The 57671-nt window shown below is 31.4% G+C and carries 53 protein-coding genes and 1 tRNA gene (1 of these 54 running past the window's edge); 39 read left to right on the top strand and 15 right to left on the bottom strand.

All coding sequences use genetic code 11. The annotated features are described in order from the left end of the window. From ACXLDF_RS10035 to ACXLDF_RS10015, 5 genes are all read left to right on the top strand, one after another. Window positions 1-38 carry the final stretch of a hypothetical protein gene (locus ACXLDF_RS10035; protein WP_457558387.1) on the top strand. 1210 nt of this gene lie to the left of the window's left edge, so only the last 38 of its 1248 coding nucleotides appear in the window; the start codon falls outside the window, past its left edge; the stop codon is at window positions 36-38. Between the two features lie 16 nt (window positions 39-54). Next, window positions 55-1179, top strand: coding sequence for an AAA family ATPase (locus ACXLDF_RS10030; RefSeq protein ID WP_457558386.1), 1125 nt, complete (start codon window positions 55-57; stop codon window positions 1177-1179). Between the two features lie 29 nt (window positions 1180-1208). After that, window positions 1209-2000, top strand: a complete 792-nt coding sequence (locus ACXLDF_RS10025; protein ID WP_457558385.1) for a hypothetical protein — start codon at window positions 1209-1211, stop codon at window positions 1998-2000. Window positions 2001-2112: 112 nt separating this feature from the next. Then, window positions 2113-3669: a coiled-coil domain-containing protein gene (locus tag ACXLDF_RS10020; RefSeq protein WP_457558384.1), complete on the top strand. Its 1557-nt coding sequence runs from the start codon at window positions 2113-2115 to the stop codon at window positions 3667-3669. Between the two features lie 17 nt (window positions 3670-3686). Further along, on the top strand, window positions 3687-4181 hold the full coding sequence (locus ACXLDF_RS10015; RefSeq protein ID WP_457558383.1) for a hypothetical protein: 495 nt from the start codon (window positions 3687-3689) through the stop codon (window positions 4179-4181). 20 nt (window positions 4182-4201) lie between these two features. Here ACXLDF_RS10015 and ACXLDF_RS10010 read toward each other — a convergent pair whose 3' ends face one another. Both ACXLDF_RS10010 and ACXLDF_RS10005 read right to left on the bottom strand, forming a co-directional pair. Continuing rightward, on the bottom strand, window positions 4202-5350 hold the full coding sequence (locus ACXLDF_RS10010) for a galactokinase (RefSeq protein ID WP_457558382.1): 1149 nt from the start codon (window positions 5348-5350) through the stop codon (window positions 4202-4204). A gap of 119 nt (window positions 5351-5469) precedes the next feature. Next, window positions 5470-5904: an Lsm family RNA-binding protein gene (locus ACXLDF_RS10005; protein WP_457558381.1), complete on the bottom strand. Its 435-nt coding sequence runs from the start codon at window positions 5902-5904 to the stop codon at window positions 5470-5472. Between the two features lie 93 nt (window positions 5905-5997). On the opposite strand from ACXLDF_RS10005, the gene ACXLDF_RS10000 reads away from it, so the two are divergent. From ACXLDF_RS10000 to ACXLDF_RS09990, 3 genes are all read left to right on the top strand, one after another. After that, a complete protein-coding gene (locus tag ACXLDF_RS10000) occupies window positions 5998-8049 on the top strand; it encodes a DNA methyltransferase (protein ID WP_457558380.1) in 2052 nt (683 codons plus the stop codon). Window positions 8050-8123: 74 nt separating this feature from the next. Next, window positions 8124-9143 carry an AN1-type zinc finger protein gene (locus ACXLDF_RS09995; RefSeq protein WP_457558379.1) on the top strand — a complete coding sequence of 340 codons (1020 nt, stop codon included), beginning with the start codon at window positions 8124-8126 and terminating at the stop codon, window positions 9141-9143. Window positions 9144-9324: 181 nt separating this feature from the next. After that, window positions 9325-10722 carry a site-2 protease family protein gene (locus ACXLDF_RS09990; protein WP_457558378.1) on the top strand — a complete coding sequence of 466 codons (1398 nt, stop codon included), beginning with the start codon at window positions 9325-9327 and terminating at the stop codon, window positions 10720-10722. A 75-nt stretch (window positions 10723-10797) separates the two neighbouring features. On the opposite strand, the gene ACXLDF_RS09985 is transcribed toward ACXLDF_RS09990, so the two are convergent. Continuing rightward, window positions 10798-12051, bottom strand: a complete 1254-nt coding sequence (locus tag ACXLDF_RS09985; protein ID WP_457558377.1) for an alanyl-tRNA editing protein — start codon at window positions 12049-12051, stop codon at window positions 10798-10800. An 85-nt stretch (window positions 12052-12136) separates the two neighbouring features. Here ACXLDF_RS09985 and ACXLDF_RS09980 point away from each other — a divergent pair, with 85 nt between their 5' ends. Further along, window positions 12137-13192, top strand: a complete 1056-nt coding sequence (locus ACXLDF_RS09980; protein ID WP_457558376.1) for a DNA methyltransferase — start codon at window positions 12137-12139, stop codon at window positions 13190-13192. After that, a complete protein-coding gene (locus ACXLDF_RS09975; RefSeq protein ID WP_457558375.1) occupies window positions 13192-13854 on the top strand; it encodes an HAD family hydrolase in 663 nt (220 codons plus the stop codon). The genes ACXLDF_RS09980 and ACXLDF_RS09975 overlap by 1 nt, the downstream gene beginning before the upstream one ends. An 88-nt stretch (window positions 13855-13942) precedes the next feature. On the opposite strand, the gene ACXLDF_RS09970 is transcribed toward ACXLDF_RS09975, so the two are convergent. Then, complete coding sequence (locus ACXLDF_RS09970) at window positions 13943-15094, bottom strand: NAD-binding protein (protein ID WP_457558374.1); 1152 nt, start codon at window positions 15092-15094, stop codon at window positions 13943-13945. Between the two features lie 148 nt (window positions 15095-15242). After that, the gene (locus ACXLDF_RS09965) at window positions 15243-15425 is read right to left on the bottom strand and encodes a hypothetical protein (protein WP_457558373.1); all 183 of its coding nucleotides are present in this window, start codon (window positions 15423-15425) and stop codon (window positions 15243-15245) included. A 218-nt stretch (window positions 15426-15643) separates the two neighbouring features. On the opposite strand from ACXLDF_RS09965, the gene ACXLDF_RS09960 reads away from it, so the two are divergent. The 3 genes from ACXLDF_RS09960 to ACXLDF_RS09950 all read left to right on the top strand — a co-directional run bounded on the left by ACXLDF_RS09960 (window position 15644) and on the right by ACXLDF_RS09950 (window position 18244). After that, window positions 15644-16642 carry a hypothetical protein gene (locus ACXLDF_RS09960; RefSeq protein ID WP_457558372.1) on the top strand — a complete coding sequence of 333 codons (999 nt, stop codon included), beginning with the start codon at window positions 15644-15646 and terminating at the stop codon, window positions 16640-16642. 333 nt (window positions 16643-16975) lie between these two features. Then, window positions 16976-17106, top strand: a tRNA-Lys gene (locus ACXLDF_RS09955). Between the two features lie 280 nt (window positions 17107-17386). Then, window positions 17387-18244 (top strand): hypothetical protein, encoded by an 858-nt coding sequence (locus ACXLDF_RS09950; RefSeq protein ID WP_457558371.1) that lies wholly within the window; start codon window positions 17387-17389, stop codon window positions 18242-18244. A gap of 91 nt (window positions 18245-18335) precedes the next feature. Here the strand turns inward: ACXLDF_RS09950 and ACXLDF_RS09945 are convergent, their stop codons facing one another. The 5 genes from ACXLDF_RS09945 to ACXLDF_RS09925 form a co-directional block, all read right to left on the bottom strand. Continuing rightward, window positions 18336-20198 carry a S8/S53 family peptidase gene (locus ACXLDF_RS09945; RefSeq protein WP_457558370.1) on the bottom strand — a complete coding sequence of 621 codons (1863 nt, stop codon included), beginning with the start codon at window positions 20196-20198 and terminating at the stop codon, window positions 18336-18338. A 297-nt stretch (window positions 20199-20495) separates the two neighbouring features. Further along, a complete protein-coding gene (locus ACXLDF_RS09940) occupies window positions 20496-21269 on the bottom strand; it encodes an energy-coupling factor transporter transmembrane component T family protein (RefSeq protein ID WP_457558369.1) in 774 nt (257 codons plus the stop codon). Next, complete coding sequence (locus ACXLDF_RS09935; protein WP_457558368.1) at window positions 21260-23203, bottom strand: ABC transporter ATP-binding protein; 1944 nt, start codon at window positions 23201-23203, stop codon at window positions 21260-21262. Before ACXLDF_RS09935 ends, ACXLDF_RS09940 begins: the two co-directional genes overlap by 10 nt. Window positions 23204-23212: 9 nt before the next feature. Then, complete coding sequence (locus tag ACXLDF_RS09930) at window positions 23213-24328, bottom strand: DHH family phosphoesterase (protein ID WP_457558367.1); 1116 nt, start codon at window positions 24326-24328, stop codon at window positions 23213-23215. A gap of 39 nt (window positions 24329-24367) precedes the next feature. Beyond that, complete coding sequence (locus ACXLDF_RS09925; protein ID WP_457558366.1) at window positions 24368-24736, bottom strand: prefoldin subunit beta; 369 nt, start codon at window positions 24734-24736, stop codon at window positions 24368-24370. A 147-nt stretch (window positions 24737-24883) separates the two neighbouring features. Here ACXLDF_RS09925 and ACXLDF_RS09920 point away from each other — a divergent pair, with 147 nt between their 5' ends. From ACXLDF_RS09920 to rnhB, 5 genes are all read left to right on the top strand, one after another. Further along, window positions 24884-26086, top strand: a complete 1203-nt coding sequence (locus ACXLDF_RS09920) for a CaiB/BaiF CoA transferase family protein (RefSeq protein ID WP_457558365.1) — start codon at window positions 24884-24886, stop codon at window positions 26084-26086. 164 nt (window positions 26087-26250) lie between these two features. Next, complete coding sequence (locus ACXLDF_RS09915) at window positions 26251-27051, top strand: HAD family hydrolase (protein WP_457558364.1); 801 nt, start codon at window positions 26251-26253, stop codon at window positions 27049-27051. A gap of 53 nt (window positions 27052-27104) precedes the next feature. Continuing rightward, a complete protein-coding gene (locus ACXLDF_RS09910) occupies window positions 27105-27971 on the top strand; it encodes an HFX_2341 family transcriptional regulator domain-containing protein (RefSeq protein WP_457558363.1) in 867 nt (288 codons plus the stop codon). An 88-nt stretch (window positions 27972-28059) separates the two neighbouring features. Beyond that, window positions 28060-29085, top strand: a complete 1026-nt coding sequence (locus ACXLDF_RS09905; protein WP_457558362.1) for a helix-turn-helix domain-containing protein — start codon at window positions 28060-28062, stop codon at window positions 29083-29085. 84 nt (window positions 29086-29169) lie between these two features. Continuing rightward, window positions 29170-29850: a ribonuclease HII gene (gene rnhB / locus ACXLDF_RS09900; protein ID WP_457558361.1), complete on the top strand. Its 681-nt coding sequence runs from the start codon at window positions 29170-29172 to the stop codon at window positions 29848-29850. On the opposite strand, the gene ACXLDF_RS09895 is transcribed toward rnhB, so the two are convergent. After that, a complete protein-coding gene (locus ACXLDF_RS09895; RefSeq protein WP_457558360.1) occupies window positions 29834-30556 on the bottom strand; it encodes a fibrillarin-like rRNA/tRNA 2'-O-methyltransferase in 723 nt (240 codons plus the stop codon). The two genes, rnhB and ACXLDF_RS09895, sit on opposite strands and share 17 nt — an antisense overlap. After that, complete coding sequence (locus tag ACXLDF_RS09890; protein WP_457558359.1) at window positions 30556-31869, bottom strand: hypothetical protein; 1314 nt, start codon at window positions 31867-31869, stop codon at window positions 30556-30558. Before ACXLDF_RS09890 ends, ACXLDF_RS09895 begins: the two co-directional genes overlap by 1 nt. 65 nt (window positions 31870-31934) lie before the next feature. Between ACXLDF_RS09890 and ACXLDF_RS09885 the strand changes: the two genes are divergently transcribed. The 5 genes from ACXLDF_RS09885 (at window position 31935) to ACXLDF_RS09865 (ending at window position 37067) form a co-directional block, all read left to right on the top strand. Continuing rightward, the gene (locus ACXLDF_RS09885; protein WP_457558358.1) at window positions 31935-32570 is read left to right on the top strand and encodes a helix-turn-helix domain-containing protein; all 636 of its coding nucleotides are present in this window, start codon (window positions 31935-31937) and stop codon (window positions 32568-32570) included. A gap of 68 nt (window positions 32571-32638) precedes the next feature. Beyond that, entirely contained in the window at window positions 32639-33586 is a 948-nt protein-coding gene (locus ACXLDF_RS09880; RefSeq protein WP_457558357.1) for a dihydroorotate dehydrogenase, read from the top strand. After that, entirely contained in the window at window positions 33577-34482 is a 906-nt protein-coding gene (locus ACXLDF_RS09875; RefSeq protein ID WP_457558356.1) for a dihydroorotate dehydrogenase electron transfer subunit, read from the top strand. The genes ACXLDF_RS09880 and ACXLDF_RS09875 overlap by 10 nt, the downstream gene beginning before the upstream one ends. A gap of 35 nt (window positions 34483-34517) precedes the next feature. Then, the gene (locus ACXLDF_RS09870) at window positions 34518-35303 is read left to right on the top strand and encodes a class I SAM-dependent methyltransferase (protein ID WP_457558355.1); all 786 of its coding nucleotides are present in this window, start codon (window positions 34518-34520) and stop codon (window positions 35301-35303) included. Window positions 35304-35384: 81 nt separating this feature from the next. Next, a complete protein-coding gene (locus tag ACXLDF_RS09865) occupies window positions 35385-37067 on the top strand; it encodes a tRNA uridine(34) 5-carboxymethylaminomethyl modification radical SAM/GNAT enzyme Elp3 (protein WP_457558354.1) in 1683 nt (560 codons plus the stop codon). A 16-nt stretch (window positions 37068-37083) separates the two neighbouring features. Here ACXLDF_RS09865 and ACXLDF_RS09860 read toward each other — a convergent pair whose 3' ends face one another. After that, window positions 37084-38082 (bottom strand): Rab family GTPase, encoded by a 999-nt coding sequence (locus ACXLDF_RS09860; RefSeq protein WP_457558353.1) that lies wholly within the window; start codon window positions 38080-38082, stop codon window positions 37084-37086. A 152-nt stretch (window positions 38083-38234) separates the two neighbouring features. On the opposite strand from ACXLDF_RS09860, the gene ACXLDF_RS09855 reads away from it, so the two are divergent. Further along, window positions 38235-38390 (top strand): hypothetical protein, encoded by a 156-nt coding sequence (locus ACXLDF_RS09855; protein ID WP_457558352.1) that lies wholly within the window; start codon window positions 38235-38237, stop codon window positions 38388-38390. A gap of 77 nt (window positions 38391-38467) precedes the next feature. On the opposite strand, the gene ACXLDF_RS09850 is transcribed toward ACXLDF_RS09855, so the two are convergent. Continuing rightward, window positions 38468-39151: an HAD family hydrolase gene (locus ACXLDF_RS09850; protein WP_457558351.1), complete on the bottom strand. Its 684-nt coding sequence runs from the start codon at window positions 39149-39151 to the stop codon at window positions 38468-38470. Between the two features lie 175 nt (window positions 39152-39326). Here ACXLDF_RS09850 and ACXLDF_RS09845 point away from each other — a divergent pair, with 175 nt between their 5' ends. From ACXLDF_RS09845 to ACXLDF_RS09815, 7 genes are all read left to right on the top strand, one after another. After that, a complete protein-coding gene (locus tag ACXLDF_RS09845) occupies window positions 39327-41099 on the top strand; it encodes an AMP-binding protein (RefSeq protein ID WP_457558350.1) in 1773 nt (590 codons plus the stop codon). Window positions 41100-41279: 180 nt separating this feature from the next. Beyond that, window positions 41280-42593, top strand: coding sequence for an acetyl-CoA C-acyltransferase (locus tag ACXLDF_RS09840; protein ID WP_457558349.1), 1314 nt, complete (start codon window positions 41280-41282; stop codon window positions 42591-42593). A 189-nt stretch (window positions 42594-42782) separates the two neighbouring features. Continuing rightward, window positions 42783-43643 carry an SDR family NAD(P)-dependent oxidoreductase gene (locus ACXLDF_RS09835; protein ID WP_457558348.1) on the top strand — a complete coding sequence of 287 codons (861 nt, stop codon included), beginning with the start codon at window positions 42783-42785 and terminating at the stop codon, window positions 43641-43643. A 12-nt stretch (window positions 43644-43655) separates the two neighbouring features. After that, entirely contained in the window at window positions 43656-44447 is a 792-nt protein-coding gene (locus tag ACXLDF_RS09830; protein WP_457558347.1) for an SDR family NAD(P)-dependent oxidoreductase, read from the top strand. An 87-nt stretch (window positions 44448-44534) separates the two neighbouring features. After that, window positions 44535-45269 carry a Sua5/YciO/YrdC/YwlC family protein gene (locus ACXLDF_RS09825; RefSeq protein WP_457558346.1) on the top strand — a complete coding sequence of 245 codons (735 nt, stop codon included), beginning with the start codon at window positions 44535-44537 and terminating at the stop codon, window positions 45267-45269. An 18-nt stretch (window positions 45270-45287) separates the two neighbouring features. After that, entirely contained in the window at window positions 45288-45863 is a 576-nt protein-coding gene (locus ACXLDF_RS09820; protein WP_457558345.1) for a THUMP domain-containing protein, read from the top strand. A 510-nt stretch (window positions 45864-46373) separates the two neighbouring features. Further along, window positions 46374-47624: a 6-phosphofructokinase gene (locus ACXLDF_RS09815; RefSeq protein ID WP_457558344.1), complete on the top strand. Its 1251-nt coding sequence runs from the start codon at window positions 46374-46376 to the stop codon at window positions 47622-47624. Window positions 47625-47750: 126 nt separating this feature from the next. Here the strand turns inward: ACXLDF_RS09815 and ACXLDF_RS09810 are convergent, their stop codons facing one another. Beyond that, complete coding sequence (locus ACXLDF_RS09810) at window positions 47751-48791, bottom strand: metal ABC transporter substrate-binding protein (RefSeq protein WP_457558343.1); 1041 nt, start codon at window positions 48789-48791, stop codon at window positions 47751-47753. 142 nt (window positions 48792-48933) lie between these two features. On the opposite strand from ACXLDF_RS09810, the gene ACXLDF_RS09805 reads away from it, so the two are divergent. The 8 genes from ACXLDF_RS09805 (at window position 48934) to gcvPB (ending at window position 57508) form a co-directional block, all read left to right on the top strand. Continuing rightward, a complete protein-coding gene (locus tag ACXLDF_RS09805; RefSeq protein WP_457558342.1) occupies window positions 48934-49935 on the top strand; it encodes a metal ABC transporter permease in 1002 nt (333 codons plus the stop codon). A 2-nt stretch (window positions 49936-49937) separates the two neighbouring features. Further along, window positions 49938-50801, top strand: coding sequence for a metal ABC transporter ATP-binding protein (locus ACXLDF_RS09800; protein WP_457558341.1), 864 nt, complete (start codon window positions 49938-49940; stop codon window positions 50799-50801). A 13-nt stretch (window positions 50802-50814) separates the two neighbouring features. Continuing rightward, window positions 50815-51249 carry a metal-dependent transcriptional regulator gene (locus tag ACXLDF_RS09795; RefSeq protein ID WP_457558340.1) on the top strand — a complete coding sequence of 145 codons (435 nt, stop codon included), beginning with the start codon at window positions 50815-50817 and terminating at the stop codon, window positions 51247-51249. A 71-nt stretch (window positions 51250-51320) separates the two neighbouring features. Continuing rightward, complete coding sequence (locus tag ACXLDF_RS09790; protein ID WP_457558339.1) at window positions 51321-52709, top strand: hypothetical protein; 1389 nt, start codon at window positions 51321-51323, stop codon at window positions 52707-52709. A 279-nt stretch (window positions 52710-52988) separates the two neighbouring features. After that, window positions 52989-54122 carry a glycine cleavage system aminomethyltransferase GcvT gene (gene gcvT / locus ACXLDF_RS09785; protein WP_457558338.1) on the top strand — a complete coding sequence of 378 codons (1134 nt, stop codon included), beginning with the start codon at window positions 52989-52991 and terminating at the stop codon, window positions 54120-54122. Window positions 54123-54240: 118 nt separating this feature from the next. Continuing rightward, window positions 54241-54618 (top strand): glycine cleavage system protein GcvH, encoded by a 378-nt coding sequence (gene gcvH / locus ACXLDF_RS09780; protein WP_457558337.1) that lies wholly within the window; start codon window positions 54241-54243, stop codon window positions 54616-54618. Window positions 54619-54726: 108 nt separating this feature from the next. Further along, entirely contained in the window at window positions 54727-56055 is a 1329-nt protein-coding gene (gene gcvPA / locus ACXLDF_RS09775) for an aminomethyl-transferring glycine dehydrogenase subunit GcvPA (RefSeq protein ID WP_457558336.1), read from the top strand. 10 nt (window positions 56056-56065) lie between these two features. Then, complete coding sequence (gene gcvPB / locus ACXLDF_RS09770; RefSeq protein ID WP_457558335.1) at window positions 56066-57508, top strand: aminomethyl-transferring glycine dehydrogenase subunit GcvPB; 1443 nt, start codon at window positions 56066-56068, stop codon at window positions 57506-57508. Window positions 57509-57671 lie beyond the last annotated feature (163 nt).

Genomic DNA, 57671 nt, shown 5'->3' with positions numbered 1-57671 from the left:
TAGTTGAAATTATAAAAAAGGAATTTGAAATTGAATAATAAAGGAGATTAAATAATGCCATTTAAAATTGACGAAATAAAAGAACGTTTTCAGAAATATGGTTCTATCTATGCGTATGATGATATCCAAGAAGATGTCGAAGATATTATCGGATTAGAAGAAAAAAAAGAAATGATGGAAGATTTCTTTTTAGCTTTAAAAAAGTATGAAGAAATTTCATCTGAAATGATAAAAGCAAAAATTACACCAGTTTTCACAATGTTATTATATGGTCCTCCTGGAACTGGAAAAACTGCGCTTACTCGTGCAATGGCAAAACGACATCAAATAATCATGGGCTTAGTCGAAGCTGACAGATTAGTTTCTCCTTTATTAGGTGATACTGTTAAAAATATTCGTGGTGTTTTTGATTTAGCTAGTGAAATTGCTCGTGAAAATGGCTCGTTTGTGTTATTTTTTGATGAAATAGATGCTATTTGCAGTGAGCGAGCAAATGCTCATGAAGTTGGTGAAATAAAGCGTGCTGTAATTTCATTTTTACAGATTATTGATAAAGTAGCTTACGAAGGTATTCCATTAGCGATATTTGGAGCAACAAATCATGAACATCAATTGGATAGTGCTGTCTGGCGGCGTTTTACATATCATTTATCATTTCCTTTTCCAAATTTTATTATTCGAAAACAAATTATTGATTCTTTCTTAAAACGAGTTGAACAAGCTTCAATTGGTATTGATGTACGATTTCATACAGATATGGAAGAAGAATATAACCTAATATATTCAATGTATACAAAGAAAAAGGAAAAACTAGGACGAGAATTAACAGATCCTGAATATTATTCGATATTCGATGAAATAAAACTCCAAGGCAAAGCAGGAATTCTTTATAAAACTTTAGGATATACAGGAGCAGATCTGAAACGAGCTATGCGCGTTGCTTTATTTAAGGCAATGCAAAAATCAATGTTAACTTATGATGATTATTTTAGATCATTAGAAATGGTTGGTGGAACTGAAACACATGTAATCCAAAGTAAAAAACTATCAGATATCGGAAATTCAAAAATTTCAAATAGTTCTAAAAATCAAGGCTATTCTGGTTCTGAAGGATCTGATACAAATTCTTCCCAAATTAAAGAGAATCCAAGTTTAGAAGATATTGATTTAGATTTTTAATAAAAAACTCAAGAGTGAAAATTTATAACATGACTCCAGAATATCATTCTGATAAATCTCGGAATTTTATCCATAAAATTGAGGAAATACTCATATTCATTTCTGAAAGTAAAAGTAAATTAAGATCTATCTCCAGTTCAAAATTGCAATCAGATAAAAATATGCTCCAAAAATATCTTAACTCAACAGGGGATTTTTTTCAACAAATTCAAGATATAATCAATAAAGAATTTAAAAGTCATGTTTTCTCTCGTTTCAGGATTCTTTCAAAGGATGAAATACAAAAATTAGGATTGAAGTTTATTAAAGAGAAAAAAATATATAAAGTTAAGAAAGAAATCTTTCCTATTTTTACTTTTCCATTAAAAAACTGGTATTTATTGAAAGAACCTTTGTTTAAATCTTCAAAAATGCAAATTGTATTAAATGAGTTATTTCAATTTTATGATACCTCAATAAATCAAAAAATTAATTTTATTCTACAAAATGTACCGATTACTGTCGATCCATTTTTAAGAGAAAAATTTAAAATTGCATATAAAAAACATCCATTAAGCTTTGAAGAATTTATGCAAACTATTAGAAATTCGGATCTTTCTTCTAAACAAACTGGAAAAATGGATGATAGTCAAGAATTACGTAAAAAATATCAGAAAGCTTTAGAAAGAAAGGAAATTTTAGAAAAAAAGAAAGAACAATTAAAATCTTTTGATAATTATGAACAATTTTTTGCCTTGTCTGATAGAGAGTTGAAGAGAGCTAAAAGAAAAGGAACTATGCGAAGAAAGTATCAAAAAAAGACTAGGAGGGATAAAAATTAACTTAAATAACTTTATTAAAATTGGAGTAAGAAAAATAGAGATTCCAAATGTTATTAATTATATAAGTGTTGATTCCAGTCTAAATATTAAAAATATTAAGCCGTATGTTCCTTTGGATTGGCGTGAGAATATTTCAGAAATTTTGAGTAATCCTACCTATTTATTTGAAATATCAAAAACATATAATGAAAATGGCAATTCTAATGATAATTATGATTCAAATTTTACTTTACTTCAAAATTGGGAATATCTTGTTAACTCACTTATCTCTATACAAAAATATATTAAACGAATTTATGCTTTAGATAAAATACATTGGATAATTTATGAAAAAAAGAAAAAAGAACAAGAATTAGTTGTACTGAAAAGTAAATTAAAACAATTAATTGAAGTGTCTCGTTCTAAGTATCTTCAATCAAGAGAGAATCTGATCAAACAAAGAATCAATGAAAGAGAAAAACTCCAATCTGAAGAAAAAATAGCTCAAGACGAAGTTCGAGCAATAGAAATCCAATATAATCAATATAATAAAAAGAAAGAAAACTATGAAATCTTATTAAAACAATTAAAAAATCAACAAAGAGAATTGTATCTGCAGACAAATGAAATAACTAAGAGAATGGATGAATTAGACCCTAGAATAATTGTATATCAAGAGAAAATTGGTGAGATGGAAGATAATGATATATCTCCTGATCAAAGCAGAATTAAAAACAAGCTATCTATCATTGAAAAAGAATATCAAAAATTACTTTTAGAAAGGAAAAGATTGATGAGATCAAGTCGAGAATTGCAAAAACGATTGAATCAAGAACGCCAAACCTTCAAATCTATCAATAAAAAAATATCTCATTTGAAACCTATCTTAGAAGAGAAATCTGATGATTTGAGGCAAATTTTAAGGAAAATTCAGATGATAGATTCTCAAATCAATGAAATATCAAAAGAAACCATTAAAAAATCAGATAATTTAAAATCATTTAATAATCAATCTGTAAATATTGAAGATAATTGTTCTGATTTTATAAAATATAGTTCAGTTTCAGAAATTCAATCAATAATAGAAAAAATAAAATTAAAAATTCAAGAATTTGATCAAATATTAGTAAAAAATCTTAAAATATCTAAATTTCCAGATATTGAAAAAGTTTGGAATTTAAAATTTGATCAGTTTACACAAGAATTACATTCATGGGAAGATGAATCAAAGATTAATAATCTTTTGTTTAAAAAACATCATGATACAAGAAATCAAATTGAAAAATTAATTGATTTTAAGAATTGGCTGAATATTTTAATTGATCCTATTAATATATCATGCAATCTTGATTTTTCAATCTCAGATGAAAACACAAGAATAGAAATCTCTCTACTTTTTTTTAAAGCAAGTGGAGAATCTTTGAATTATAAATCTGATTTAACTCGTTATCAAAAAACAATACTTTATCTAAGCTGTATCTTTTCATTTTATTTAAGTAATCAAATATTCTTAATCCCAATACGCATTTCAGGATTAGATCCCACAATTACCAGCAAACAAAGCTTTAAAAAAGCAACAGAACACTTTTCAAATATTTTTAAGGAGTTATCATCCATAAAACCCGTAAAAATTGTAATTTTTCTTGATACTTCCATGAATTATGATATTCCCACTCAAATTAAAATTTAAAAAGTAGAGGTTTTAAAATGACCGAAATTACAGATGTTCAAAAAATTTGTCAAATTATCCTACAAAACCAAACTCCACAGATTAAAGAGGAAGATATAAAAAATTTAATCCAAAATGACTCATTTGAAGGTATTATGAGCCAAGTAATAAAACAACTAAAAAATATAGGTTTTTCTTTAGTTCGTACAAGCTTTTTAGGAGAAAAATTCTATGTTCTTACTTCACCTGGTAAAGATGAAAAAATTTCACCAACAATGTATGGTATTCTAGTCAGTCTAATTGCTCTTTATAAAGAATTAGGAACAAACATTACAGAACAGGAACTTAAGAAAATTTTCAAGAATGTTTGGAATGAATGTTCTTTACTCATTGAATACAAGTATTTAGAAATACATGAACAAGAAGGAATAAAAAAAGTGCTTATTACACCAATAGGAAAAGCAGTTTGTAAAGATATTGTTAATAATGTAGACTTGCATGAAATTCTTTCATTTTTAGAAAAAAAGGGATAACTATATAGATTTTTTGAAAATTATAGGCAATGTGCACCATCAGATGGAATTGATTCATAAATTACAGCACGATTGCCGAAAATTTCTTCATATTCTCCAAGTTTTTTCTTATATTCGCTTAATGCTTCATCTGTGAATAAACCAATCGTGCACCCTCCAAATCCTGCTCCGATCATACGAGATCCCAAGCAACCTTTTATTGAGATAGCAGTTTCAACCAACCAATCAAGTTCTTTGGAACTTACTTCATAATTATCCCTTAGGCTTGCATGAGATTCATTTAAAAGTTTTCCAAATGATTCAAAATCGTTGGAAGTAAGGAATTCTTTTGCTTTATTCACTCGTTCATTTTCTAATATAACATGTCTTGCTCGTTTTTTGATATTTTCTGGAATTATTGCTTTCATTTTTTCAAGATCTACTAAAGAAAAATCTCTTAATGTTTTTTTCTGATCTGATGAGTTAAGTATCTTGACTGCTTCTGTACATTCACTAACACGTTCATTGTATTTTGATTGACTTAATTTGTGAAGCACATTTGAATTTGTAATAATCAAATGGTAAGGTGCAAAATTGCATGGAATTAATTCATATTTAAGTGACCGGCAATCAAGATACATACATGTGTTTCTTTTAGCTAAAAGTGAAATATATTGATCCATGATTCCACATTGAACTTCAACAACTTCGTGCTCTGCTTGTTGGCAGATTTTTGCAAGATCTGTATTTGAAATATCAAGTGAATATAGATTTTTTATAGCAAATGCAACTGCAACCTCTAGAGCTGCTGAAGAAGATAATCCTACGCCTTGTGGTATATTTCCAGCGAATGTAATCCTGATTCCACCAATATTATATCCTTTCTTTTGTAGAATTTTTGCAACGCCCATTGGATAATTAAACCAATTAGCTTTACTTCTACTAAAATCACTATAGAGAGCAACCATTTTCTGATCGAAATCAATAGAAAATACTGCAATTACTGAAGAATCTGGAATTTTAGAAACTGCAACAGTAATTCCCATTTCAATTGCCATGGGCATGACAAATCCTTCAGAATAATCAGTGTGTTCCCCTATCAAGTTAATTCTTCCTGGAGCAAAAACAATAATTTCTGGATCACAACCGAATATTTCTTGATGTTTTTTTTTTACTAATTCTGTTTCCATATATCTTTTCCCCACATACTCTTTATTTTAAATGATTAAATAGTTTTCTTCTTTAAATATTGTAGAAAAATTGGATATAATTAAAAAGAGAAAGAATAAAAAAGAAATTGAAGTAGAATTTAATGATTCATATCTGCAACAAATGAATCAAAGACTTTTTGAATACGATCGGCTGTTGGTCCTCGACCTTCTACACCTTTTTCGGTAATAATTACTTTTCCACCTAGGATACTGATTGAATTATCATCACTTATCTTAATAGTTTCTCCCGGTAATACTTTACGTAAACGTGCGGCTAATTCTTCCATTGGGAATGGTTCTCCTTCAATTGTAAACGAAACCCATTTATTTCCATGAATAAAAATTGTTCCTAATTTTCTTTTCTTTTCATTTCGAGCGTTTTCAAGACAAATCGTATGCGTCATATCAATTCCTACTAACCTTCCAGTGTAAAAATGGGCTGGGTATTCATGTTCAAGAATTACTTTAACCATTGATTGCAAGGCATTAGCGATTTGTTTATTGAATTCCCGCGCTGCCGTTGAGCTGCTCATAGATTATTCTAAGTCAAACTAAATGAAAAACTTTTTGATTCCCCCATTCCTATATTTTTATGCATTACTCATTAGAAATGGAGTTATTTTACTGTGAAAATCAAAAATCCAAGCAATTTGGGTTCTAAACTAGATTTTGACTATGTAGTTATTCCAAAGACACACACTTCCATGTATTTAATGCATAAATATTGGGCTCGTAAACCAGCAAATATTGTTAGTGAATATATTCGACGTTATACTAAACCTGGTGAAATCGTACTTGATCCATTCATGGGTTCAGGGGTAACTATCCTTGAAGCAGTGTTTAATCATCGTAAGGCAATCGGGATCGATATCAACCCTATTTCTTCTTTTATTTGTAAAAATACAGGAGTCCCTATCAATTTAAAATTGCTAAAGGAAGGTTTTTTTTTTCTTGAAAATTTAATTCAACAACCAAATTCTCTTTATTCACAACTTTATCATTTATCTTGTCCAATTTGTCATCAATCTGCTGAAATAACCCATTTAGTTTGGCAAAGTACTCCAAAAAACAAATCTAATTCTTACATTCCATTAGAAAATTTTATTGATACGCTAATTGAGATTCGATTTTTCTGTTCAACTTGTGGTGCATTGAAATTACAACCAAAAGATGAATCTTTTTCTCAATATGCTCATTTTATCTCCAATTTGGAAACCTCTCTACATGAAAAGATTAAAAAAAATAAAGAATTTCAAAAATTGAGTAAATTCTTTCTAGATTTTAAATTTCAGTATCAAAATCAGATAAACTTTCTTCAATTACGTCATTCTCTTCGACAGAATCCCGATTTGTCGAGTTTATTTTCAAAGCGAGCTCTTCTATTTCTCGCTTGGCTCCGTGATAAAATTGAAAAATTACCTGTTAAATTCAATTCAATAAAAGAAATCCTATTGTTTACTCTTACAGCTGCAGTAGCTCAAGCAAGTAAAATGGTTTGGGTAATTGATAAGCGTCGTGGTAAAAATCTACTAAATATGCAAGTTGGTTCTTGGACTCATCATTTTTTTTGGAATCCTAATAAATATTTTGAAGTAAATGCTTGGAATTGTTTTAAAATCCGTTTTACAAAGATTCTTCGTGGAAAACAAGAATCAAATCAACGCAATAATAACTGTGAAATTCCCTTTAATTTAGCTCCAAATTTAGAATTATTCTTCAAAGATACTCGTTATAGTGCGATATTAATTAATCGGTCCATTTTACATTTTGATATTCCAAAAAACTCTGTTGATTTCATTTTCACAGATCCACCTTATGGTGATTCCATTCAGTATGGTGAATTAAGTTCATTATGGGTAAAATGGATAGGTTTAGATATGGAACAGTATATTTCAATGATTCAAAAAGAAGAAATTGTAATTAATTCCAAACAACAGAAAAATTTACAATTCTATCAATCCAAATTATCTGAAGCTTTTAAAATTCTTTACAAAGTTTTAAAACCAGGTAAATTTATGGTTGTTACATTTCATAATACTTCTATAAATATACGCAATGCATTGATTACATCTGTTTTAGAAGCAGGTTTTGAGTTAAAGCAGATACTCTTTCAACTCCCCCCCAGAGTATCTATAAAATCTATGCTTCATCATAGTGGAACTCCCATTGGTGATTATTATCTCAGATTTCAAAAATTAGTTTCAAAATCCTTACATACTTATCTTCAAAAATATAAAGAAACAATAAAAAATACTTCTTACTCAGAAAAATTAAAAATAGTTAAGCAAATAATTGTAAATATTTTGCAAAAACGAGGGGAACCGACCTATTTTATTTGGATAACTAATTTAATTGATGAATTTCTTTATCAAAAATATTTATTTCCTCTGTTAAACTTTGATGATATTATCAAAGAATTAAGTAAAGATTCTGATTTTATTATAACTAAAGATCAAAAGTGGTGGTTAACCAATCCTATTCATATTTCAAAAGCAGCTCATCCATTAATCAACCGAATTACAGAATTTCTTTATTATATAATGAAAAATGATAAAAAATCATCTTCATCAGAAAGTATCAAGCAATATTATTTTAACAAAATCTATGAAAGATTTCGCGGAGTCCTTACGCCTGATAAATATACAATTAATTCTCTTATTCAACAAAAAATTCAATAAAGAGAGAATATCAGTGATCATAATATTTTCATATCCCAACAAATAAAGAAGATGGTTACTTATATATTTTTGAAATGGTTAAGTGTGACGTTCCTGATTGCGATGAAATTTTGGATTATTTACCCTTTAAATGTCGATATTGTGGAGGGACTTTCTGTAAGAAACATCGACTTCCAGAAAACCACAATTGTTCTTTTAAAATGACGGTTAAACCTGAAAGATCATATACTTCATCTTCTATTCCTGGACAGAAAAATACCTCTGGATATTTGAATAATGTTGAAACTCCATTTGAAGGTGATGAAACTCAATTAGATCGAGAAATGAGAGATTACATTAGAAATCAAGAACGTTCAGCTATGCCACCTGCTCCATCACGTGATTCTCGAAGAGTCCGTAGTTTTTCTAGACCATTATTTGGTGTTTCTCAAAATACTAAAGGTACTTATTGGTTAATGGGATTAAATGGGTTTTTTTCAATTGCTGCACTATTAATTGCTCTTTTTGAATCAAATTCAACATATTTTTTACTAAATTTCCAAACTCTTTTTGGTAAATTTTGGATTTGGAGCATTTTTACATCAATGTTTACAACTATTAGCATTTTTTCCCTATTATTTGTAATGATTATCTTATTTGGTACAGGGAGGATGTTAGAAAAGCAATTTGGAACTCGTTTTATTCTCTATCTATATATTGGGTGTGGTCTTTTTGGAATAGTTGGAGGAATTCTTTTTCAATTGATCTTTTCTTTTATCCCTTTCTTATCACCAAATGTTTCACAAGCATTTCAATTAAGTTTCTTCTCAGTTCAATGGGCTGCTTTAATTGGAATGATCAGCTTTATTCTTTATTTAGCAGGATTAAATCGCGAAATGCGCATGTATTTATATTTTATTCCTGTTAAAATGAAAGGTAAATATCTATTATATTTTTTAATTGGAATGGATTTGATAATAATTATTCTCGGATTATTTAATCCAACTTTTTCTGGATCTGCTATAGAATCGTTTGCACAATTATCTGCTCTGGCAGGAGGGTATTATTTTTATAAGAAATTTGGAAGCCAATTTGCAATTTCCAGATTTATTTAATTTTTTTAATTTATTTTAATTACAAACCATGAGAATTTTAAGAATTCACTGATGAAATTTTATTAAATACTGTCTATGATAAAAAGGAAAGTAAAAGCAAATATTTTCTGAAGTGTCACAATTGAAAATGCAAACGTTCTAGCACAAATTTTTTTACGAAGAAAAGAATTTGTAAGTGTTAATGAAAAATGCTTTTCTTCTCATTCCAGAAATTAAAGGTAAAATTATTTTATCTCAAAATGAAGTAAATCATATTGGTAAACGAGAAATTGTTAATTGCGCAACAGCTCCAATAAATCCTAAAGAATTTTCCACACTTTCTTCTGTTCATCAAGATCAATTTGGAGAGGTAATAAAAGAACAATTTAATATCCGATTTGATTCTGATTCTAATCAATATCTTATTGAAGACAGAAATTCAACAAATGGCACATATCTTGGGAATATTAATTTGAAGCAAACTCCCGCTCAGATTTTAAAAAATGGAGATGAAATTATCGTTCCTATTGAAAAGAATGGGAAATTAATGCAATTGAAAATACTTTTTCAGGAATCAGGAGGGAACCAGATAATTAAAGATAAAAATCTTACTCTTTCTCCTGAAGAAAATATTGATTCACTCTCAAATCTCCCCAATCAACCAATACAACCTAAAAATAATAATAAAAGCTACGTAACACCGACAGGTGGAGAATATTTTGATCCTACTTTTACACCAACAGTCAATCCACCAACAATGATTAACCAGTCAAAAAATTCACAGAATAATGCTCTGGCATCTTACCAGGGTTATGATCCTGCTGATACATCTGCGAGTTTTATACTCGTTCGAGAGAAATTACAAATTCCTAAAAATTGTTTTGAACCACATGTGGCTCAAGACCTCGGTTTAGATTTTTCTATGATTTTTAAATTAGAATGGGCGGAAATTTGGCATATTTCAGTTGCTTTTCTCCTATTATTTGTGATGATATATCACACATACGTTAATGTTCTCGGAATTATTTCTCTTATATATTTTGTTCAATATGGGATTGGTTTGACTATATCTGATGTTTTTCTCACACCCTTATCGACTGCTCTCGTTTTTTGTATTACTTTTATTTGTCATGAACTAGGTCATTTGTATACTGGGAAAGAATTGCAATTTCCTTCACGATTCTGTCTTGTAAAGAAAGGTGTTCGATTAACTTTGATTTCAGCAATTGTTGGAATTCCATTTGGTCTTCCTGGGGCGGCAGTTTCAGTGGGAGTAGATCCTCAAACAGATCGGGATAAAATGGGTGCAATTAAAATGGCAGGTCCGGCTGTAAATCTTGTAATTGGTTTGATTAGTATAATTATTGCTGTTTTAATTCCTTCATCAACAACAATGCTAAAAACCGTTTTTCTTCAAAGTGCAGGCATCAATTTTATGTTAGGTGGATTTAATATGATTCCGAAGGAGTTTCAAGGGTTTGCAATGGACGGAAAGTATATTATATCCTGGCGTAAGTCAATATATTTTACCTTGGTCGCAGCTTTCATTATAGGTTATATTGGGGTTATAGCATTAGCCAGCAGTCCTTCATTTGCTTAATGAAAAACTATCAAAAATATGAAAAATAAGGAATAAAACGAATTAACGCATTTTTAATCTTTTTATTCTTTCTCTTCATTTTTTCAGATGATTAACAACTAATTCTTCTGCCATTGGGAAAAGACTTTCAGGTAACTTGCCCGAACCTCCCCCTTGTGCAAAATTGGGTTTTCCACCGCCTTTTCCCTTAATTAAAGGTAAAACCTCTTTAAGAACTTTCCCAATATGGAGATCTCCTTTCTCTTTATCCAGAGAATGGGCAAAATACAGAAGTATTTTATCTTCTTTAGGCATAACATTTGCAAATAAACAAACGATATTTGAATTTTTCAAAAATTGGTTAAGGATAAGTTTCATTTCTTTGGGTTCTTTCTCTTCAAAAATGTGGGAAATAATTTTGATTCCATTAATATCTGTAGCAGATTGAAGCATTTCAGGGATTTGGTATTCGATTAATTGAGCATTTATTTGTTTTAATTTTTTCGACAATTTTTGAAGATCTTCTTGATAAGAAATAAGTTTATCTTCTAATTCTAAGTCTTGACAAGTTAATGCATTGGTTAATCTATAAATAATTTCATTCTTTCTTTCATAATCATAAACAGCGCGCATACCAAAAAGGAATTCAACTTGAACCCCTTCTTTAATTTTTGTCCATTTTGGAATTTTAACAATACCAATTTCGCCTAATTTTCGAATATGCATTCCACCACAAGCAGAATAATCGTATTCATCTATTTCAACAATGCGGGCTCCCTTCTCAGACATCTTTTTAATAGGTCGTCTTAAAGGAATTTGTTGTAATTTGTCTTTATCTCGAATCCAGTAGGTTTTTACTGGTAGATTTTGTTGAATAAGGGAATTTACTTTTAATTCTACTTGATTAATCATTTCCCAATTTAATTCTGGTAGATCTAAGTCAATATGTGCTGATTTTTCACTCATGTGAACTGAAAGCGTTTGTCCTTGGAAAAGGTGCCAAAAAACACTAGAAAGAAGATGTTGTGCCGTATGAGACTGCATGAAATCAAACCGAAATTCCCAATCTAATTGAACTTTAACCGCTGTATTTTCTGGAATAGACTTTTCAGTCAAATGATATATTTTTCCTTCTTTTTTGATGGTATCAAGTACCTTATATTGATTTATCATTCCATGATCTCCTGGTTCTCCACCACCTTCAGGATATAAAATTGTTTGATCTAAACAGATACCGAATTTATCTTTCATGGGAATGCAGGAAAGAACACGACTTTCACACTCTTTTTGATAAGCATCTTCATAAAATAACTCTATAGTTTTAGCAGGTGAATACGTTTCAGCTGTCATTATCTTATGAATTCAAATGTGTCATCTCTAAAAAAAGCGCTTCCTAACAAATAAAAAAGAAGATGGTTTAATTGAAGTGATCTTTGTGTTGTGGAATAAATTTATTACCTCATTACCTTCGCTAAATCGAATTCTGGAAAAAAAATCGCTATTTTCTTACATCGAACGACCTGAAATGAACATTGGTCAAGGAGATAACACACATTCCTTATTTATTGGAAATAATTTGGAAGTTCTTAGATATCTTTTAAATCATGAAGTAGTTAAGAAATATGATTTAATTTTTGTCGATCCTCCATACAATAGCCATTTAGATGTAATTATAAATGATTTTTCATCCAAATCTCCACAAATTTGGTATTCTGGTTGTTCACACCTCCAGTGGTTAAAAATGATGTATCTTCGTTTGCGTTTGAGTTTGGATCTTCTTCATGTTAACAGCGGGATCATCCAAATTTGCTGTGATGACAAAGAATATTCCTATATTCGATTATTGATGGATGATTTGTTAGGAGCACATAACTTTATAGGTACTCACATTTGGAAATCTTTCTCTGGAGCCAAATCAAATACTTTTTTCACCCAAAACCATACTTATATTATCACTTATGCAAAAAATCGCAAAAAATTCCACCAATTTTTGAATAAATCCTGTATAGTTAATTCACCTGAATCTATATTGGATAAATTTCCTACTTCCATAGAAAGCCGCGCTGAACTGCAACATTCACTATTAAATATCATATCTATACCCTTTCTTCGGTATTTAAACCCGAAACCTGTTTTATTACTTGAATACTTAATTAACACTTATGCTCCGAATTCTGAAGCACGCATTCTTGATTTATTCAGCGGTACTGGTACTATGTTCTTAGCAGCAGTTCACAATAACCTCAAAAAAGGTTTGAATGTTAGTGTTAGTGGAATTCAATATCCATTTTCTTTGAAAAACTTTTTTCGAGTCGATTCTACTTTAGGTTTGAAAAAAAATCTTCATCTTTCACAATTAAAGCACAAGACATTTATTGATCTTACATTACAACGCATTTTCTATGATATGAAAAGAAATTCATGGAATAATTCTTCACAGATAAAAGTATTTAAACAAATTTTAAAGCCAAATAAGAATTCTTCTAAATAATGATGAAAAGATTTCGGGGTGTCATTTTTGATTGTGATGGTGTCTTGGTTAATTCTGAGCCTTGGAGCTGTGGTGCTTGGAATGTAGTATTTCAAAGAGAATATAGAATTGATATCGGAACTAATTATGATGCGTTGCTAGGCAAAACTACACAAGAAGTGGTTGAATTCTTTTTTCACAAATTTAATCTTAATTATTCTCCAGAAGTTTTACAAAAAATCTCCACATATAAAGAACAAGTCTATCAAGAAATTGCACATGGAAAGATCGTCGCAATTCCTGGTGTGAAAGATTTACTCAAATACTTAAAAACACAATCCATTCCAAGAATCCTCGCTTCTTCAGGAATACGTTCTAAGGTCGAATTTAATTTAACAGAATCAGGATTATCTTCGTATTTTACCACAAATCATATAATTAGTGCTGATGACATAAAAATGGGAAAACCTGACCCTGAAATCTTTCTAGTCGCTGCTGAACGACTGAAAATACCAATTTATGAATGTATTGTAATCGAAGATTCACAAACTGGAGTTTCAGCAGGAAAGGCTAGCGGGGCATTCACAATTGCAATTACCACTAGTTTTCCTCGAGATAAGCTTTCAGAAGCTGATTTAATTATAGATTCCTTTAGTGATCTTGATTTTCATTCATTGTTCTAATTATTTGATAAAAGATTTTAGAAAATTAAGAAGTTAAAAAAATAAGTATCCAAAAAAATCAATAGTTAAAAAATTCAAAATCTAAATTTTAAGGATTCCTTAGTGCTGAATTGGATTTGACTGCTTTTTGAAGCAATTCAAATGCTTTTGATGAAGTTGAAAAAGTTTTTATATTATATTGGGCAAAAATAGGAATTGTCTCTTCATCAAAGATTCTAACATATATCTCTATTTCAGGAAATTCTTTTGAAATTTCCATAACCAACAAAATTGCTTCTGAAAAATGAGTTTCACTTTTCCAACAAATGAATAATTGGCTAACTTGCTTTAAATCACAGATGTCTTTCAAACCTTTCGTTGTAGTATATGAATTTTGGAATATTTTTATTTTAGGGTCATCTATATAAATTTCTTCATCTATTTTTGGATCTATAAGAATGACTTCTCGATTTAGTTCATGAGCAATATGATTAGAAATCAATTGGGATATATGGTTAAATCCCAGTACAACAGAAGTGCCAATTTTGCTTTTGGTCCATTTTTTAATATATTCCAAGCTCCATTGAGAAGTAGAGAATGTAAAAGCATTCCATGGCTCTTGTTCCAGATAGTCTTGTAGTTCTTCTTCAAAAACACGCAGATAAAGATTACATTTTTTGTTAATTTCACGGATTTTACTAATACTTATCAGTGCTTTTCTAAAATCATTAGTAACAAAAAAAACTTCCTTACATTTATCCGCTCCAGCATCCAATAACGTAGCTTTTTCAGTAAAATCTCCAACGACAACTGGTTCACCATTATCTATTAAATCCAAAACTTTAGATTTATCCATTTCAATTAGAGAATACGGTTTTTTCTTCTCTTGCAAATATTCAACAATTCTTTCTCCTAAATGATGATATCCTAAAACAATTGTGTGATTACTTTGATGTGCTGCAATAATCTTACTGGTAACAACAGGATTATAACGCTCTAATAAAGCGCCAATTAAAAAGCCAAAAACTACTACTTCTAAGAAAATAGGAAATAATAGTTGGTATAATGCAGATAAATCATTTGTAATAGTGGGTTGATGTACGCATAGAGCAATTAGTAAAATTTGTCCAAGACTTGCGTTTTGTTCATGAATGCCGTAATAAACTGCTCCAAATAAATAGAAAAGGAAGAAAATTACAAAAGGCCAGCGATTCTGTTTTATTTTTAATGTTAAATCGATCCAAAATCGTTGAAACGACATGATTAATCATTGTTATGAATCTTATGTTAAAAAGCATTTGTGGAAGTGTGAAAACTATAAAAAAAATAAAAAGAAAAGTATGGAGAAAAGAAAGAAGAAAAAACTAATCTACACATATCACAGTATATTTCACTTGTTTATACCCCTATTATTGTAGCAATATGGTGCCACGATGAACTTTGTAAAGATATTTTTGAAGTTTTTTATCATCTCTGCAATATTGTTGATTATGGCTATATTCTTTAATTTCTTCAAGTAGTATATCCTCCTCACAAAAATCACATACATAGAAATTTTCTGTTCCATCTAAACTGGGTAATATTGTGGTCACTTTCCTCTGACAAAATTCACATTTCATAATATAATTTACTCCTTTTTTCAGAATAGAATACTGGACATAAGTGAAAATAGAATGCTCACAATAAAATAATCATCTCGATAAATGTTTATTAAAATATAGATCATTTCCAAACGTTTATGTAGAAAGATAAATTTCCAAGCGTAATTTAACATTCTCAACTGAAACTATCTTTGATTTGGTGCGATACTTTGGATAACACTAACCACCCTCTTTTGAATTTTTCTTCAATATTTCAAATGGATTCCATATTAGAAGCCCAACTCCATGAAAGAATAATGAAAATGGTTCACCCACATCCAAAAATGCTCCCTAATTTTTGGGATCCAACTATTTCTAAGATTGTTCATGTACCAGTTAATGATGGAACCATTCGAGTTTTCCATTATCGCCCACAATATCTAATTTCAAAACGTCCGATCGTAATTATTCCTGGTTGGGGTGTCATTCCTTCTGGATTTCGTGATGTATTTGAAATATTCTATAATTATATTGAATTTTATTATATAGAAACACGAGAGAAGAAAAGTAGTCGAATTAACCGTAAAACAGGTTCTTTTTCGATGGAACAAAATGCTCTTGATGTTAAAATTGTTTTAGAACACTTTAATTTAGTTAAAAAGGATTTTGTCCTTATGGGAACGTGTTGGGGTTCATCTATTATTTTATATGGGTTGATCAACCATATTCTTCAAGCACCTACTTATGTTTTAGTGGATCCTATGCATCGTCTGCAGTACCCTCACTGGTTTTTGAATATGGCGCCAATTATTCCCGTTTGGTTGATATGGTTATTGAAACCCTTGTTAACATATTTAAAACTTCGAAATCACTCTTTACCTACTCAGCGAAAAAGAATTATTGAATTCATCCATCATGCAGTTCTATGGAAATGGAAAAAAGCAGCGTTTCAAGCAAGAAATTTTGAATTATTGGGTAACTTAGCACAAATTCGAGAAGAAGTATTTATTTTTAATGCTACAACAGATGTTATTCATGATCAACGGAAATTTGCATTAATTGCTCAAGAACTTCCAAATGCTCGCTTTTTTTATATGAAAATTTCTGAAGAACTGCGAGAACGGCTAATTGGCTTGATTGGTGTTGAATTTGCATCTGAACTTTCGAATACAGGTTGTCCTATTGGGCTTATTCCTTATGAAAAAAAAATTATTCGACAAACAAGTTGATATAATTAACAAAACAGAGGAAAAGGACTATTCAAGACATTCATCATTGTTTTCTTTAAGTTGTAAGAATCAAGAAAAAAAGTTAATTTTCTCTTGATGAATTTGTGTAGATTAGTTTGTGCGAATAAGTTTTTAGAAATAATAATCGATAAATTATCAAGATATATTGAAAGAATCAAAGTATTTTAATCAACCAGATCCAAATTCATCTCAATCTCTGCGCGTCTGCATTCCCTTTAAAGTTTATGGGAACTTTTCAAAAAATTTTTATTCAGTTCACGATTATATCTCTCGTTAGATAATCTTTTTCAAATGAAGAAGATTGATTAACAAGGGCTATTGACGCAGCCAGGTGACCGAAAATTAATTTTTCGGATTGGTACTAGCGTGTCGGGCTTTTAACTACCTATTATCTTAGGCAGAGCGAAACCCGCAAGCCGGGGGTTCGAATCCCTCATAGCCCGCTATCTTTTTCTGAAAATGGGTTTTTCTGCGAAATAAATATTACTTTTATTATTTATTCATCAGAGAGAAAGGAAAAAACTTAATTCATCATTTTTTATGAGATTTATTATGATTAGTGTCCAAATCTGAGCAATTTTTTCCCAGATACATATAGATATTTCTTATAATATTAATCAAAATTAAGCATTACTCATCTTAATACTATAATAATTTTTATCCATTTATAGTGAATATCTCACCGAAATGTTAAAAGGGATAAGCTTAGTAATATACACCAAGATGAGTACAACAAAAATACAAAAAACATTGCGTTGGATGATTTGGGGCATTGCAGTAGCCCTTGTTATTAATATTGCGATTTGTTGGGTGGTATATGAACAAGTTCGTCATTATTTCGGATTTTATCAGACAATTAGTGATTTGGGTGCAATTTATATTTATGTATTTCCAAGAGTTGGAGCCTATGAGATTGAATTTGTGAATCCTTCACGATGGATATTTGCAATTGGATTCTGGATGATTAGTTTGCCCATTTTGGCGACCTCAATAATGTATTTTCGACATTCGTCTTTGAAATATTATAAAACAAAAGCAATTCTTTTGATATTCTTTTTTTTAGGAGCAATTGGGATTGGGCTTTCATGGGATTATCCAAATGCTAATATAAATCGGTTCTATGCCGTTGCTTGGCTTCATATGGTTGGAACATTGTTTTTTGTTCTTGGGTTTGCCATTTTTAATTATGTATGTCAATTGGCGCGATTTTTTCGAAAGCACAGAAAGAAGAATGGAGAAGAATCCGGTGAAGGATCTGGGCATGAAAATGAAGCAAAAGAAGAATCAATAATAGAAAGCAATAAAGAATTAAATAATAAAAATGGATCGCCAGATGAAACGCCAACTGAATCTAAGCAAGATTCAAAGTCAAAGTCACACAATTGGGATTATTATTTAGATTTAGTATTTGTGATTATTGTATTTGTTTTAATGGTTTGGTATTTAATTTCGGGGTTGCTGGGTATAATTAATGTAGAGAAAATTGGTTGGCTAAGTATTTTCAGTACCGCCATATCTCAAAAATCTTTATTGAGTGCTTCGGTGATTGCTGCTTTCCTTCTTGATAAGGATGATATGTAACTTTATGTAATTGAAAAAATGGACTTTTCACTCCAATGATAGAACGCTAAGTGTGATTAGTATTAGTGTGAAAAGTTTTTTTGATATTTCATCATATGTAGATGCTTAATGCTTGAGTTATTGCAAGATTAATATCAGGCATACCATATCCCACTTCTGGATTCCATCCTGTCGGCCAATTTGTAGAATTTGTAAATGGGCTACTCGTGTAGTTATAGAGAGAAGGAGTAATCTGAATTGCAGTTGAAATTAATAAAATGCGAACATCAGATGGAGTTAATAGAGAATTACTATAAATTAAAGCTGCTGCCATACCCGCTATTTGAGGTATTGCCCAAGAAACACCGTAGTAATCAGAAAATGCAATGTGACGTTTACAATCTGCAACCAATTCAACAGCGCTATAATAATTGGTATTATTGTAATTCACGACTCCTCTTCCCCAATTAGAACCTGGATTTCCTGGGCCTTCATTCCAGCGTTCCCATTGTGAAGGATTTACATGTGTATTTTGGATAATTCCTCCAACTACCAGTGTATCTGGATGAGTGGCGGGATATCTTAAATTATTTGTTGCATTCAATACTGGATCACCTCGATTATCATTTCCAGATCCTGCAGAGAATACAATGTGATATTTTTCTACACATTCAGAGATTTCATCAAAGAAAGGAGTGGAACCATAAGTAGAAACTTGTGATAAAGATATTACATCTACTCCTTGAGCGATGGCATATTGAAAAGCCGTGCCCCATGATCGGTTACTCTCTGAAACAGAATAGGAAAGAATGAGAAAATTTTGAGTAGTTTCATCAGTTCCGAAAATTGTACTTAAGGTTTCTTTACAGATAGTTACACATGTATTTCCATGGATTCTTTCAGCATAATCTGTGCTGTTAAAATTGTCAATAACTAAGATACGGATTGGTGAAATTCGTTGAATGGCAGAAATGTAAAAAGTTTTAGAACTATTGTTCCCAGTAGATGAATTAAATGATTGATAAGAAAAGTCTGATATATTTAATCTATCATATCTAATTCGCTCAGTTAGATAAATGTAAAGTAAACGCGGTATTTTAAAGGTGCTTCTTTCTGAAATAATTGCATAAGGAATAAAATGGGGTTCATCTGGTCTAAATTCTACGGTTATTTCAATTAACCCGCCGTCCCAATTGGTTGCACTGCAATCAGCATTTAAAGGATCAGTATAATAGAATTTTAATTCAGAAAAATCATCACAACCATCAGAATCAGTGTCATTCGAAAGTGGATTCGTGGAAAATTCAAAAATTTCAGCGCCGTCGATTAATCCGTCGGAGTCAGTATCATTTATAATAGGATTGGTAAAGTAAACAAACACTTCACTTCCATCCCCAAGTAAATCTAAATCCGTATCATTTTTCAATGGATCGGTAAAATAGGTTAATATTTCTGAGCCATCTTCAAGAAAATCTCCATCGGTGTCATTTAGATTTGGATCTGTTTGGAAAAGTTCTATTTCTTGATGATCGAAAAGCAAGTCTTTATCAGAATCTTGATCTTGCAAAACATTCAATATAGTTGAATTTTGGTTAGAAAATCCCTTGTCATCTGTGACTTTCAAAGTAATATTATAAATTCCTGCTGAAAAAGGACCTATTGTAAAATTAATCTGAGAAAGGGAAATATTAGTTTCAGAAAATTTGAGAATATCATTGATTGTGCAAAAATATTGATATGTTGATGAGTTAGTTGTGATATTCCATGATAAGATGATATTTGCCCAGTGATAGATTGAATGTGCAGGTGGTGCTAGGATAATTGGAATAGTCTCGTTTTTTGATTCATCATTATGAAAAATGGGTGAATTAGGTGAATTTTGGAGCCAATAATATGTTGTTCCTCCTATACCAAAAATAAGAAATGTGCTAATAATGACGAATAAAAATTTTTTATTCTTTGATTTAATGGGCATTCTATTTTCACCTTATCTTGAATATATGCTTCAAAATTTGTTGATTGGCTGAGTGGATGAGTTCATGAGTGGATGAGTGGATGATTGATTGTTTTTTCATCTCTAAAAGAACCAAATGAACAAAAAGAACTTTAGGAAATTACTCATTTAATTCAAGATTATATTAGATATATTAACTTTACTTTATATCTACTATTTTTCTATATAATATGCATAAATAGTAATTATATGAATAACAAAGAGAATGTGTTGAATTAATGATTTCTGATAGTAAAAAAATAAATAAAAAAGAATCAGTTAAATGCTTAAATTATATCTCCAAGGAATTAAAATTTGGTTTTGTTTTTGCAGAATTTCTAAAATAATTGCTATTACAACAATCAAAGATAAACAACTTAATACTAACCAATCTTTCCTATTCATTTGCAATTTTCGATAGAAAGTAGGTTTTTTTAAAACACCAAAACCTCGTGTTTCTAAGGCTTCTGCTACATGAAACGCTCTACGAATAGAACCAATAATAAGTGGAATTAACAAAGGAAAGAAATTACGCGCTTGTTGGAATAATCCTCCTTTATTGAATTGATGTCCTCTACTTTTTTGGGCTTCAATTATATTTTCAGTTTCTTGAGCCATAGTTGGAATAAAACGGAAAGCTAAAGAGAGAGTAAAAGCCATATTATAGGGTACATGGATTTGAATCAAACTTTGAGAGAGATCTTCAGGCATAGTCGTTTGAAAAAACACTGCAAAAACCATCATGAAGTTAAAAAAACGTAAAATTAGAATAAAAGCTAAATTTAAACTCTGCATATAGGAATTGATAATAAAAATTAGTAAATAAATTAGCCATAAAGATTGAATTCCCTCAATTAATTTAGTTCCTAAACCTGATATAATCATAATGCTTATAGCAAATATAGTAACCATTAACAATGTGAATAAATCACCAACAACCATTACAAGAGTTCCATACAGAAGAATAATAAGCCCTTTTGTTCGTGGATCTAAACTATGGAAAAAGGTAGTTTTCTTCATAAAGTTAAATGTTTGTGTAATTTTTAGCGACATGATTTGAAAAACCCTTCTAATTGTTCGATTGATAAAATATTAGACGGAAGTTGGGGAAATTCTTGACACAATTGAGCATAAAGTGAAGAGAAGGCAGGAGGTTTAAGATGACATTTTTTTAAAAGATAATGATCTTGAAAAATAATATTTGGATGATCATCTGCAAGAATTTGACCTTGATCGAAAACAATTATTCTGGTTGCAATTTGAATAAGAAATTCAAGATCATGAGAAATTATAATAATTGTTTTATTTTTTAAACGAGCATCAAGAATAATCTCTTGTAATTTTTGCTTTTCTTTCGCATCTTGACCAATTGTAGGTTCATCAAAAATAATAATTTCTGGATTTCGACAAAGAATTGAAGCTAAAGCAACTTTCTTTTTTTGACCTCCTGACAAATTAAATGGTGATGTACTTTTGAATTGGTCGATTTCAAGCAATTTTAAGGTTTCATCAATTCTTTTTTCTCGTTCAGCAGTTGAAAGAGGAAGATTTTTTAAAGAAAATTGAAGTTCAGCTTCTACTGTATTTGAAAAAAGTTGATGATCAGGATTTTGGAAAACTAAACCAATTTTTTGAGTGATTTGGTGTATTTCAAGATCTTTTGTATTTTTTCCATTCAAAAAGACATTTCCAGAAAAATTCGATAGAAGATTGGTTATACATCGTACAAATGTGCTTTTTCCTGCACCATTTTTACCAACAATTCCTACAATTTCACCCTTGAAAAATTGGGTGGAATTACTATTAAGTACAGGTAAATAAATTGAATTAGTTCTATCAAAAGAATTTAAAGTATTTTTTTGTTTCTTTTTGTCTTTTAATTTTTTTATAATACCAGTTAAGAAAAAGCCTTTATCTGATTTTTTTATTGAACCTTCATAAGAGAACGATAAATTTTCAATAGACAAGATGGGTTGCGATTTATCAAGAAAATTCTTTTTTATATTTTGTTTACGTTTTTCAATTTGGTATGGGAATTTATTAATAAAAAATTGATTTTGCTTGTCAATCACTTGGGTTTTCAATAATTTTAATTGGTTTTGGCAGTATTTCCTTAAATATTCGAGCTGATCCGTCTGAGTTATTGGTATTGCGGATAATTCTTGCTGATCTTCTTTTTTATTCTCTTCTTCCTTATTATCAGTATCTTGATGAGAATAAAACCAATGTAAAAGGACTGGAATATCTATTCCTAATCGATACAAGATATCTTGTTTAAGCAGAGTAAATGTTGGTTCTTTAGATTGAAGTTTACCTTCATTAATAACGATGATTTCATCCACCGCGTTTAAAACATATTCTAAACGGTGTTCTGAAATAATAATCGTTTTACCTTCATCTTGTTGTAATTGAACTAATAAATGCATGATATCTGCAGCTGTGAGAGGATCTAAACTGGATAAAGGTTCATCGAGTACAATTATTTCTGGATTTAATGCTAAAATGGAAGCAATTGCCACTCTTTGCTGTTCTCCTCCACTTAATTCATAAGGAGAACGATTGAGTAAATTATCAATTTTAGTTAATTTAATTGCTTTAGTAATTTGTGCTGAAATATGTTGTCTTGAATATCCTAAATTTTCAAGAGCAAATGTTAATTCCCGTTCAACAGACATAGAAAAAAGTTGATTTTCAGGATTTTGAAAAACAGTACCCACATGTTTAGATAAGTGTGCTGGTGAAGAATCTATTGAGTCAATACCTTTGATTTTCACATATCCGAAAAACCTACCATGATAAAAATGAGGGATAAGGCCGTTAATTGCACGAATTAATGTTGTTTTTCCAGATCCCGTGGGACCTGCTAATAAATAGAATTTTTTAGGTTCAATGATTAAATTTATTTTGCTTAATGCTAATTTTTTGACTGTTCTATATATAAACGAAAAATCTTGACATTCTATTGGAATTGAAATTGTTGAGGTCATTGAAGTTACCTACAGTAGAAATTCGCGGAGTAGTTTTAAGAGTTTAGATTCAATAATAGGAAAGAAAACAGCATCGAATTCTTGCTTATTTAGTCGTTTTGTCTGTTTATAAAAAAAGCTTGAGTTTGGTTTAATCGTTTCAAGTGATCCATAAGAACCAGCTGCGCCATCATGTCCCCCTCCTGAACCTTGCCATTGATTTCCAAATTTGGTCATAAACTTTCCAAGGTGAAAATCAAAATTTTGTATAACTTCTTCACGTACTCTTCCAGATATTCGAAAAAATAACTTTTTCCGCTCAAATGCAACAACAAAAGCAATATCCGCTCCCAAATCTAATAATGCTTTGCATGCAGATGCTTCATAACTGCTAACATGACTAATTGCTATTATCAATTTATTTATATAATGTAGATCTGATAATCGCATTGCTGCTTTTAACCGAGCTATTTTTTCAGGACGTGCCATTTTATTGGTTAAAGCTACATTTATTTCAGCAATTTTTATTTCTCTATCTAATAGCATCTTTGCATTTTCAAGAGTTCGTGCATTAGCATAGCGAAAATGACCTGTATCGGTAATAATACCTGCTAACAGAAATTTGGCAATATTGATATCTGGTTCATACTGTAATGTTCGATAAAATTCAATAATAATTTCAGTTGCTGATGAGTAATCAGGTAGAATATGCATGTAATCATAGCAAATTGATGAATTAGGATCAATATGATGATGATCTATAACTACAATATGGTCAATTTCAAGGACTTTTTTGGTAGAATCGACGGAATATGGGGCACAAATCATTTCATAATCAGAAGTGTCAACCATTATCATAAGTTCAATGTGTTGAGGCCACTCTTTTTCAATATAACTTAAAGGAGAATCGAAATTAAAATGCTGAAAAATATTTAAAGCTGTTTTATTTAATTCTGGAAGTATGATATGAATAGGAAAATTTGGATGTTTTTGAGCGATTAATCCTTTTAAACCTAATGCAGATGCTAATGCGTCAGGATCAGCATTTATATGAGCGGTAATAACTGCTGATGATACTTGATTCATTAACGAAAAAAGATTGGAAAGAAAATCTTCGTGTCGAAAAAAATCAGCAAAATAACTCATATAAACACCTTTTTTTTAAATTAAAAAAAGTTTTCTTTATCATGAATATCCTTGTGCTTTGAAGATTTGTTCGATTTTTTTTCGTTTCTCTTCAAATTGTGTTTCAATGCGGTTTTTATTATTTTTTAAGGATTTTATTTTTAGTTCTAAGCTTTCTTTGGCGTTTTTTGTTGATTCAAGCAGTTCTCCTTTAGATTTTTTTATAAAAAGCCCCCCAACGGCTTTATATATAACTGCATCTTCATTTGCCTTTTCCAATTCATTCAAGGCTTGTTCCATGTCTTTGGCTTGGAGTTCCATCGATGTAAGTTGTTGGGTAAATAATTCTAATTGTTTTTGAATTTGCTGAAAACGGAGGATCTCTTGTTGATCTTGGGGAGAGAATTTCATATTTGCGGGGTTTTCCATAAGCTACAGTAATCATTTCCTCAATTTCAAATTTGTGGTTTTAATAAGTTCTAGCAAAAATCTCAATTTAGATTTTTATTATGGTAAGAAATTTCTCCTTTAAATTTTGTCAAAAGTCTTATATTCTCAAATGCTTCAAAATTACATATGGATAATCCACTAAATGGAATTACAATTATCGATTTAACTCGATTATTGCCAGGTCCTTATTGTACAATGATCTTAAGCGAGTTAGGTGCAAGGATCATTAGAATTGAAGATCCAAATTATATGTACAGAGAATTTCCTCCATATTATTTCAATGAGAAAGAAAAAAAATCCATTTTAAATACAATTTTGATGAAAAACAAGCAATCTCTTGCTTTGAATTTAAAAAATCCTTCTTCATTAGAAATTTTTTATAAATTAGTATCAAAAGCAGATGTTATTATTGAGAGCTTTCGACCTGGAAAAACTGTCGATTTAAAGATTGATTATTCTACATTACGAAAAATCAATCCATCCATTATTTATTGTTCTTTGACTGGATATGGTCAATATGGATGTTTAGCGGAAAAACCAGGTCATGATTTGAATTATATGGCATTATCTGGTAATTTATTTCTAAATAATCAAAAAAATTTTAGAAAAGATAATGAAATTCCTTATCCTCTTGTTCCCGGATTTCAAATGGCTGATTTAGGCGGGAGTTTATATTCAGTCATTGGTATTTTATCTGCACTATTTGCCAGAAATAATCATCCTAATCGATTAGGGCAACAAATTGATGTATCAATGTTAGATGCTTGCTTTTCTATGAATCCAGTTGCATTAGCTTATACATTTGCTGGTGTTTCTCAAATGAATAATTTTTTAATTGGTAATCAGCCATTTTATAATATTTATAGGACAAAAGATGGAAGATTCTTATCAGTTGCTGCTATAGAACTTAAATTCTGGGAAAATCTCTGTGATGTTTTGGAATTTCCCGAATATAAATCTAAACAATACGGCACTTTGCAAGAACAACTTAATATGATTGAAAAATTTTCCCAGAAATTTCAATCAAAAACACTAAATGAATGGTTAGAATTATTCAAATCAAAAGAAGCATGTATTACCCCTGTTTTAAGTTTTAAAGAATCAGTTAACCATCCACAAATAATTGAACGTGAAAATATTGAAAAGTTTGAAGATCCTAGGGTTGGAACTATAAATATTCTAAGAATTCCAGTTAGGTTCTCGCATTTTTCTCTTCAATCATTAAAGGAATCTCCAAAAATTGGAGAGAATACTAAAGAAATTTTATTAGAATTTGGTTTCCATGATAAGGATATTGTAAATTTTGAAAAAAAAGGTTGTTTTCGATGAGTACAATGGAACAAATGCAGGAGAAAAAGGGTGCGAATAAGTTTATCAAGATAATATTCTTAACAACACTGAGATTCATTTGTGCGAATAAGTTGAAATAATTTATTTCTTTTTTTTGCTAACTTCTTGTGATTTATATGGTGTATTAATATACATTAAGTAGAATGGTTTCTGTTGAAATTTCTAAAGATGTAGCAGATTATAAAGATAAAATCCGACAAAATTCCCAAATTAAGGATAAATTTGATGTAAATTACCTAAAATTACTACTATTAGAAAAAATATCATATCAAAAAGCAAATCTAGAAAATTCGAAAAAACCTGTTTTAATTCTTGATTTGGATGGCACTATTATTGATAATCAATATCGCCAGTATAAAATTTTTGAAAATATCATCGTTCACCAATATCCTTTTTTGAAATCTTTAAACTTAACATTTGAAGAATATAAAAAAAAGAATCCTTATTCAATTCTTTCAATATTACAACCTTTTATTAATACAAATTCCCAATTTCTTCAAATCAAACAAAGATTTTTGAAAGAATTTTTATCAAATAAATTCTTACATTTCGATCGAGCATATTCTGGAGTAGATAAATTCATCCGATGGTGTATCGACATGAATATTTACTTGATATTTTTGACTGGAAGGATTGAAAAGTTGATGAAAAGTGAAACATTGAAGATTATTGAAAGAGTTTTTCCGTTTTTATCCAAACAAAACTTCACTTTAAAAATGAAAAAATCTTTTGATGAAGAAGATTATATTTTTAAGCAAAACTTCCTATCTACTATCCACCAGGATAATTATTTGAATATTATCGGATTTATTGATAATGAAGCAGATATTTGTAATTTGGCTGGGAAAAAGTTACAAAACTCTTTAATTATCCAATTCAAATCACAACAATCAAATAAATCCTTTTTCTCAGGTTATAAATTATATTCTTGGGAAAATACTTAAAAAGATCATTTTTTTTATTTGAAAAGTTAAGTAAAAATAAGTGAGTGATCATTTTGGCAAAAAAGAAACAAGTAAAAAAAAAAATAACCAAACCGCGTTGGAAGGTTCACATTGTATATAATTCCCGGGAAAGGAATCGAATAATTCAGCCTATTTCTCAGCAAAAACCAAATTCTTTATATTATATGCATTTTGAAGATGGTAATCGCATTGACATTAATTTAAATTATCGAGATGACAATTTATCTGAAATTCGAAGATTACTTCCTGAATGCAAAATCCATGAAATAGGAATAAATTATCTTGATTACTATCAAATTATTGGAAATCTTGCTAAAATAATTAACTTGGAGCAAAAATCTCATCCCAACTGTGATGTCAAATTCAGGATTAACATTGGAACAGGTAGTAAAATGGTTGCTATTGCTAATATTGACGCACATCGATTGTGGGATAATATCGAAATTGTTTACCCTTACAGTGAAGATTATGATCCTACCGCAGATTCAATGCATCGGGGCACAGTAAGAGCTGCAGAACCTCCAAAATTTGAATTTAAACATCCTAATCGTCTGTTGATTCAAGCACTTCAGGTAATATATACTTTACAACAACAACCAAATAAATTTGGCCATAAACTTGAATATGTAGAATTAAGGGATTTATTTAAATATATTTTTGAGGTCTACAAGCTAATTGATGTGAAACCAAATGAGGATTCACGTAAATTCAATACGAGTCAATATATGAGATTAGATAGAAATATTATAAGTAAATTGGAAAAATACTGGGGTTTTATTACAACACAATTGAAAAATAAAAATAAACGCGTATTTCTGACAGAAAAAGGAGAAAAAATGGCTAAAGTTTTTGTGAATTATGATTATGGGATTGATTTATCTCTCATCAAAAGAAATTAATCTATATTTTTTTTAACCAAATTCTTTTATTTTCAGATTTACTTTTTATTAATAGGTACATATATTTTGACACTCTTGGGAAAATGATATGAGTTTTTGTGAAAATATCGTGGGGCAAACGATTCAAATACTACAAAATTATCAATATCAAGTTTTTGAATATCAAGATAATTTTGATCTCTGTTTTGAGATATTAGCAAGACATAATTCTCCTCGTTCTCCTAATCTTTTAATTAAAATTGTTGATAACATTGACAGCATTCGAAATTATTATATTAATGAATTAAAAATTGTTAGCCATCTCATTCAAGCATTACCTCTTTTAATTGCTTCTCGAAATCGGCACTCTTTATTGGAAAACGGTAGTTTATATTTACGAGATGGGTTGGTTTCATTAAATTTTGAGACTTTTTCAAATGTGATCAAAAATCCGCAGATCCCAATTGCAATTGCTAAACAAGGTGGATTATTTTATAATATAGATGGTGATAAACTGGCTAGTTTAAGAGAAGATAAGCAAATTTCTCGAAAAAATCTTGCAGAAAAATTAGGTGTGTCTACAAAAACAATTGCACAGTATGAAAAAAATAAAATGCGGGCTTCTTCTGAACGCGCAAAGAAAATAGAGAAAATTTTAGGCGAAACCATTATTCTTCCATTAGATTTTTATTTATTCTTAAAAGAAACTCTCTCATCAATTAAATTAAACGAGTCTTTACAACGACGAATAACAAAAAAAACCGAAGAGTTTATGAAAGAGATTAATGAAATTGTAGCAGATACTGGCTTCAAAGTTTATTGGACTCGAAGTTCTCCATTTGATCTTTTTATCTATGAAGAGTCAGATGAAAATTTATCAAAAATTCAGTATAAACTCGTCGGTGGAACTCAAATGGAAGAAATCGAAACAGATAAAAATTCTGATCTTAAACGTCGATTTATACCAAATATCTCAATTCATAAAGTTGATGGTGCAATAATATTTAATGAAGAAATTTTTAATGAAAAGAAAGCTCGTAAATATAGAGTACCGTATCTTTTTCCTAAGGAATTACGCGAATTAGAATATCCTGAAAAATTTCATAAAAAAATCAGAAAAAGAGCTCAATATTGATTTATAATTTTCTTTTTAGAAGTGCGAATAAGTTTCTACTTAAAATCCAAAAAATTGATATTAATTAGAGCGTTTTTGTGAAGTATGCGGATTGCGGGATTAGATGAAGCAGGAAGAGGACCTGTAATTGGACCTTTGGTAATTGGATGTGTTGTTTATACTGATAAAACGATTAATAATTTGGAAGAAATCGGCGTTGATGATTCAAAATCCTTAACTCCGCGAAAAAGGGAAATTATGGCTGAGAAAATAAAAAAGACGTGTGATTATTTTAAAATATTTATCCTTACTCCCGAGAGAATAAATGAACTTCATTATTCAAATCATTTAACTTTAAATCAGATGGAAGAAAAATATTTTGCCGAACTTCTTAATTCTGCAAATCCCTCGCCAGATATGATATATTTAGACGCTTGCGATATAATCGAAGATCGATTTGGGAGAACAATTCAATCCATGTTGCAATTTAAACCAAAAAAAATGGTATCAAAACATAAAGGTGATTCTATTTATAAAATAGTGGGTGCAGCTTCCATTCTTGCTAAAACTATTCGAGATCATGAAATTGAAAGATATAAAAAGAAATATGGTGATATTGGCTCAGGATATCCAAGTGATCCTAAAACGCAGAAATTTCTTTATCAATACTATAAAAAATATCAAAAATTTCCCCCAATTGTTCGAACATGGTGGAAAACTGCTGAAAATATCAAAAAACGGGTAAAAAATGAGAAAATGCAAAGAAAAATTACTGAATATTCATAGTATTATCTTTAGGATGTTCTAAATATCTTCCAAATAAAACTATGTGGTCATTTTGGAATTTTTCAATTGATACATTATCCATAATTTGCATTCCTGCAGCTTCTAGCTTTTTTATTTCCTTTTCAAAAATCTCATTAGGATTAGCAGTAGTATCAATGCTTCTCGATTTAATTGCATAAATAAATTTTCCTTCTTTTGGTTTTAAGTAACGATATATATTTTTAATGAGAATTTCTGTTTGATTTGGTTGTGCCACATCTTGAAATATTACATCGATTCTATCATAGATATAAGGAGCGTATTCATAAGGATGATTTGCATCTGCTAAGATTGGAATTACATTCGGGCGATCTGCACAATTTTGAACCAATTCACGTAATGAGCGCGCTGAGAATTCGACAGCATATATGATTCCATTTGTTATAATATCAGAACAATGACTAACTGTGGTTCCACTTGATGCTCCCAGATATAATAAACGACTATTACGATCTAAGAATATTTTTCGGGCATTTGCTCTTATACTTGCTCCCAATTTAGATCGATAGGGATTCCATTCTCTGAATTGCATTCCATTCTCTTCAATTAATTTTTCACCATAAATCGTTCGATTTGTATCTAAATTAACTGTATATAATCGAAAATTTTCATTTGGCCCGCTGATAAAAACCCCATCAAATTTAGGATGTCGACGGATTCTACCCATTAATTATACCTCCTTTTTGCTTTATCGTATGATTTTTGTCTTGATTTTTGTCTTGATTTTTGATATTGGTTTTTGTTCTTTCTTCCTTTTTTATGAAAACTCTGCTTACTTCGTGAGGGGACTCTCTTTGGATGTGATTCTTTTTTCTTTTTTGGTGGTCGTGGAAATTGTTTTTGAATAAGCTTGATTTTTTTATCAATTTGCTCTTTAATATATTCTCCAATAAATTCTCCATGATAATAGTCTACTTTCGCTAAGATACTTATCTTTCCTGAGACCATTCGTGCAATTTTTCCCCTTAAATATGATTTTTCTGTGCGAATTTTATTCCATTGAAATAAAATTCCGTATTTTGGGGTTTTTCCACCTGATCGCATAGCTTTAAACAATGCTTTTTCTGCTCCTAGCATTTGTAAGGTACTGGAAGATATATGTGCTAAATGTTCTAAACTTCCAGCAGATGCAATCATTTTTCCAGTAATTTGAGAACCCAAAACTGCTTTTAAATTAGGTGCAATTTCATCTAAAGTATCTGAAATATATTGTTCAAGTTGCTTTCTGTATTCGCTAACATCAATTATTCTTTTTGCCAATTGTTGGATAGGGTAAAAATCAGATTCAACAAGATTTCCTCCCATTGAACGTTTTGCTTTCAAAACTAATTCTTCAATTTGAGCATCAGAAGTAGAAAATACAGATTTTAATTTTTCTGAAGTGCATTGATTTCTCGAACCAATATTGTTAATGAAAAGAGCAAACTTGTGATTATCATCAATGAGCTTATCTGTTAATTCGGGAAAATGCAATCCATACCATTCACGTAACCTATTTGAGAGGAAATTTACTGTTTTATCTAATTCAATAATGGTATCTACAGCTTGTTTTACTAAAAAATCTTTTTGAGTGGCTGTTTGAGAAATTTGATTTCGAATTATAAATTCAGATAAAACCTTGACACGTTCTCTTAACTTATTTGAAGCAGTTGGCAAACGATAGAGGCTGAAAATTGGTCTTAAATTTTCATATAAATTCCTAAATCGTTCGTCATCTGTGATAATTTCACATTGAAATTGTTGAGTTTGATCGATACTTTTTTTTAAAACTGGATGTTCAGTAATTATAGTAGAAACTCCCTTTTCTTGTAATTCATTTAAATATTTCTGGAATTGATCAGGAATTGAGCCAGATGATAGCAGTTTATATGAATTTGATAAATCTACAATTGGTAAATCATGCAATCCAATTGCAATTGGATCGTTTTGCTCATTAAATGTAACAAAACCATAAATTGTAGGAATTAAATAGGCTTTCATATCGTTCTATTATAAGTAAACGATCGGGGCAAAAAATTTTTCTGGTTTTCAACACCTTTTTTCATATGGCTAATTGGAGTGCAAAATCAAAAGTTCTTATCTCATTTCCAAGCAAATTATGGTTACATCGAACAAAGAACTATCCTTTTCTTCAATTTGCCATAAAGGCTTTTGTTCCTATTAGCCATGATCCATTTATAGGCAATTCTCTAATCTCAATACAAGGAACTAATCCTGAAAGCTTTATTTCAGAGCTTGATAACCATTCTTCGTTAATTTCTTACTCAATCATGGAAAAAAAGAAGAATATGATAATACTTAATACCCACACGAAGGATCCATTTCTTTTACGAGCAATTGTAAAAAATATGATTTTAGTTAATCTTCCTGTTTTAGTTAGTAATGGAATAGCAGAATTTAATATTAGTAGTTCTCGGCGAAATATCGACAATTTTATTAAAGATTTAGAGTTGCACGGGTTGAAAGTTGAATTAAAAAGGTTAGGTAATTATTCTGAGAATTTAATTGAACAAATTCTCACTCCGCGCCAATTTGAAATCTATTTACTTGTAAAAGATAAGGGTTATTATGATACACCTCGCCAGATCACACTTTCTGAACTTGCTAATGAATTAAATCTTGCAAAATCTTCTCTTTCAAGCATGCTTCAACGAATCCATAGTAAATTACTTGGAAATTGATAAGAACTTAATTCGACTTGATCAGTAACCCAACCTTTATAGTACGTTTTGTATTTTCTTACTATGATATGAATAATTCTTTATCATGTCAGATAGCTGGGATATTATTTCCTAATCCAATTATTTTGGCATCTGGTATTCTTGGTGTAACTCCGGGGTCTATGTTACGCTTAGCACACGCTGGAATTGGTGGAATTACCACAAAAACAGTAGGAGCTCGTGTCAGACATGGATACAGCAATCCAAGTATTATTGAAATTGGTGAAGGAACATTTCTAAATTCTGTTGGATTGGCAAATCCTGGAATCGATCAAATGGAGATAGAAATTAAGGAGTATAAACAGCAATCTTCTATTCCTCTTATTGTGAGTGTGTTTGGAGATGGACCTGAAGGTTATGCAGAAATTGCAAGGCGCGCAGAAAAAGCTGGCGCAGATGCTATTGAAATTAATATATCTTGTCCCCATGCTGAAGTGGCTTCAATCGCGTTATCAGAAGAATTGACAATAGAGTTTACTAAAGCGGTGAAACGGGCTGTTTCCATTCCAGTATTTGCTAAGTTGACTCCTAATATTGCGGATATTGTTCCTATTGCAAAAGCAACAGAAAAAGCGGGTGCTGATGCAATTGTTGCAATAAATACATTACGAGGTTTAGCTTTGGATTATAAGACAGGTCGACCGCTTCTTTCTCATGGAATTGGAGGGCTTTCTGGAAAAGCAATCAAATCAGTAGGTGTGCGGGTAATTTATGAACTTTATCCACATATTTCAATACCTTTAATTGGAGTTGGTGGTATTTTTACTTGGCAAGATGTCTTAGAGTATATATATGCAGGAGCGAGTACAATTCAGATTGGTTCTGCCTTCTTTCAAGGAGATGAAATTATATCAGAAATAATAGATGGTCTTCTTGAGTTCTTAAGAGAAAACCAAATAGAAAATTTAAACCAAATTCGGGGAAAAGCACATGAATATAGTTCTGAACTGGAGGTGAAGCCAAAAGAATGCCCATAAAACCCAATTTAGACTACCGTCTCAATAAACCTTTTTCAACTCCCATATTAGAAATAATTGATGAATCGTCTTCTGTAAAAACTTTTAAAATTAAATATAATCCAATTCAAGAGTCAATATCTTATATTCCAGGTCAATTTGTTATGGTTTGGGTTCCTGGAATTGATGAAATTCCCATGTCGATCTCAAAATATTTCGATAATGGAATGATCTCAATTTCTGTAGCCAAAGTCGGGGAAGCCACAGAAAAATTATTTGAATTGAAAGTGGGAGATATTATTGGTATTCGTGGGCCGTATGGAAACGGATATTCGGTTCGTCCAGGTACTGCTGTTATTATAGGCGGTGGTATTGGAATGGCTTCAGTATTACCATTAATTTACCATGTTAAAAATTTAGTTGGTAATTTAAATGAAAATGAAATTAAAATAGATCAAGTAATCTGTATTGAAGGTGCAAAAACTGAAAAAGACCTTATATATTTGAAGGAATTAACCGATATGTTTTCAGATTCATCTGATTTTTATGTCTGTACAGATGATGGCTCTTATGGTTTTCAAGGGTTTACAACTGAAAAATTGGTCGAGATCTTAAATCAAATGAGTAACCAAAATCAGATTGATTCAAATGTTTCTTCTATCACAATTTATGCTTGCGGACCTGAAATAATGCTTAAAAAAATTGTAGAAATTGGCATGCAATATGATTTTGATGTGCAGGTAAGCCTTGAGCGGATGATGAGATGTGGCTTTGGTATTTGTGGGTTGTGTGCTTTAGATCCTACTGGATTGCTCGTCTGTCGAGATGGTCCTGTGTTTACTGCCAATCAACTTAAGTATTGTAGTGATTTCGGTAAAATTCACCGTGATTTTTCAGGAAAACCTTATAATATCTAAATATAAAAACTAAAGTATGTAAATTTGTGATTCCAATGCCTTCAAAGAATGGGAAAACCCCGGAAACTTTTGCAAATGGCCAAAACGTGTGGAAAAATACCCAGATTTCCCGCGACTATTTAAAAGGAAGTCGAGCTGCCATTCCTTTCGCAACGGAAGAAATCGAGATTATACAAAATATTATTAGATATGCTTCGATTTCTGTGAATTCAATATTGGATATTGGTTGTGGAGATGGAATCTTGGGATGTGCTCTCTGGGAAGAATATCCAAATGCAGAAGTAACTTTTTCAGATATTTCAGAAATAATGTTGAATGCAACAAAAAAGAATATTCAAAAATTAAAAATAAAAAATGCCTTATCTCACTCCCATTTTCATATACATGATATGCAAGATGCTAATTGGGTTGATGATTTAAAACAATTCGCTCCATTTGATATCATAATTTCTGGTTTTGCAATACACCATCTTACTCATCGAAGAAAAAAAGAAATTTACGGTGAAATTTATGATTTATTATCACATAATGGTTTTTTTCTCAATCTGGAAAGAGTAGAATCTGCTTCTTCTCTTGGTGTGATTCTAAATAATGAAAACTACATTGAAAATTTGTACATGTATCATAAGCGTTCTAATCCTAACATTTCTCGGGATGAAGTTGCAGAAAAATACTATTATCGCCCTTTAAAACAATCAAACATATTGGCTCCAGTAGAACTTCAAACTCAGTGGTTACGAGAGCTTGGATATATTGATGTTGATATTTTCTTCAAAATTTATGAAATCGCAATTTTTGGCGGCCGTAAACGGTTTTCTTAGCCTTCATATATTATCGAAAAAAACAAATTCCATGCTTTTTTTTTATTATATATACCTTTTTGGATGGAAACTTGATCACAAATGAATTCTTCTACTTCTCCTGAAGTTAAAGAGGATAAAACCTTTAAAACAGCTCGGGATATTATAAAATTTCTATTGGCACACCCAAATACTTCAAAAAAGCAGCTAACGGCGGTGAAGTGCAAAATTGGGAAAAAGTATGGATTTCCCTCAGTAATCCGTAATTCACAAATCTTGGATCATGCCAGTGAGGATGAACAAATTAAATTACGCCATATTCTTCGCCGTAGGTTGACTCGAACGTTATCTGGCGTTTCGATTGTTGCAGTAATGACAGCTCCTAATCCTGCAGGAGCATATAGTTGTCCTGGAGCGTGTATTTTCTGTCCTGGTTCTGATTCTCAACCAAATCAAAAGGTGGCTCAATCCTATACTGGGAGGGAGCCTGCTGCAATGAGATCTGCAATGTATCATTATGATTCATATTTGCAGACACTTCATCGGTTGATCGATTTGCAGCAAATTGGTCATCAAGTGGATAAAATTGAACTGATAATAATGGGGGGAACTTTTCTATATGCCCCAATTGAATATCAAAATGATTTTATGCATGGATGTTTTGATGCCATTTTAAATTTCTGTAAACCTAATTATAATGATCATAAAAGAACTTCAAATTTATCCATAGCAAAACGTTTATTGGAAACTGCTGAAACCAGACTAATTGGTATTACCTTCGAAACACGCCCTGATTATTGTTTTGAAGAACATATAGATCGTTTGCTCGAATTGGGAATTACACGGATAGAAATCGGAGTTCAAACCACAAGACAAGAAATTTTGGATTTTGTTCATCGTAACCATACTGTAGAAGATAGTATTCGGGCAATTCAAGTTGCAAAGGATAGTGGAATTAAAGTTAATTGTCATTTAATGCCGAATTTACCGCTAAGTTCTCCTGAAATTGATTTTCAAGTATTTCAAGAAATTTTTAACAATCCAGATTACCGCCCTGATATGCTCAAAATTTATCCAACCTTAGTTGTTGGTGGTACTGAATTATATAAATTATATCAACAAGGAAAATATACCCCCTATCCGCAAGATAAGGTGATTGAATTGATTGCAAAAGTAAAGGATTCAATTCCTCGTTATATTCGGATTCAACGAATTCAAAGAGATATTCCTATGGATTTGATTATTGATGGAGTGAAAAACAGCAATCTTCGACAAATTGTGAATAATTACATGAAAAAACATGATATGCGCTGTAAGTGTATCAGATGTCGGGAAGAAGGTTTTCAAGCACTCTCTAAAGGAACAATGAATCATCCAGTTAATTTTGAAGATATTAAATTCTTTCATGATATATATGAAGCATCTGCTGGAATGGAACACTTTCTATCTTATGAAAATTCCGATCAAACGATTTTAATAGGGTATCTACGTTTAAGATTTCCTTCGGATCGTGCCCACCGCCCTGAAATTACTGAATCAAAAACTGCCATTGTACGAGAAATTCGAGTCGTTGGAGAAATTGTTCGTCATGGTTCAGCACCTCAAAAAAGTCAAATTCAACATAGAGGTTATGGTAAAAAGTTGATGAATAAAGCAGAAAATATTGCAATTGAAAACGGTTTTAATAGAATTTTAGTAATTGCTGGTATAGGTGTGCGTGAATACTTCTATAATTTAGGTTATTCTCCATATGGTCCATATGTCGTAAAAAATTTAGATAAATGAAAAAAAAATTTACTCCTTATGATTTTTTAACATGAACAGGATTATGCTTAAGAATGAATGTAAAACCTAATGTTCGAAATGCTTCATCAACTATATCTTTATTTAAGGCACAAGTTTCAATATATTTTATATGATATTTTTCTGCTAATGCTTGACCTTGCTCCGCTGAAATTTTCCGTTCATTTACTAAATCTATCTTATTTCCTATAAGAATTAGAGTAATGTCTGGCACTGCAGAGGTTGCTTCTTTATACCATTCTTTAACATTTTCGAATGTTTCGGGTCGTGTGACATCAAATACTAAGAAACCCGCGCGTGCGCCTGTATAATATGAATTTCTAACTGGTCTAAAAATTTCCTGCCCGCCCATGTCAAAAATACTAAAATCTACGTTGATTTCCCACATCGGAAAATTCATATGTTTAGTCATAATATTAACACCAATTGTAGATTTATAATCATCGTTTAATTTTTCATTTACAAAATTTTCAACTAATGTTGTTTTTCCCACGCTTGTATCTCCACCTAAAATTACTTTCATTGAAAATCTGCCTTTTTCTAAGTGGATCACATGATGGGCTGAATCTTCAGGATTTTCAGAAGATTGGATATTGAACTCTGGTATTACCATACTTACTTCTTTTCCAAGATTAATCCGAGCAACTTTTTCTGCTGAAAGGAAAATATATGGAAAAACTTCAACTACATTTGCTTTTAATGGGCACAGAAAAACAAGTAGGGCTTCAGGCCCTGCTTCAGAATATATAATTCGACCATATTGTGTCGAAAAAGTGTATACTCCAACTTTACGGGATTCAAAATTGACTGATTCTTGAACCATTTTTGCATCCATTAATTCTTCAAGCTTTTCTTTCAAATTTTCATCCATATTTGATTGAAATAAGTATGTAATTTTTTCATGAGTAGGACTTAGTATTAAAACTCCATATAATTTATCAGAAAGTGTTTTAAGTATGGAGTTGATAAGTAGATTTAATCGGAAAACATTTACCATGTGATTTTTCACCATATAATTTCGTTTATCACTCAAATTACCTTAGAAAAAAATAATCATTATTAACATTAATATATTCACTTTTCATTTAATTAGTGAATTTGTTTTTCGAAATTTTCCAATTTTAAATAGCTACATAGAGTAAAGGAAATATGGATCAAAAAGAATTTTCTTTAACTGCATTAGTTAATCAACTGAACGAATGTTTAGAGCTGCAAAATGTTCGTCAATGGCGAATTTTATCGAAGTTAGTAACAAAATATTATATTTCAAAAATATTTGAACGCCAGCATTCTAGTAAGGATTAATCATTCTTTAAATCAAGAATTGTTAAGAAATCGAGATTTAGACTACAATATAATAATTTTTTTATTTTTGTAATTCTTCAAATATTTTTTAAAAGTTCAAGTAATTTCGGTAGTGGTTTTTCTTGTTTTACGAAATATGGTGTTTTAAATTCATCTTTTTTATGCTTTGAAGAGACTACTGCAATAGAATGTGCACCTAACCGATTTGCAGTTTCGATATCTGACGGATGATCTCCAACAATGCATATTTCTGAAGCGTTCAAACCGAAATATTTGAGGAAAGATGATGCATGTGCAGGGTCTGGTTTGATTTTTGAAGTACGGTCCCGTCCAATTATTACGTTTGGATCTGGAAAATACTGATAAATACCTGCCTGCTGTAATGAAATCATGGCATTTTTGCTGGTGTTTAAAGTTATAATTCCTAATTTTAAATTAGATTGGGTTAAATATTCAAGAACCTTATCCATATCTGGAATAATTTCTGCTTTTTGAGCCGCGATGAATTCTTCTTTTGCAATAAGTTGATCAACCATTTTTCGAATTTCCAAAACCTTTTCCTTTGAATAATGCTTTTTTTGAATAAAATAACTGGATGCTTCATTAAGCATTTTCAAAACAAATGATTCTGTGCTTAGAATATTTTTAGGATAACCTTGTTCCTCTAGAATTTGGATTGTTTGTAATCTACATTTTTGGTAATTAATTTGAAAATGTATCAAAGTTCCATCCAGATCGAATAAGACGCCTTTTAACGCCATTTGAGTGAACCAATATTTTATAATAGATAAATAATTGGAAAAGAATAAGAAATTTGAATTGAAACTATTTAATTGCTAAGGTTCAATGCTTTTTTGAAATCTTTATCATTTTTTCACTTATTCACCAAAGCGTTATAAAGTTCGATATCTAATTATTATTGATTTGATCTGAATCATGCCTGTTAAATATCCCGTTCCATCTGATCGACCATTTTTTCACAGCAAATATTGGCCTATAGGTGTTCCTCATCAACTTGATATTGATTTTACTATCACTCTACCTGTTATGTTAGAACGTTCTGTAAAGAAATGGCCAGATGATCCTGTGATTTGGTTTTTAGATACATTTGTTTCTTATTCTCAGCTTAAAAATTACGTTGATTCCTTGAAAAAAGCTCTATATACGATTGGGGTACGAAAAGGAGAGGTTATTTCTTTGCTTTTACCTAACTGCATACAATATGTTGTAAGTTATTATGCTATAACTTCATTAGGTGCTATTGTTTCTGGAATCAATCCTACCTATTTTCCATTAGAAGTTCTTCATCAACTTCAGTTGACAGAATCTCATAAAATAATAGTATTAGATTCTCTATTTGACGAAAAAATACAACCATTCAGCTCTAAATGGAAATTTGATTGGATAATTAAAACAAATATTGTTGACTTCGCTAAAGGAATGTCTAAAATTAAGAAAACTATCGGTAAATGGTTGAAAAAAATTCCAACTGGAAAAGTTAATCATCCCAAGGTTTATTCATTCGTTAATTTGATGAAAAAATCTTCAAAATTCTCAGAAGTTCCTTCAATTTTAATTGATGCTTCTGAAGATGTTGCCTCATTAATTATGACAGGTGGAACAACTGGAATCCCAAAAGCTGCAGAATTGACTCATGAAAATGTTGTCAGTAATGCAAAACAAGCGGGAATTTTCATTACACAGCATTCAGATCCATCAGGTAATATACATTTAGGGCACCATTCAGGATTAATCGGAGTTATTCCGTTGTTTCATAGTTATGCTCATACTATCGTGATGAACGCAGTTATAAGCGTGGGTGCTTGGATGATTCTTTTTCCAATTCCACCTCCTGTAAAAGAACTTGTAAAAACACTTCATCGCTTGCCAAATCTTAATTATTTCGGTTATGCAGGTGTTGAATTACTTTTTCAGCGAATAATTGACTTACCTGAAGAATTTTTAAGAAAATTTCCTTTGGATAATCTATTAAAGATAAATTTATCGGGAGCAGGGCCCTTGCATTCATATGTTAGAAAACCCTTTGAAGCAAAAACAGGTACATTAATTACAGAAACATATGGATTAACCGAAGCATCACCGGGAGTAAGTATTAACAATATTTATGGTCCTCGCGATATAGGAACAATTGGAACCCCTCTTCCTGGCACTGATTGGGAAATATTTCCTATTAACAATTTTGAGCAAGGACCAATAAAAGAAATTGGACCTGACTATTTTGGCGAAATATGTATTTCTGGACCACAAATTATGAAAGGGTATTTTCGCAATCCTTCCCAAACTGCTGAAACAATTAAAATTTGGGATAAAAGGCGCTGGTTGTTAACAGGAGATATTGGGTATATGGATGTAGAAGGTAGAATTATTATTTTAGATCGAAAGAAACAGTTGATCAAGGTTGCAGGTCACTCAGTATTTCCGTCTGAAATCGAAAATTTAATTGGTAAACATCCAGGTATATTAGAAGTGGCAGTTACAGGAGTCCCAGATAAAAAGACAGGAGAAGCGATTAAAGCATGGATTGTGCAAAAACAAGATTACCCTTTTGAATTATCTGCAGAATTGTTAAAAAAATGGTGTAAAAAGAACATAACTTCTTGGAAAGTTCCTAAATATTTTGAATTCATCTCAAATTTACCCAAGAATGCAATTGGCAAGATTCTCCGCCGTAAATTATCTTCTGAGTGAAGAAAGAAAGATTAAGATTCTTTTTCATTTTTCTTTGTAAATTCATGAAAAATTTTGAAAAAAGCTTTTTTAACCATTACAATGAATCTTTTCTTCACCAATTCAAATTTGGGTAAATTTTTTGAAATTTATGCCCAGATTGAAAATTTTGGAAGAATTCAACAAAAATGTGATTATTCAATGACACAACTTAATAATGTCTATATTGTGGATTATATTCGCACTCCTTTTTCACGATCTCGACCAAAAAGTCGGGAACGAAGTGCATTCAGCGAAATTCGTGCAGATCAACTAGTGGGATATACTCTTCGGAATATGTTTGAAAAACGTATGAAAGATAAACTAGCTCCTGAAGATGTTTCAGAATTTGGTTATGGTTGCTCTTTTCCAGTTGGAACAAATTGGCCATATGCTGCACGCAATGCTTGGTTTTCAGGAAATATGCCTCCAAGTGTGCCCTCCCTCTTCTTTGATCGTGCTTGTGGTTCAGCTATGTCTGCTATGCATCACGGTATTCTCTCAATTCAAACTGGAGATAATGATATCTTTGTAGCTTCAGGAGCTGAACATATGTTTATGGAACCTATGGATCCAACGCTTCAGAAAAACATGGTTGCGCCAAAACATTTAATTATCAAAAGTGAAGGAAATTTCTGGTATCGGGATGATATTGATATCATGACTGGCATGAGCATGGTTCAAACTGCTCAAAAATTATTTGAATATGAATGTGATCATATTTCAATTGAAGATATGGCTAAATTTGGAGTAACCAGTCATAATTGGGCTGAAAAAGCACTAGATGAAGGTTATTTCAAAGGTGAAATCGTACCTGTTTTAGGACACAAAGAAGGGAATTTGGAAGAAGAATGGCTTGTTGATCACGATTTAGCAATTCGAAGAGGTGCCACCATTGAAAAGACTCTTTCATTACCTGCAGTAAGTACTCCTGGTTATATGGGAGGATATAAACATAAACGATTCAAACGTAAAGAGTACAAGGAACGTTTTGGTACCAAGAGTGGTGTTATTACTCCAGGAAATTCTTCTCCCTTAAATGCTGGTGCAGCAACTATGATGCTTGCTTCAGAAGAGGCAGTGAAAAAGTATGGATTGGAACCTATTGCTCGTATTGTTTCCATGGGGTGGGCAGGTGTAGATCCTTCAGTAATGGGTCGTGGACCAGTTCCTGCCACAGAAATTGCTTTGAAAAAGGCTGGTCTAAAAGCAGAAGATATTGATTATTGGGAAATTAATGAAGCATTTGCAGTAGTTGTGTTAAATGCTATGCATCACTTCAATATTCCAAGAGAAAAAGTAAATGTAAAAGGTGGTGCAATTGCAATTGGTCATCCTCTGGGCGCAAGCGGAGTAAGACTTCCTGGAACATTAGCGCGTATTCTTAGAGAAAAGAAAGCAAAATATGGTGTTGCTACTTTGTGTTGTGGTAGTGGACAAGGGGTTACCACCATAATTGAAAATCCTGATGCTTAATAGAAATAGGAATACTATTTCGGTTGAATTCACCCTTTTCTTTAAAACATTTTTTTTTTAATAAAACATAGAATTCTAGAAAAACAAAAAATGCGATAAGAAGGATGATACTAAAACGTACGACTAAAAAATAGTAAAATAACAATTAAGTATTCAATTTTAAATGTTTTTTTAGGAGTTGTGATGAATATGGGAAAATTTGATGGAAAAATCGCCTTAATTGGTGGAAATCTGGGAAAACTAAAAAAAGATAAATTTAAGATTGGATTGGGTGGTGTAATTGCCAAACAACTCCAAGATGAAGGAGCACAAGTTTGTTTAGTTGACCTTGATTTTGCGGTAACTCAAGCTTGTGTCTCTAGTTTAGGTGGTTCCGCAAAAGCTTATAATTGTGATCTATTAAAAGATCGCACATATGAAACCGAAGAATATGTTGATGAACGAGGTAAAACGAAAACACGGGTTATTTGGAAAGATAATCCCGCATTAACCATGGTTAATCAAATTGTTGAAGAATTTGGAAAACTCGATATTCTAATTACAAACTTTGATAAATTTGAACGCGTACGCTTAGATGCCAGCGACAATACATTATTTGATGAGCTACGTGATAAAAACATCACACCTACTTTCCACCTGCTTGCAGCTGTTCGAGAACAATTTTCAACTCAAACTAAAACTTTAGGAACTTATGCAAAGGTAGTTATGTTAACCTGTATGGTCGGGAAAGCGGGTATGAGTTTGGGAGCTCTGTATTCAGGATTTAAAGCAGCAATTATAGGATTGACGAAAAGTATGGCTCGTGAATTCGGGCGTTTTGCAAATGTAAATGCTGTTGCATTTGGACCCCTTGCAGAGAAAAAAATGCAAGGTCCAAAAGAAAAAACCAAAGGTGGTTTTATGGTTACTCAAACAGATATGTCAAAACAACCAATTACTTTTGAAAAAGTGGCCCCATTAGTGTGTTTCTTAGCTTCTGATGATGCAATTGCAATTTCTGGTCAAATAATTAGTGTTGATGGGGGATTATGGTTGAAATTGGAGCAGTAGGGGGAAATCAAAATGAAAGAATTACTTAAAGATAAAGTTGCAATTATTACTGGTTCTGGACGGGGTATTGGCAAAGGTATTGCGACCTTTTTTGTAGAACAAGGTGCAAAAGTTGTTATTAATGATATCGATCCTACTCCGTGCAATGAAACTGCTGAAGAATTACGTGATATGGGTGGCGATGTATTAGCATGCCCATGTGATGTCACAAATAAAGAACAAGTAGAAAAAATGGTTGCTGATACCATTGCAAAGTTCGGAAAAATCGATATATTGGTAAACAATGCTGGTACCTCTCGGGATGCCTTAATTCACAAAATGGATGACAAACTATTGCGATTCATCATTGATGTAAATTTAAAGGGTACACATGTTTGTACTCAAGCAGTAATGCCTGAATTTATTAAAGAAGAGCGTAATGATGAATTTAAGAAAATAATTAATTTTGCTTCTACAACAGGTGTTTCAGGAAATATCGGACAAGCAAACTATGCTATTGCTAAAGGGGGTATCATCGGCTATACCAAAGCTGTTGCCCGTGAATTTGCCCGATATCGCGTTTGTGTAAATGCTGTTGCACCAGGCTTCATTGAAACACGAATGACTCAAGAAAAGAAGCCTGGAATGAAATTGGGGCTTCCACCAGCCATTCGAAGTATTGCAATTAATGCCATTCCATTTTCACGGAATAAAATAGGTGGACGGCCTATTGATATTGCCAGAATTGTTGCATTTTACAGTTCTGAACTTTCAAATTGGGTTACTGGTCAATTGATATTAGGTGACGGTGGCGCGTTTATATAGAAATGTGTAAAAATTCTATTATTGATCATTTGATAACTCGATAACCCAAATTTTTTTCACTTTATTTTCATTATATTGAATATTATTATGGGATTAATTTTGAAATTCCGTTCAAATCAACAAGATCAATGGAATATCTTCTATCGGCATATTTTTGATGTTTTTCAAGAAGGAAAGATGATTGCTTTTCCATGGGGGAAAGCAGGATATGGTTTAGCTGGAGACCCAAGTAATCCAAGTATTTTACAGATATATTGGGATTTATATGGCGTAAATTTCGTTGAAAATGTAATATTTATCGGAGATTCAATCAAAACCTTGTCTCAATGGGGATTATTAAGCGATCTTGCCACTAAAGTTGCCGAATTATATTGGCCAGGAGATCTCGTGATGCATGTCCCCTTTATCCATTTAGAAGAAAATCCTTTGCAAGAACAAATTTTCTCTGCTAATCCAGAATTAGAAACAAGTCTTTTACAGCGATCGGTCTATCTTTTAGTTCCACGTCATCCTGTTGCTCAAAATTTCTTTTCTTATCTAGTTGATCATGGATATCCTCCTCTATTAATGGGGAATTTTGCCGCTATTTCATCCAATTTCAATGCGCAAGATGCGGTTACTGTGATGAATGAATTCGGTAATGAGTACTTAGGAGTTGTTGCTGATGCAGGTCGTTTGCAGAAAAGTAAAAAAGTGTATCCTGCCACTCAAGTGGCGATATTCGATGAAAATTCCCTCCAAATTGAGATAGAAGGGTTGATCTCTGAAGCTAATATATATGATTCCTTTTCTAATTTAAATATGGAAAAAGATGAATTCTAATTTGAGATGAACAGAATAATGCAAAAATTCAATTTATTAGTTTCAACTGCTCGTGAATTTGAGGAACAAGCCAAAACCGAACTATGGTTCAATTTAATGTCGCTTGGCGATCCTAATCCTATTATTTACAAATCCAATTTTCAAGGTCTAATTTTAGGATATACAAATCTTCCCCCTCGACGTTTAATTTATTATCTGCGTGATGTGATTACTTCTAAGGATGTGAATTATATTCAATTCATTCAAAAAATTTATCCAATCGACCTTGTTACGGCAACAGAATTACCCGTAATTAAAGAAGCGGTCTTAGAATTAATCGCAGAATCTCAAATTTGTCATGTTCCTACATCAAAATTTCGTATTACCGTTAGAAAACGTAATTCGCCTTTACGACCTGAAGATATTATTAATTCTATCGCACCTCTTATTTCTAATCCCGTTGATTTGAAAAATTTTGATTGGAACTTGCAATTTGAGATCCTAGGCAAACAAACTGGTATTGCAATACTCTCAAAAGACGACATCTTTAAGCCAATCAGTGAGCGAAGAGATCTTTTATATGAAAATGATAGTACATGGATGGATGAAATGTAATCTGCGATTTTTTAACTTTTTGTTTGTTTTTTTTCTGAATTTTAGGATACTAAATTAAACTTCAATTAAAATCAAATTTATTGTTGTTTTTTTAAATTATAATTTTTAAAGAATGAGTGGCCCCGCACAGAAGCGGATCAAACTGATCCGTAAAAGTAGATACCTCCGAAGGAGGTGAAATCAAGTCCGACCTATATAGCCGGACATCCAAAAAGACAAAATAAATTCCGTGCGGCAGCCTTAGTTGTATATTTTTTTTCTACTTAATTTTGGAGACTTTTAATTATGATAAATCAAAGTCTAAATTAACTAAGGTAAATTCATCTAATAAAATTTTGGCGAAAGAAGAATTAGTTCTAGAGTATCATAAATTTTTCCTTTAAATAAAAATGCAGAAAAATTCAAATAAAATATAGGTAAATTAAATTTATATTTACGGAACAACAGCACTATATGCCAATAATTTGATTGAGTGCGAATAAGTTTGAATAAAGAAGAGATGTAAGAATAATGGAAAAAAAAAATAATAATACTAATCGATTACGTGTTGGTATTCTCACAGGTGGTGGTGATTGTCCAGGATTAAATGCAGTAATTTATGGTGCATTATTACGAGCTGCTGAGAACTCTTCAAAACAAGTTGAAGTTGTGGGGATTATTAAGGGTTGGAAAGTGTTCAACTATCCAAAATCTGAATTAACTCAAGATTTGGTTGATCACTATACACAAGTGCTCGATATTGGAGAATTGGATGATCTTCATACTAAGGGTGGAACGATGTTGTATACTTCGCGTACAAATCCTTTTAAGGCAGTTGCGAAGCTTAAAGATCCTCAAGAACGAGAACATTTAACAAAAGAAATCGGGGAAGATTTGGCTTCTAAATTCCAAGATTTAAATATAGATGCGTTAATTGCAGTTGGTGGCGATGATACTTGTGGAGTGGCTGCAGCAATGTATAAATATGGTGGGGCGCATATTGTAGCTTGTCCTAAGACAATCGATAATGATTTAGCGGGAACTGATTTTACTTTTGGCTTTTTCAGTGGTGCCCAATTAGCGAGTAATACTCTAGATAACCTTACTACCACTGCACATTCTCATCAAAGAATTTTTGTAGTAGAAGTAATGGGTCGCGATGCAGGTTGGTTAACACTATATTCTGGTCTTTCAAGTGGAGCGGATATTATTTTATTACCTGAATTGCCTTTTGATTTTGAACATGATGTTGTTGATGTATTGAAAAAAAGAGCGAATGCAGGATATAAATTTCATATTATTGCATGTTCTGAAGGTGCTTATCCTAATCCCAAATCATTGGAGCGCGATTTTACTACAATAAGTCAGAAAGATATTGAAGCATTACCAAAAGATAGTTTTGGGAACCCAATTTTATCAAAATTGAATATGGCTAAAAAAATTGAAAAAGAATTACAGAAACGCGAGGATATTAAACAATATTTCAATGAAAGACATGCCCATTATGAAATTCGATCAGTAGTTTTAGGACATACAATGAGATCAGGCACTCCGAATGTCTATGATCGGGTTTTAGGTTTACGCTATGGATATCATGCTATGGATTATGTAATACAGGGACAATTTGGAAAAATGACTTCGTTACAAGGAACTAAAATAGAAGCAGTAGATATTGTAGAAGGATCTAAGAAACGCTTGATTCCTCTTGATTCAGATTTATTAAAAATTAAAGAAGCTATGATTTCTGTGAAACACAAAAGCAAAGAAAAACTGTTCAAGTAAAATTATTTAAGTAAAATAGTAGTATACTCTTTATTTTCTTTTTTTACTAATTGTACTAATTGTATATATCCAATAAAAAGAAAAAGTAGAAAAAATTTGGTTATTTTTTTGCTATTTTCAAGTGATTTAATCGTTTACGTTTGTATTTAAGAGTTTCTTGAATTTAGGTTTTAGTAGAAGTACTATGATCGCTACACCAAAAGTTCCTCCAAAAATACCCAAGTAATATCCAGGAATTGAAGAGGTTGCAGAACTTGGTATTTCAGGATGTTCCAAAGCCCAAAGATTATATTGTATCATATCAATATATGTTGATATAGTTGTCTCGTTGGTTGTTTTCATACCTAAGAGAGGGATTCCCCAAACAATACTAGAATTCATATCTCGTGCTAGTTGAAGAACAAGAGAATTGTCAAGATTTGTTTGACTGACAATAGTCGTACAATTTTCTGATTTCATAATGTCTTTAATGGCTTGAATATGTTGAGGACTTGGTTCAACATCGTGCTGTTCTTCGATAACTGCAATTCTCTGTATTCCTAAAAGTTCATATAGGTACATAAAGGAAGGATGATGAACAACTACCTTTAAACCAGAGTATTTGTCCTTTTCCTCACTAATTTGAGTAAGCAGGTTATCTAGTTTATCGTTGTAGGTATTGTATTGTTGTGTCAAAAGTGTTTTATCTTCAGAATTTAATAATTCATTAAATCCAAGATAGATATTATAGACCATCTCTTTTGCGATTTCTGGAGACATCCATACGTGTGGATTTTCTGTATTTAAAAGGGGGTCTATAATTGCCATACTTTCATTCATAACTGAAACAACACGTAATTTCGGGTTGTCTTCAAATACAGTTTCCTTATAATTATTCCACCAAGGTTCTAAATCAGAGCGTCCCATCAGAAGAAGAACATCTGCTTCCATTAATGCATTTATTTCAGACTGTACTGGTTCATATGTATGTGGATCCTCCGTTCCTTCAACAAGAACTGCTGTGATGTCAATCAAATTTCCTCCAACTTGGTTGGCAAAGTCTTGTAATAATTCTACTGATGCAACTACTTTGATTTGGGATGAAGATTGTGCATTTACAGGCAATGGGGTTACAAATAGAATAACTAAAGGAAATAAGACAAAATAAGCATTTTTTTTCTTAATCATAATGGATTTCCTCCTGAAATGTTAACTTATATACAATAAGATTTCAGAAGATTTTAAATTTTACGATGAATCGTAAATGTTTTTAAGAATCGAAAATTTATAATTAATAAATGTACCTTGATAACTAAGGAGAACGTCAAAAATGAGTGGGATTCTTGAATTTTTTCAAAATTTAGAATATGCATATCTGCAAAGAGCTTTGTTTTCTACTATTATCGTAGGTATTGTCTGTGGATTAATTGGAGTGTTTATAATATTAAAGGGAATGAGCTTTTTAGGGGCTGGAATTGCACATAGTTGTTTTGCAGGAGGTGCTTTAGCTATTTTATTAGGGATAGATCCATTTTTCACTATTTTCCTCTTTGGTGAAGCTACTGCAATGTTAATTGGATACATAAACGAGCGGGATTCTTCATCAAAAAATGATACTGCAGTAGGAATCATGTTCAGTTTATCTATGGCTTTAGCCATTTTATTCGTAGGGCTGAATAAAGAATATAGTACCAATATTCAAGCTCTTCTTTTTGGAAATGCTTTGTTAATTACTGCAGAAAATTTCATCCGGCTAATTATTATTTCGCTTTTTGTCATTATTTTATTCTTTCTTTTAAAAAAGGAGTTATTATTTATAATTTTCGATGAAACAATGGCTAAAATATCTGGAATTCCTGTAAAAATTCTAAATTACTTATTAGTAGGAATGATTGCAGCAATTATAACAATATCTTTACGAGCAATTGGGGCTATTCTTGTATTTGCCATGATAGTAACTCCAGCAGCTGCAGCTTATCAATGGACATATAAGGTCAACCTCATGTTGTTTCTTAGTGCATTATTTGGATCAATTTCATCTTTCTTTGGAATGATGTTTAGTTATCTTTTCGATCTACCAACGGGTTCCACAATTGTATTGATTGTTACTTTTATTTTTGGAATATCATTTATTTTTTCTCCAAAGCGTCGTATTCCAACCTTTATTACAGCTAAAGATCAATTAGAACACAAGAAAGAATGTCGATATTGTCGTGATTTGAATAACATCGAAGATTGTCCTTACTGCCAAGATGGTGATTTTGATTCTATCAAGTATAAAACTGCTAAAGTGGTTTCGAATTTAAATCCTTTGCAAGGAGGGGAAAAATAATAATGAATACTTCTGAAAGTGCAAAGAACGAACAAGTTAATAATCCTGATAATTCCATTCTTAGTTATTCTCGCGATTCTGTAAAAAATAGTTTAGATTCGCGAATTACACTTAGTTCACATATTTCACAAAATTCACAAAATTCTCATGCGATTGAATTTTCCAATGTTAACATTGGATATTCTGGGCATTTGGTTCTTCAAAATTTGAATTTCATTATCAAAGAAGGAGAATATGTTGGCATTATTGGACCCAATGGTTCTGGGAAAACAACACTATTAAAAACACTTCTTAATCTATTAAAACCCATCGCAGGAACAATTTCAATTTATGGAAAACCGATCGATAATAAAATACGTAATTCAATTGGCTATGTGCCGCAATCAAGTCCAATTCCAAGGGAATTTCCCCTTTCTGTAAAACAAGCAGTTTTAATGGGCAGGTATGGGCAAATAGGTTTGTTTCACAGACCAAAAAAAATCGATCATGAAATGGTTCATAATGCTTTACTTCAAGTTCATTTACATGAATTTGCCAACAGGCCGATTGGACATTTATCTGGAGGAGAACAACAGAAAATATTAATAGCTCGGGCTCTCGCTAGAAATCCTAAAATTTTACTATTAGATGAACCAACAAGTGCCCTTGATTTTGAAATGACAAGATCAGTTTTTAGTTTAGTTGATGAATTACATAAGAAATATGGTTTAACAATTCTGATGGTTCATCATAATGTTAATTTGATTCGAAAACACTGTGATCGCTTATTTGTTTTAGACCAAATGATTCGTTTTGATGGGAATCCGACAGATCCACGAGTAGACAAAGCTATTTCTATAGCTTATAATCTTTTTGAGCCAGAATGAGGGTTGAGGAAAAATGTTAGATGGAACACTTTTAAAAGAAAAAGAAAATCAAGTCTTAGATTTTCTTTTTTATTGGGGAAGACCAATCAGAAGCGGTGATATCGCTAAAGAATTAAATATCCCGCATTCTACATTAAATTCTGTTTTGAAACGATTATCAAAAGAATCTTTAATTATTTGGGAAAAATATGGATTAGTTAATCTGACTTCAGAAGGAATGGAAGCTGCAAGTCATCTTTCTAATCATCATTTTGTTATCGAATTCTTTTTAAAAGATACGTTAAATTTATCCGATGAAGAAGCCCATCTCCAAGCAATTCATCTTGCAGGACGAGTAAAATGTTCATTAATTGATGCAATTTGTGATAAATACAATTTTCCGAAAACTTCAATAAATTTTAATCTCTGTAAAAGCCGGTACTATCCACAACATGAAAATAAATTTTAGGGGTATCTATTTATATTCTTATTATTAAATAGTTACTAACACGAAATTTTATTTCTAAGGAGTGTACAATTATGTCGAATAATGAAACAAATTCTAATGGACCTGAAAGAAGTTCTACGGGAAGTTCAAATTCTGCAAATGAGCCTTTTGCACCTCCCGAAAACAAAAAAATGTCTCAAAAGAAGGATAAAGATAACCTTACTCCTTCAGAGCGCGAAGAACTAATTCAATCAATTATTGTAAAAACAATTTTATGGATGACCATCATTGGAATTTTCATTACAGCAATAGGATTGGTCTGGGCAATTGGAGATCTTTTTTCTACGGATAAATTCAACCAGTTTTTACTATTATCTCTTCAAACTCAATTATTTATTATTGGATTAGTATTGTTAGGGATTCTTTTCTTAGTATTATTTTTAGTAGTTTTCTATAAACGTGGAAGCCGAAATCTTCAAAAGTCATTATTTAAACCAGTTAAACCGTCTACCTCATCTAAAGATGAAGCGTATGAAATCGCAAAATATATTGCAGCTGGAACGTTAATTGCAGTGTTTCTGATTTTTACAGGGTTGATCATTGCTTTGATTGAATTTCTTTTTGGGAAATTTACGCCTAACAGTATTCCTGAATTTCTTACAGAACTAACAGGTGGTTCAATCACCTTAATTATTGGCTTAATAATTCTGCTCTTTGATGGATTAGTCTATTCAATGGTGTTTATTTGGCAAAATGGTCATAATTGGGTTATTGAGAGTATATTAACCTATAATGAGCGGGTCGAATCAACTTATGAGTTTACATCAAAACAACAACTAACTGGTAAAATAATTTTTGGTTTGATTGTGTTTGAGCTAATTGGTGTTGTATTTGGTGTTGTTTGGGCAATAATTGAATCAATAACTGGTGATTGGGGTAGTCAATTTCGTGAATATCCTATAGGTGTTCAAATCTCTTTTTATGGAATTTTCGCAGCATTATTCTTTGGAACAATGGTTTTTTCAATGTTCTTTTACAAACGCGGAAACAACCTAATTATGATTTCACTTTTTGTTCAATATCATCCAAAAGAGATCGAAAAGGAAAATACTTCAGCAAAAATAATCACAATTGGAATACTGCTCGCCATAAGTTTGATCACGATTGGTTTGATTATTTGGTTAGTATCTCTTATAGTTAATGTAACATCTGGCGGTGGAGAAGGGAATATATTTACTATATTAGCTGGTTTAAGTAGTGGTTTGGCTTTATTGGCTTATAGCGGCTTAATTGGTGTCTTTACTATTTTGGGATTGCTCTTTTCTTATTTCTTACATAATGGTTATTTCTTCACCCTTGAAAAAATCCTATTATTAGAAGAAAAAATAGATTCAGGTATAGATGAAGGAATTTCAAAATCAAAAGAGAAGAAGAAGAAAAAGAAGGAAAAAAAAAAGAAAAATAAAGGAAAGGAAAAATAATCTTCTTTCCTTTTGTAATTTTACTATTTCTTTTTTATTTTTTGAATTAAGATTAATTTCATTTTCTTTGACGGGATATCAGAAAATGTTTTCAATTAAAATCTCATTTCTTTAACAAAGTTTATCCAAAATCATTCCGTGAATTTTTAATATTCTGGTTTTTTCTAATTTTTTCTATATCTCATATTTTATGGATTTTTAACCAAAATAATTAAATGGATTGTATCGCTTTCTTCCTTACCACCTCTCTTCGTGGCACTCTTAGGAAGGGATACAAATATGCCTGAACCACGAAAAACCCCACTGTATGATATACACGTTAAACTTGGGGGTAGAATTGTAAATTTTGAAGATTGGCTAATGCCGGTCCAGTTCGAAGGAGTTATTGTTGAACATAATTGGACACGTCAGCATGCTGGTATTTTCGATATTTCACACATGACAGAATTTATGGTTGAAGGTCCCGACACAATTCCACTTTTGAAAACTCTCTTGACAAATAGTATAGGAATAGGAGATTTTAAAGCACAATACAATCATATGTGTTATCCCAATGGGGGAGTTGTAGATGATCTCTATATTTATCGAGAAAATGCAGAGAAAGTGAGAATTATTGCCAATGCACAACCATTTGAAACAGAAGGGAAAGATTTTAATTGGATAAAAAACCACATTGGAGATTTTGATGTTACTATTAGTGATCTCTCCCTAGAACGCGCTCGTTTTGCATTTCAGGGGCCTGAAACCATGAAATTATTAAATCCGATTACAACAGACGACATTACTACAGTTAAGCGGTTTAATTGGATTTATACTGAAGTAAAAACCACCAAAGGAAATATCCCTATATTTCTTTCTCGAACAGGATATACTGGAGAAGATGATTTTTCACCAGAATTAGGTTCTTTTGAAATCAGCTGTGATAAAAAATATGCTGAAATTATTTTCCAAACCTTTTTGGATACTGGTGCAAAACCAATTGGCTTGGGCGCAAGGGACTCATTAAGATTAGAATGCTGTTTTGCACTTTATGGCCATGAAATTAATGCGGGTATTACCCCAATTGAAGCAAATCTTTCTTGGGTTGTTAAAGAAAAAGAAGATTTTCAGTTTATTGGACAAGATGTAATTTTAAAACAGAAACAAGAAGGAACTTCCAGGATAAGTGTAGGTTTAAATCTTGTCAAAAAAGGAATTCTTCGACATGGATATAAGGTATTTAAAGATGGAAAAGAAATTGGTTATATTACATCTGGTACCTTTGCTCCAACAGTTGGAAAATCTGTTGGGCTTGCATTAATTGAGAGTGAATTTAAGGAAATTGGACAAGAATTAGATGTTCAAATACGAAACAAGTTTAAAAAGGCAGTTGTTGTAAAAACACCATTTTATTCTAGAGGAAGAAAAATTTAATATATTTTAAAAACAACTTGCGATCAACAATCATTAAAAAGTAATCATGTATTACCCCAATTATCATCCTTGATCTTTGGGAGACTTTTTTTTTCATAAAAATAAATGGTGAATCGTTATGGAATTTCCAACAGATTTAAAATATGCCGAAACTCATGAGTGGGTTAAAGTGGAAGGTGATATTGCCATTGTTGGTATTACTGACCATGCTCAAGATCAACTCGGAGAAATTGTTTTTGCCGAATTACCAGAAGTAGGCGATACCTTTGAGAAAGGCGAAGAAATGTGTAGTGTAGAAAGTTCTAAAGCTGTAGGTGAAGCACTTGCCCCCGTTTCAGGTGAAATTGTTGAGATCAACGAAGCCTTAGAAGATGAACCTGAAAAAATAAATGCTGATCCTTACGGAGAAGGATTTTTGGTAAAGATCAAGATGTCTGATCCGAGCGAGTTGGATTCTCTTTTGGATGCAGATGGGTATAAAGCCACTCTTGGATAAATAGACTTCGTGATTTTTTTGGCATTATATATTGTTACCTTTTTTTTATTTCTTTCATTTTCGTTTTTTCCTATTCCAATTATTTATAATAATTAAAGAGGCAAAACAATGGATTACGTTCCTCATGACAATAAAGAAATTGCAGAAATGTTAACTGCAATAGGTGTGGATTCGTTAAATGATTTATATCAAGATATTCCAAAGAATTTAATATTAGATCATTTGAATTTAGCTAATGGAATTTCTGAACCAGATTTGTTGAAAGAACTCACAAAATTATCTGAAAAGAATAAACAATATTCAACTGCGTTTATCGGTGCAGGTTCATATTTTCACTACATTCCTTCCCTTGTCGATTTTGTGATAAGTAGAAGCCAATTTTTTACAGCATATACTCCATATCAAGCAGAAGCAAGCCAAGGATTTTTACAAGCCATTTTTGAATACCAATCAGCAATTGCGCGCTTAACAGAATTAGATGTAACCAATGCTTCAATGTATGATGGTGCTTCAGCATTAGCAGAAGCTGCGATTATGGCTGCATTTTTAACAAGAAAAAAGAAAATTCTTCTCATTAAAGGAATTCATCCTGAATACGTGGAGACGGTAAAAACATATTGTTGGGGAAGGAATTTTGAAGTTGAAGAAATCAACTTAGATCAATTAGAAGAAAAAGTAAATTCTGAAATTGGTGGTGTTTGTTTTCAAAGTCCAAATTTTTTTGGTGAAATTGAAAATGCAAACGAAATCGTAACTAAAATTAAAAACTTGAATAAGAAAACTTTGGTTATTCAATGCATGACTGATCCAACATGTTTAGGTGTGTTAGTTCCCCCAGGAAAAACTGGTGTGGATATTTTTGTCGCGGAAGGTCAAAGTTTTGGCTTACCTCCATCATTTGGTGGACCTGGACTTGGAATATTTGCAACTCATGATAAATATACTCGAAAGATGCCTGGACGCTTAATTGGATTAACAAAAGAACTTAATGGAGATAAAGAAGGTTTTGTTCTAACATTACAAGCGCGAGAACAACATATAAGACGTGAAAAAGCAACCTCGAATATTTGTTCTAACCAGTCTCTTTGCATGCTTTCTGCATTGGTTTATTTGGTCAGTATGGGAAAAACTGGTTTGAAACAAATTGCTATGCAAAATATCCAAAAATCTTATTATCTTAAAACTAAATTAGCAGAAATCTCTGGATATCAAATTCTATCTAATAAACCTACATATAATGAATTTGTAGTAAAGTGCCCGAATTATCAAAAATTAAAAGGTTTATGCAAAGCTAATGATATTCTCCCTCCCTTAGATTTAACTAAATATTATCCAGAGATGAAGAATAGCGCTTTATTTTGCGTAACTGAGCAAAATTCTAAGAAAGATATTGAATTATTTTTACAATTAGCAAAGGAGGCGGCTCAAGCCGATTAGGTGATATCAAATGAAAAATAATATTGAATTAATATTTGAGAAAGGATTCTCTGAATTTCCTTGTAATTTTGTGCCTTCTATGGATATTCCAGGAATTCAAATCGATCAAATTTTACCCAAAGAATTTATTCGTGAAAAGATAAATATTCCAGATACTCCCGAATTTGTAATTGTGCGACATTTCATGAATTTAAGTGAGAAAAATCATTCTCTCGATCGTAGCATTTATCCATTAGGTTCATGTACTATGAAGTATAATCCCCGAATTAATGAAGTTTTGTGCCGATTACCTGGATTTACTCAAATTCATCCCTTACAAGATGAAAATGAAGGTTCTTTAGAATTAATGCATGAATTAGGGATGCAGTTATGCGAAATATGTGGGATGGATGCTTTCACTTTGATCCCTTCGGCTGGAGCACAGGGAGAATTAGCCGGAATCTTGATAATGAAAAAATATTTTGAAAATCAAGGAATTAAGAAGGATAAAATCATTGTACCTGATTCTGCTCATGGAACTAATCCTGCAAGCTCAGCTATGGCTGGTTTTTCTATTATAGAATTAAAATCTGATGAAAATGGTGAAATTCCTCTAGATCAATTAGAATTTGCTATGCAAGAAGGTGATGTCGCTGGCTTAATGCTGACAAATCCTAATACATTAGGCATTTTCGATAGGAATATTACTAAAATCACCGAAATTGTCCACAAATATGGCGGATTATGTTATTATGATGGTGCAAACTTAAATCCAATAATGGGAATGACCCGTCCAGGTGATATGGGATTTGATATTATCCATGTAAATTTACATAAAACATTTTCTACTCCACATGGTGGAGGTGGCCCTGGAGCAGGACCTGTGGGTGTTAAAAAACATTTAATTTCCCATCTTCCTTGCCCTCAGATAATTAAAGAAGAAGAGCACTTTGTTTGTATTGATGAATCTGAGAATTCAATAGGAAGAATTCGAAGTTTTTGGGGAAATTTTGGTGTTTTAGTCCGTGCATACAGTTATATTAAAGCATTAGGAGCTGATGGATTAAAACGGGCTGCAAATATGTCTGTTCTAAATGCAAATTACATTCGTTCGCAACTACAACCAGAATACGATGTTCCTTATAATTCCCAAGGTCGGTTTAATATGCATGAATTTGTTGTTGATGCCCATCTACCTAATGAAGTAACTGCTGAAGATGTGGCGAAATCTTTGTTAGATCATAATTTATATGCACCTACTATCTATTTTCCATTAATTGTACACCAAGCTATGATGATCGAACCTACAGAGACTGAGTCAAAAAGAGAATTGGATAGATTTATTCAAGCGATGAAAGATATTTATCAACAAGCCAGAAAAGATCCTTCTATATTAAAGACTGCCCCACATAACACTCCTGTTGGGCGGTTAGATAATACTCTCGCAGCACGAAAACCAATTCTAAAAGAATAATCTCTATCTTTCTAAGATTATGATCATTTTTTACTGATCATTTTTTTCATGAGATTTCACGGTAATCTTTCTCCATAGAATAGTCCTGAAACCCCTAAAATCCCTTCTATTTTCTCCATTTTCTTCAACCAATTCTGGCTAATCGCTTGTTTCCTTTTATTGT

The organism is Candidatus Harpocratesius sp. (assembly GCF_054039255.1).
The sequence above is the reverse complement of the archived record's forward strand: the minus strand, read 5'-3'. Positions and strand labels throughout refer to the sequence as shown.

Excerpts from the sequence above, each read along its gene's own strand:
- ACXLDF_RS09875 (WP_457558356.1), top strand. The coding sequence starts at position 33,577 with ATGCCCATAAAACCCAATTTAGACTACCGTCTCAATAAACCTTTTTCA.
- ACXLDF_RS09880 (WP_457558357.1), top strand. The coding sequence starts at position 32,639 with ATGAATAATTCTTTATCATGTCAGATAGCTGGGATATTATTTCCTAAT.
- ACXLDF_RS09945 (WP_457558370.1), bottom strand. The coding sequence starts at position 20,198 with ATGCCCATTAAATCAAAGAATAAAAAATTTTTATTCGTCATTATTAGC.
- ACXLDF_RS09840 (WP_457558349.1), top strand. The coding sequence starts at position 41,280 with ATGACACAACTTAATAATGTCTATATTGTGGATTATATTCGCACTCCT.
- ACXLDF_RS09975 (WP_457558375.1), top strand. The coding sequence starts at position 13,192 with ATGATGAAAAGATTTCGGGGTGTCATTTTTGATTGTGATGGTGTCTTG.
- ACXLDF_RS10025 (WP_457558385.1), top strand. The coding sequence starts at position 1,209 with ATGACTCCAGAATATCATTCTGATAAATCTCGGAATTTTATCCATAAA.
- ACXLDF_RS09860 (WP_457558353.1), bottom strand. The coding sequence starts at position 38,082 with ATGGTAAATGTTTTCCGATTAAATCTACTTATCAACTCCATACTTAAA.
- ACXLDF_RS09890 (WP_457558359.1), bottom strand. The coding sequence starts at position 31,869 with ATGAAAGCCTATTTAATTCCTACAATTTATGGTTTTGTTACATTTAAT.
- ACXLDF_RS09825 (WP_457558346.1), top strand. The coding sequence starts at position 44,535 with ATGGGATTAATTTTGAAATTCCGTTCAAATCAACAAGATCAATGGAAT.
- ACXLDF_RS09795 (WP_457558340.1), top strand. The coding sequence starts at position 50,815 with ATGTTAGATGGAACACTTTTAAAAGAAAAAGAAAATCAAGTCTTAGAT.
- ACXLDF_RS09820 (WP_457558345.1), top strand. The coding sequence starts at position 45,288 with ATGCAAAAATTCAATTTATTAGTTTCAACTGCTCGTGAATTTGAGGAA.
- ACXLDF_RS09905 (WP_457558362.1), top strand. The coding sequence starts at position 28,060 with ATGAGTTTTTGTGAAAATATCGTGGGGCAAACGATTCAAATACTACAA.
- ACXLDF_RS09800 (WP_457558341.1), top strand. The coding sequence starts at position 49,938 with ATGAATACTTCTGAAAGTGCAAAGAACGAACAAGTTAATAATCCTGAT.
- gcvPB (WP_457558335.1), top strand. The coding sequence starts at position 56,066 with ATGAAAAATAATATTGAATTAATATTTGAGAAAGGATTCTCTGAATTT.
- ACXLDF_RS10010 (WP_457558382.1), bottom strand. The coding sequence starts at position 5,350 with ATGGAAACAGAATTAGTAAAAAAAAAACATCAAGAAATATTCGGTTGT.
- ACXLDF_RS09990 (WP_457558378.1), top strand. The coding sequence starts at position 9,325 with ATGAAAAATGCTTTTCTTCTCATTCCAGAAATTAAAGGTAAAATTATT.
- ACXLDF_RS09950 (WP_457558371.1), top strand. The coding sequence starts at position 17,387 with ATGAGTACAACAAAAATACAAAAAACATTGCGTTGGATGATTTGGGGC.
- ACXLDF_RS09915 (WP_457558364.1), top strand. The coding sequence starts at position 26,251 with ATGGTTTCTGTTGAAATTTCTAAAGATGTAGCAGATTATAAAGATAAA.
- ACXLDF_RS09920 (WP_457558365.1), top strand. The coding sequence starts at position 24,884 with ATGGATAATCCACTAAATGGAATTACAATTATCGATTTAACTCGATTA.
- rnhB (WP_457558361.1), top strand. The coding sequence starts at position 29,170 with ATGCGGATTGCGGGATTAGATGAAGCAGGAAGAGGACCTGTAATTGGA.
- ACXLDF_RS09805 (WP_457558342.1), top strand. The coding sequence starts at position 48,934 with ATGAGTGGGATTCTTGAATTTTTTCAAAATTTAGAATATGCATATCTG.
- gcvPA (WP_457558336.1), top strand. The coding sequence starts at position 54,727 with ATGGATTACGTTCCTCATGACAATAAAGAAATTGCAGAAATGTTAACT.
- ACXLDF_RS09865 (WP_457558354.1), top strand. The coding sequence starts at position 35,385 with ATGAATTCTTCTACTTCTCCTGAAGTTAAAGAGGATAAAACCTTTAAA.
- ACXLDF_RS09930 (WP_457558367.1), bottom strand. The coding sequence starts at position 24,328 with ATGAGTTATTTTGCTGATTTTTTTCGACACGAAGATTTTCTTTCCAAT.
- ACXLDF_RS10015 (WP_457558383.1), top strand. The coding sequence starts at position 3,687 with ATGACCGAAATTACAGATGTTCAAAAAATTTGTCAAATTATCCTACAA.
- ACXLDF_RS09885 (WP_457558358.1), top strand. The coding sequence starts at position 31,935 with ATGGCTAATTGGAGTGCAAAATCAAAAGTTCTTATCTCATTTCCAAGC.
- gcvT (WP_457558338.1), top strand. The coding sequence starts at position 52,989 with ATGCCTGAACCACGAAAAACCCCACTGTATGATATACACGTTAAACTT.
- ACXLDF_RS09935 (WP_457558368.1), bottom strand. The coding sequence starts at position 23,203 with ATGACCTCAACAATTTCAATTCCAATAGAATGTCAAGATTTTTCGTTT.
- gcvH (WP_457558337.1), top strand. The coding sequence starts at position 54,241 with ATGGAATTTCCAACAGATTTAAAATATGCCGAAACTCATGAGTGGGTT.
- ACXLDF_RS09790 (WP_457558339.1), top strand. The coding sequence starts at position 51,321 with ATGTCGAATAATGAAACAAATTCTAATGGACCTGAAAGAAGTTCTACG.
- ACXLDF_RS10005 (WP_457558381.1), bottom strand. The coding sequence starts at position 5,904 with ATGAGCAGCTCAACGGCAGCGCGGGAATTCAATAAACAAATCGCTAAT.
- ACXLDF_RS09835 (WP_457558348.1), top strand. The coding sequence starts at position 42,783 with ATGGGAAAATTTGATGGAAAAATCGCCTTAATTGGTGGAAATCTGGGA.
- ACXLDF_RS09995 (WP_457558379.1), top strand. The coding sequence starts at position 8,124 with ATGGTTAAGTGTGACGTTCCTGATTGCGATGAAATTTTGGATTATTTA.
- ACXLDF_RS09970 (WP_457558374.1), bottom strand. The coding sequence starts at position 15,094 with ATGTCGTTTCAACGATTTTGGATCGATTTAACATTAAAAATAAAACAG.
- ACXLDF_RS09855 (WP_457558352.1), top strand. The coding sequence starts at position 38,235 with ATGGATCAAAAAGAATTTTCTTTAACTGCATTAGTTAATCAACTGAAC.
- ACXLDF_RS09895 (WP_457558360.1), bottom strand. The coding sequence starts at position 30,556 with ATGGGTAGAATCCGTCGACATCCTAAATTTGATGGGGTTTTTATCAGC.
- ACXLDF_RS09925 (WP_457558366.1), bottom strand. The coding sequence starts at position 24,736 with ATGGAAAACCCCGCAAATATGAAATTCTCTCCCCAAGATCAACAAGAG.
- ACXLDF_RS10030 (WP_457558386.1), top strand. The coding sequence starts at position 55 with ATGCCATTTAAAATTGACGAAATAAAAGAACGTTTTCAGAAATATGGT.
- ACXLDF_RS09810 (WP_457558343.1), bottom strand. The coding sequence starts at position 48,791 with ATGATTAAGAAAAAAAATGCTTATTTTGTCTTATTTCCTTTAGTTATT.
- ACXLDF_RS09850 (WP_457558351.1), bottom strand. The coding sequence starts at position 39,151 with ATGGCGTTAAAAGGCGTCTTATTCGATCTGGATGGAACTTTGATACAT.
- ACXLDF_RS09940 (WP_457558369.1), bottom strand. The coding sequence starts at position 21,269 with ATGTCGCTAAAAATTACACAAACATTTAACTTTATGAAGAAAACTACC.
- ACXLDF_RS09845 (WP_457558350.1), top strand. The coding sequence starts at position 39,327 with ATGCCTGTTAAATATCCCGTTCCATCTGATCGACCATTTTTTCACAGC.
- ACXLDF_RS09815 (WP_457558344.1), top strand. The coding sequence starts at position 46,374 with ATGGAAAAAAAAAATAATAATACTAATCGATTACGTGTTGGTATTCTC.
- ACXLDF_RS09985 (WP_457558377.1), bottom strand. The coding sequence starts at position 12,051 with ATGACAGCTGAAACGTATTCACCTGCTAAAACTATAGAGTTATTTTAT.
- ACXLDF_RS09870 (WP_457558355.1), top strand. The coding sequence starts at position 34,518 with ATGCCTTCAAAGAATGGGAAAACCCCGGAAACTTTTGCAAATGGCCAA.
- ACXLDF_RS09830 (WP_457558347.1), top strand. The coding sequence starts at position 43,656 with ATGAAAGAATTACTTAAAGATAAAGTTGCAATTATTACTGGTTCTGGA.